Below are 57,157 nucleotides of genomic sequence, written 5' to 3' on the forward strand. Positions count from 1 at the left end.
CGCCACAACCTGTTCGACTTCCTCATCAGAAACAAAGGGGCCATGCACGCGAGTGATGCGCCCGCCGCCCGCCATATAGAGCATGTCGCCCATGCCCAACAGCTGTTCGGCGCCCTGCTCGGACAGAATGGTACGGCTGTCGATCTTGGAGGTCACCTGGAAGGAGATACGTGTCGGGAAGTTAGCCTTGATCGTTCCGGTGATGACGTCAACAGAAGGACGTTGCGTTGCCATGATCACATGGATACCTGCTGCGCGCGCCATCTGCGCAAGACGCTGGACGGTACCTTCGATGTCCTTGCCTGCAACCATCATCAAGTCCGCCATCTCGTCAATGATGACGACGATGAAGGGCATCGGCTCGAGATCAAGATCCTCCGTCTCGTAGATAGCCTCCCCTGTTTCGCGATCGAATCCGGTCTGCACGGTGCGGGTGATGGTTTCGCCCTTCTGCTGCGCCAGCTTGACCTTCTGATTGAAGCCTTCCACGTTGCGCACGCCGACTTTGGACATCTTGCGATAACGGTCCTCCATCTCGCGCACTGTCCATTTTAGCGCGACTACCGCTTTTTTCGGATCGGTAACGACCGGCGTCAGGAGGTGCGGGATACCATCATAGACCGACAGTTCCAGCATTTTCGGATCGATCATGATCAGACGGCACTGCTCCGGCGTCATACGATAGAGCAGCGACAGGATCATCGTGTTGATCGCTACTGACTTACCCGAGCCGGTCGTACCGGCGACAAGCAGATGGGGCATCTTGGCAAGATCGGCAATGACGGAATCGCCGTTGATTGTCTTACCCAGACCGATGGCGAGCTTTGCCTTGCTGGTATCAAAATCTTTGCTGGCCAGAATTTCCCGCAAATATACCGTCTCGCGTTTTGCGTTCGGCAGTTCGATGCCAATGGCATTCCGACCCGGCACAACAGCCACACGCGCCGCGATGGCGCTCATCGAGCGAGCAATGTCATCAGCCAGACCAATGACCCGCGACGACTTGATACCAGGAGCTGGCTCCAACTCGTAAAGCGTGACGACCGGACCCGGGCGCACCTGAATGATCTCGCCCTTGACGCCAAAGTCTTCCAGAACACCCTCAAGCAGGCGTGCATTCTGTTCCAGCGCGTCCTGCGAAAGCAGCGGATCGCGGGCAATACTCTTGGGCTCGGTGAGGAAATGCAGCGAGGGCAGCTCAAAGCCATCCGGTGTAATGAACGATGCCTGCGCTTCGCGCTGCACGCGCACGCTGGGCTTCGGCGCCGGTGGCGGCGTCGCGACGCGGTTTGCCCCCGCGCCAGCCCTTTGCGCAGCGGACAGCTCAGCGGCGCGCACCGCCTGGGGTCCTCGCGTGGGAACTTGGCGTACCTCCGCGCGACGTTCCATGGCAGGTTCATCTACGAGGTCGAAGGGTGGTTCGTCGTCGTAATCGTCGTCCTGATCAATATTATAGGCGTTTGCCGAAGAAGCACGCGGATTTGGCATGTCCCCGCGCGGATTGATAGCCAGCAAGCCGGAGCGGCCCGGTTCCGGCCTTTCATCATCCAGATCGAAGTCGAGTTCACTTTCCGCAAGACGGCTATAGCCATCGTCGAAGTCCGGCTCAACGCGGATGCGCGGCTCGTGACCTTGAACTGGATAAGTGGCAGCCCGTGCAGGCCTGGCCGGCTGCTCCGGCTCGACCTCGATATAATTGTCCTCGACCGCGTCTTCAAAATCTTCGTAGTACTCTTCGGACGCGGCTCGCCGGCCAAGACCTGCTGAGGATTTTCGATTGAGTTTCAGAGTCCGACGGACGGAGGCGCTTACGGACAACCACCAGTGCGTCATCAGCCCGATAAATGCATTCCCTTCGTCTTCCTCGTCCTCATCGAAATCGTCTTCCTCCTCTTGAACAGCCGCTTTGCGAGCCACCTTCGCCTCAGGCTCGCGCTGACCAATCATACCTGACGCAAAAATAAGAAGGTAGAGAGCGGGCGCAAGAAGGAAGGCGGCGATGACCGAGGCGACGAGGCCGGTCGGATAGCGGCCGATGAAAAGGGCTGGCAGTTTCAGAACCATGTCACCGAATACGCCCCCCAGACCAGTGGGCAGCGGCCAGCTTGGCGGAGGCGTCACACAGCCAGCGATCGCTGCTGCAAGGATAGCGCCGCCCAGCCAAGAAAGAATGCGCATCGGTTTGCGATCGACCCCTCGGGCCGCAAAGAAAAGGTAGGCCCAGGCGACCGCGGGAACGAGCAACATGAGCGAGCCGATGCCGAAGAATTGCATGGCAAGGTCGGAAAACACAGCCCCCGGATAACCGACGGCGTTGGAGATCGGATTGTCCGTGGCGTGACTGAAGCTTGGATCGGCAACGTTCCAGGTCCCAAGCGAAGCGACGCCAAGCGCAATCAGCCCGAAAAGACCCAAACCGGATAATCGCCCGGCCTGACGCAGGAAGAAGGCCTTGATGCCATATCCTGTTTCATCATGCGCGATGGGTGTGGCTGAACGCATCGAACGACCTCGTCTACTATATGCAACGATCCCGAAGGGATCATCAGGTGAGAATCAGGCACACCATAGGGCAGCGATGGTTAAGACAGTTTTAACCATGACGAGATGTTGAACATGAAAGAACCCGGCGCAATGGCCGGGTCCCTCTACTTCTATGGATGCGAACCTACGAATGATAGGCGGCTTCGCCATGCGTGGCGAGATCCAGGCCCTGAACTTCTTCCTCCACCGTGGGACGCAAGCCGACGATCACATCGACGACCTTGTAGAGGATAGCCGATATGACACCGCACCAGACGATGGTGATCAGGACGCCCTTGAGCTGGGTCCAGAACTGGCCAGCCATCGAACCATCGTCGCCGAATCCGACACCGCCAAGACCAGGCGCCATGAAGATGGCGACGCCAAGAGCACCGACGATACCGCCAATGCCGTGAATGCCAAAGACGTCCAGCGAGTCATCATAGCCGAGCTTGACCTTGACGACCGCCACGAAGAAGTAACAGGCGATCGAAGAAATCGCACCCAGCACGATGGCGCCGACAGGACCCACAGAGCCGCAGGCTGGCGTGATGGCTACGAGGCCGGCGATCATGCCGGAGACAGCGCCGAGCATCGATGCTTTGCCGCGCGAAAGCGCTTCGATCAGCGACCACGCTACAATACCACCAGCGGTTGCCGTAAACGTATTGATCATGGGCAGCGTCGCACCGGCATTCGCTTCCAGGTTGGAGCCGACATTGAAGCCGAACCAACCAACCCACAGCATCGCGGCACCGACCATGGTCAGGGTCATCGAGTGCGGGGCCATGTTGTCCTTGCCGTAATTGTGGCGCTTGCCGATGATGATAGCGCCGACGAGAGCCGCGATACCGGCATTGATATGAACGACTGTACCACCGGCGAAGTCGACCGCGCCCATGTTGAAAATCAGACCGTTTGCGTCCCATACCATGTGTGCGACCGGGAAGTAGACGAAGGTCAGCCAGAGAATCACGAAGAGAACAACGGCCGAAAACTTGACGCGTTCGGCGAAGCCTCCGACGATGAGCGCCGGGGTCAGTGCGGCGAAGGTCATCTGAAAGCAGATGAACAGATATTCAGGGATAACGACGCCGTCCGTAAAGGTTGCGGCAGTCGACTCGACCGTCACCCCTGACAGAAAGAGCTTTCCGAAGCCGCCAAAGAAAGCGTTGGTCGAGCCACCGAAGGCGAAGGAGTAGCCGTAAAGCACCCAGACGATCATTGCCACAGCGCCGATCATCGTCGTCTGCATGAGCACCGACAGCATGTTTTTTGTGCGAACAAGCCCGCCATAGAACAGGCCGATACCGGGCACGAGCATGAAGAGGACAAGGATCGTTGAGATCATCATCCAGGAAATATCTCCCTTGTCCATAACTTCCGCGGGCGCCGGTGCGGCGTCTTGAGCAAAAGCAGCGTTCAGGCCGAATGCACCAAGCGCCAGAACAGTCGACAGCGCGGTGCGCCAACCCTGCTTGAATTGAATTGCGTTGTTCATTGAGTTTTCCCCTGAGCCCGGCGTTAGAGCGCCTGTTCGTCTGCTTCGCCTGTGCGAATACGCACGGCCTTGTCGACGTTGAGAACAAAGATCTTGCCGTCACCGATCTGACCCGTCTTTGCGGCAGCTGCGATGGCATCGACGGCTTTAGCTTCCAGATCCGAGGGTACGACCACCTCGATCTTCAACTTAGGCAGAAAGTTCACGGCATATTCGGCACCGCGATAAATTTCGGTATGTCCTTTTTGCCGCCCGTAGCCTTTGACTTCCGTGACGGTCAGGCCGTGGATGCCAATTTCGGTGAGCGCTTCGCGCACCTCTTCCAGCTTGAACGGCTTGATGATTGCCATGACAATTTTCATCGGTTTTCCCTCTCCAGCTGCGGATTTACCCGCATTGACTGCTATCGCCGGCCGCTTACGCCCCGCCGGTGACTGAAGAGAAGAGATTCAAGAGACGTGCCAAACCGAAATAAAAACGACAAATACATGAATTTACGTAGAAATTTAATCTAATCGCCTATTTTCGCAGCAGAGGGACGGCACCCAGTATGCCTAATCTTTATGCAATCATAAGCAACAACTTGGTTTCCCCCCACATTTGCCTACTTTGTACGCAGGCGCATAAGCCCTTCTTGCACCGTCGACGCAATGAGCAGGCCCGCACGAGTATAAAGCGCACCGCGCGTAAATCCACGTGAGCTACCGGCCCATGGGCTGTCTTGCGTATAGAGAATCCAGTCGTCCAGCCGATCTTGGCGATGAAACCACATTGCGTGATCCAGGCTGGCCATCTGCAAGCGCGGGTCAAACACGCCCCCACCGTGCGGAAAAGTTGCCGTGTCGAGAAGTGTCATGTCGGAGAGATAGGCGAGCGCCGCGGATTGGATTCGCGGATCTTCGACTGGCTCCTGCATCTTGACCCAGACATGCTGAACGGGGGGGAGCTTTTCGGTGCTTGTATAGTGCTCAGGGAAGACGGGACGTAGTTCGAGCGGCCTATCTCTTTTAAAATAGCGACGAATCGGTTCTGGGACATTGTCCATTCGTTCAAGCATCTGCCGCAACGAGAGCAGTTCTTCCGGCTGAGGAATACCCGACGGCAAGTCAACTTGATGCTCCAATCCCTGCTCATGCGCCTGGAAAGAAGCCTCGAGGGAAAAGATCGCATCTCCGCGCTGGCTGGCAACGACACGCCGCGTGGTGAAGCTCTTGCCGTCGCGAATCCTGTCCACCGCGTAGAGGATGGGTACGTTCGGATCGCCCGGCCGCATGAAATAGCAGTGAAGGGAATGCACCAATCGCTCTTGCTCGACTGTCCTTTGTGCGGCGAGTAATGCCTGTCCGATCACCTGCCCACCGAAGACGCGCTGCCAACTGGTGTTGGGACTGATGCCCCGGTAGAGAATTGGATCGATCGTCTCGATGTCGAGAATGTTCAAGAACGCATCCATGGATGTTGGCATCCGGTCGGCCCACCTTTAATGAATCAGTCGCCCCAGATAATGGGCTGGAGGAGCCGGCGACAAGGCCCTATGTAAAGGCAAGAGATTCAATCCCGGACGAAGAGGACAAGACATGACCCAGAACGGCGCTCTTGGAGGGGAAAGCAGGATAGACATCGTCGTTGCGGGCGCGGGTTATGTTGGACTGGCCACCGCAGTGGCCATTGCACAAGCACAGCCCGGCCTCACTGTCCGGATCATTGATGCAGCACCAGAAGGCGCTTGGCAGAAGGATCAGCGTGCGTCGGCGATAGCAGCAGCAGCCTGCCGGATGCTTGAGCGCCTCGGTTGCTGGTCGGATATTGCCCCGCATGCGCAGGCGATTACCGAGATGATTGTCACCGATTCCAAGACCGCCGACCCGGTGCGCCCTGTGCTGCTGACTTTCTCTGGCGAGGTCGAGGCAGGTGAGCCTTTCGCCCATATGGTGCCGAACAAGGAGCTGAACGCCGCGCTGCGCGCCAAAGCCGAAGCTCTCGGGATCAAACTGACTGAGGGCGTGTCCGTGACGGATTTCGTCACCGAACCCACGTTCACGCGTCTGACTCTGTCGCATGGAGAGACCGTCGAAGCCAGTCTGCTGATTGCCGCGGACGGCGTAAAATCTCGTTTGCGTGAAAAAGCAGGCATTCGCACGGTGCACTGGGATTACGGCCAGTCTGGCATCGTCTGCACTGTCGCGCATGAACGCCCGCATCATGGCCGTGCCGTCGAACACTTTTTACCCGCTGGCCCCTTTGCCATTCTGCCTCTGACCGGAAATCGTTCTTCGATTGTCTGGACGGAAAAGACGACTGAAGCTGACCGTCTCGTCGGCGCCGATCCGCTGATCTTTGAAAGTGAGCTGGAGCTGCGTTTCGGTCTTGAACTGGGTGAAATCCGCGCGGAAGGCAAGCCACGCGCCTTTCCTCTGTCCTTGACCCTGGCACGCGATTTCGTACGTCCCCGCTTCGCGCTGGTAGGCGACGCAGCACACGGCATCCATCCCATTGCAGGCCAGGGACTGAACCTCGGCTTTAAGGATGCGGCAGCTCTGGCGGAAACCGTGGTGGAAGCCGCCCGCCTCGGTCAGGATGTCGGCGCGCTGGACATACTGGAGAACTACCAGCGTTGGCGCCGCTTCGACACTTTGCGAATGGGTGCGACCACCGATGTTCTGAACCGGCTCTTTTCCAACGAATCCACCTTGTTGCGCAGTATCCGCGACATTGGCCTTGGTCTTGTTGAGCGTATGCCCCCTCTCAAGTCCTATTTCATTGACCAAGCAGCGAGCCAAGAAAGAAACGAACCGCGTTTGCTGCAAGGGGAAGCGATCTGAAATCGTTGGGAACCCAATGCAGAACCGAAGCGTTGAGCGTACGCTCATTCTTTCTGTGAGCGGATCCCCAAAGGAGCACGATCGATGAAGAGAGAAGCAACTGCCGTCTGGAACGGCGCGCTGAAGGATGGTTCGGGCAGCCTTACTTCCCAGAGCGGTGCACTCGATGCTCTGCCCTATTCATTCAAGGGCCGGTTCGAAGATGAGAGCGGCAGATCCGGCACCAATCCGGAGGAACTGATTGCTGCTGCCCATGCTGGCTGCTTTGCCATGCAGCTATCGCACTTTCTAGCGGAGAACGGCACCCCTGCAACATCTCTCGATGCCAAGGCAATCGTGACTTATGGTCCCGCGAGTGGTGGCGGTTTTGAGATCAGCGCCAGCAATATTGTCCTGACCGGAAACGTGCCGGGTATTGATGAGGCGAAGTTCAAGGAGCTCGCCAATAAAGCAAAGGACGGCTGCCCGGTTTCCAGGGCGCTCGGAGCAATCTCTGTCGGCCTGGAAGCGAAGCTCGCGTGATTACCCGGATGTAGGCGGGATAGAATCGTAAAGTCGCGCTACCCTTCGCTGAAATTCGTCTCACAAAGGCGAGCCGAGATCGCAACCAAAAATCCTTCTGCTGCGCTAGACTGACAGCAGGAGGATTTCATTATGTCTCAGGCAAAACCGATGCGTCATGTGAAGATACCGGGGAGTGAGCAGACACTCGAACTGCGTGATATTACGGAGCTGGCGCGCGAAAACTCCGCTTACGACGGACACGAGCGCCTCTGGATGGGAAAGGACACAGTCCGTGGACTGACCGCAATTGTGGCCATTCACGACACAACGCTCGGGCCAGCACTGGGCGGCACCCGCATATGGAAGTATAGCAGTTTCGATGAAGCGCTGACGGACGTTCTTCGCCTTTCACGCGGTATGACGCTGAAGAATTCAGTTTGCGGCATTCCCTTTGGCGGTGGCAAGGCAGTCATTATCGCGGATTCGAAGACAGAAAAGAATGCTCAGCTTCTGACAGCCTATGCGGACATGCTGCAGGCCCTGACCGGGCAATATATAACCGCTGAGGATGTTGGCCTGACGCTGAGCGACGCGGATTTCTTGCGCCTTCGCACCAGCAATGTCGCAGGCACGACGATCGGCGGCAGTGAAAATCCCTCGCCTTTCACGGCGCTTGGAGTTTTTCTTGGCCTTAAAGCGGCCTGGAAATTTAAAACCGGCCGAGGTGATCTAAAAGACGTGCGCGTCGCGGTACAGGGACTCGGCGCAGTCGGCCTCAGCCTTTGCCGTCATCTGCACCAAGCCAGCGCCAAACTCGTTGTCGCAGACATGGATCAGGCCAAGTGCGAGCAAGCTCACTCTGAATTTTCAGCCGAAATCGGCAATTCGGCCAATATTCTTCTTTCTGATGTTGATATTCTCGCGCCATGCGCTCTCGGCGGTGTTTTCTCGGCACTCAATATCGATGTTCTCAACGCACAGATCATTGCCGGTGCGGCAAACAATCAACTTCTCACCCATACCGGCGCTAATCGCCTGCGCGATCGTGGCATCCTTTACGCGCCCGACTACGTGCTGAACGCAGGTGGTGTGATCAACGTTGCGGCTGAATTTGACCTGGATGGCTATGACCGAACGAAGGTTTTAACGATGATCGATGGGATCCCTGCGACATTGACGCGAATTTTTGAGCGCGCGGAACGCGAGGGGGCCGCAACCAATGATATTGCTGAAATTATCGCTCGAGAACGTATCGAAGCAGAAAAGTCACGTTGATGGAAAAGCCGCCGGGGCTATCCCAGCGGCTTTTTTTCAAGTTTTAGCGTTTGCAGTTCAACGGCATATCACCACTCTTCATATATAGGGCGTCTCGCCCCTCAAGCACTAGCGCATAAGGGGTTTCGCCATATCGCACGGTCTGATTGGGCGGCGAAGCAGGTATCTCGACGCTGCTGCCATCCGGCTTCACCACTAAAACGGAACTCTGGAAATTCTCTATGGTGAGGGTCTGTCCGCCATCACAGCGATAGGTCGCGTAACGCGGTTGCGGCCCGCTGGCGAGTCCGCCGACGCCGGTAGTTGGTCTTGGATCGGAAACGCAGCCCGCAGCCATTGCAGCCAGACCGAGAGCGACGAGATGAGAAAAATTCGGCATTCAAACTCCAGAACAAGCACCGCGACGAAGTTGTACGATTCGTCAACAAAGAGCCTTGCTACCCGAAAATGGCCATTTGACGCAAAAAATGAAAAACTGCTGGCAAATGTCTCCGTGTCAAAAATCGAACCGGATCATGTAGCTCGCCCAGTCACCGGCGATTGCGACCTTTTCATAAAGCTTGCGACCATCTTCCGGATGCCGCGGCGTGTTCAGAACCAGCCGCGTCCAACCGCGATCCTCCGCCTGATCGGCAAGAACGTCGAGAATGGCCTTCCCGATGCCTTGGTTTCGAAAATCATGATGCACGAAGATATGGTCACACTGGCCGTATCTCATGCCCGAGACCGGTTCGGGTAGGTCTGTGAAGATCGCGAAGCCAACCAACTTGCCATCGATGCGTGCGCCGAGAATTTCCGCTGCACGATCCCGCAGCAGAACTTCCGCGTAGAAGTCGTCGGGACGGCGAGGCGCGCCGCGCTTCAAGGCCTGCGCATATGCAGCCAGCAAGGGCGCCAAATCATGCGCGTCCTTGAGACGTAAAAGGGAAATATCGGCGGTCTGGGCAGTCGTCGGTTCGGTCATGGAGAAGATTTGCGACGAAAGTCTGACCTTGTCAAACCCAACCTCTCCTTTACCTGGAGCTTAAATGGGCCATTAGTACTCCCACACCAAAACTCCTGAAGGTAACGTCGTGCTCTCACCAAAGCTGGTGCTGTCGCTATGCCTCCTCCTTTGCGCAACCATGGAATCTGTCACCATACATCGCCAAGACAGGACGCAAACAGACGTCCGATTTCTGTCGTTTGCGCTGAACCTCTCTTTAGCGGATGCCACCGGCAAAGCCGCACATTATCGCCGGTGGCCGCTGCCTTTCTGATCCCCAAAAACCTCCCCGATCATTCGCGAAGGCTTTTGGCGCTTGCTCCATGCGGTTTCAGCCTTCAGGCTGCGCCTTGAGCTGTTCGAGCGCAGGCATCGAGACGATGTGATAACCTGAATCAACATAATGGATTTCGCCCGTCACGCCGGAAGCGAGTTCGGAGAGCAAGTACAGCGCCGAACCCCCAACCTCGTCAATATTAACCGTGCGCCGCAGCGGCGAATTTCGCTGCTGATAAGCAAACATATGCCGCGCATCGGCAATACCGGCACCGGCAAGCGTACGAACCGGACCCGCCGAGATCGCATTGACGCGGATACCACGCGGACCGTAATCATTGGCCAGATAACGAACGCTGGCTTCCAGTGCCGCCTTGGCGACGCCCATGACGTTGTAATTAGGCATGACACGAACGGAACCGGCATACGTAAGAGTCAACATCGAGCCGCCTTCGTTCATCAATTCTGCGGCCTTGCGCGCAACCTCGGTGAAAGAATAGCAGGAGATGACCATCGTACGGGTGAAATTCTCTCGCGTCGTATCGGCGTAAAGGCCTTTCAGCTCGTTCTTGTCGGAAAAGCCAATGGCGTGCACAATGAAATCGATGCCGCCCCATTTTTCCTTGATCTCGGAGAACATAGCATCGATCGACGCGCTGTCCTCTACGTCGCAAGGCAGAAGCATGGACGCATTGACCTTCTCGGCCAGCGGTTTGACGCGACGGCCGAATGCTTCGCCCTGGTAGGAAAATGCCAGCTCCGCACCTTGTTCTGCAAGCTTCTGCGCAATCCCCCACGCGATGGAGTGGTCGTTAGCCACACCCATGATTAGGCCACGACGGCCCTTCATCAAACCTTCCATGATATCCCTCAACCTTCGTAGCGCTGGAAGACCAGCGTGGCGTTGGTGCCGCCGAAACCGAAGGAATTCGACAAAACACGGTCAATCTTAGCGTCATCTATGCGCTCGCGCAGGATCGGCACACCCTCAAATTCCGGATCGAGCGTTTCTATATGCGCGCTCTTGCCGAGGAAGCCGGCCTGCATCATCAGGATCGAGTAGATGGATTCCTGCACCCCCGCCGCGCCAAGCGAATGACCCGTAAGCGATTTGGTCGAGGAAATGTGCGGAATCTTATCCCCGAACACTTCGCGGATAGCCCCGATCTCCCGGGAGTCGCCGACAGGCGTCGAGGTGCCGTGGGTGTTGATATAGTCGATATCGCCTTCCACAGTCGAAAGCGCCTGACGCATGCATCGCACAGCTCCTTCGCCGGACGGTGCGACCATGTCATAGCCATCGGATGTGGCGCCATAGCCGACTACTTCGGCATAAATCTTCGCGCCGCGAGCCTTCGCGACTTCAAGTTCCTCCAAAATCAGAACTCCTGCACCGCCAGCTATGACAAAGCCATCGCGGTCGGCGTCGTAAGCACGGGAGGCAACTTCGGCGCAGTCATTATACTTGGTGCTCATTGCTCCCATGGCGTCGAAGAGATTCGACATTGACCAGTCGAGATCCTCGTGCCCACCCGCAAATACGCGATCCTGCTTGCCAAACTGGATCAGCTCATAGGCATTTCCGATGCAGTGGGCCGAAGTCGAGCAGGCTGACGAGATCGAATAGTTCACGCCATGGATCTTGAACCAGGTCGCAAGCGTTGCTGAAGCAGTCGAAGACATTGCCTTCGGCACGGCAAAGGGGCCGACGCGTTTAGGGCTCGTATTCTTTCTCGTGATATCCGCAGCTTCCACGATCTGGCGCGTGGAAGGCCCCCCGGAGCCCATGATGATACCGGTACGATCATTGGTGATCTCAGCTTCACCCAGGCTTGCATCGGTAATCGCCTGTTCCATAGCAATATGGTTCCAAGCACCACCCTGTGACAAAAAGCGCATGGCACGGCGATCGACCAAATCTGTCGGATCGAGATAGGGATTGCCCCACACCTGGCATTTAAAGCCGTGATCGGCAAAATCTTGCGAAAAGCTGATGCCAGATTTTGCATCACGGAGTGACGCAGTCACTTCTTCTGCATTCTTGCCGATGGAGGATACGACGCCAAGACCGGTGACGACCACTCGTCTCATGCTTATCTCCTTCATGTCCCGAATGGGATTAGTCTTTGAAAAGGCCGACCCGCAGGTCGCTCGCTTTATAGATGGTTTCGCCATCTGCCTTCAGCCATCCATCTCCAATAACGAGGTTGAGGCGGCCCTGCATGACGCGCTTGAATTCTACGCCGTATTCAACGAGTTTCGTCTGCGGCGTGACCATACCCGTGAATTTGACCTCTCCCGTCGAGATCGCGCGGCCACGACCTTCCAGACCCAACCAGCCAAGATAAAAGCCTGACAGCTGCCATAGCGCGTCAAGGCCGAGACAGCCCGGCATGACCGGATCACCTATAAAGTGACATGGAAAGAACCAGAGATCTGGCTTGATATCGAATTCAGCGCGAATGAAGCCCTTGCTGAACTCGCCGCCTTCTTTACTGATTTCCGTGATACGATCGAACATCAGCATCGGAGGAGCAGGAAGCTGCGCGTTGCCTTGGCCGAACAGCTCGCCTCTTGCGCACGTCAACAGCTCTTCATAGCCGAAGCTGGGTTTCTGTTCCGCCATTTAAATCTGCCCTGTTCTCTTTAGTCTTATCTGGGGATTGGCGTCGCTTTTACCACTCCCACGATCAAATTCAGCCCATGCGCTTATCGTGCCGCGACTTCCGGGTCAATGCGCGGCTATTGATCGAGCCATGCGCGCGGAATATATATATCTGCAAAGGTGAGGTTTTCTGTGGCAATTTCCACCAGAATCGATCGGCAACCAGGAGACTAGATGCATTTGCATATCGAAAGCGACGTCAGCATACCGTCTCTGGAGGAAAAACTCCGGAAAGCCGGCCTGCGCCCGACGCGCCAGCGGATCGCACTTGCTCAGCTGTTGTTTGCCAAGGGCGATCGCCACCTGGCGGCAGAAGAGTTGCACGAGGAAGCAGAACGGGCGGGCGTGCCGGTATCGCTGGCAACAGTCTACAATACGCTTCACCAGTTCACCCAGGCTGGCATGCTGCGTATTCTTTCCGTCGAGGGTGCCAAGACTTATTTCGACACGAACATCAGCGACCACCACCATTTCTTTGTCGAGGGTGAAAACCGAGTCTTCGACATTTGCGACGCACCTATCCGCGTCGTCGATCTACCGGAACCACCGGAAGGTATGGAAATCTGCAATGTGGATGTCGTTATTCGCATACGTCCCAAATCTCAGTAGGTCTCAGGCAGCTGACGCGTTCAGGCCGTCTATATGATCAACTCGACCGACATAGATGCAATTGCGTCCAGCCTGCTTTGCAACATAAAGCGCTTTGTCAGCGTTGTGGATGACCTCCCAGAGGCCTTCTGCATTTTCCCGCTCCGCAACGCCAAAACTTGCACTGAGTTCCTGGTCAATGCCCGGCACCAGTCCTTTTTCCTGAAAGAGCCGCTGCACTGCCCGACAATAGGCGCAGGCATCTTCGACAGTGGCAGCGGGTAAAAAAATCGCGAACTCCTCACCGCCAATGCGACCAATTTCCATATCCTCGCTGGCGCATTGCTTGAGAATTTCGCCGAACCGATTTATGACCAGATCACCGGTTGCGTGGCCGAAAGTGTCATTGATCGCCTTGAAATGGTCGAGGTCGCATATGACGATTATTATCCGACTCCGACGCAATCTCTGCATCTTATGATTCACGCGCAGTTCAAAGCCGCGTCGGTTTAAAAGGCCTGACAGTGGATCGGTTTCAGACTTTTTCGATAGGTCGCGCAGCACTTCCCGCATCAGCACGACAAGCAGGATCAGAGCGATAGCCACGGCGAATATCGTGCTCATCGCCTGCGAGACCAGCGCATAGGGCGTCGCAACATATTCTTCCTCCCGGCTGCCCCAGCCACCGAACGAGATCGCAATGAGCGGTCGAAGCAGAAACTGCATACCGCTGCATGTCAGTACCGCCATCAGCACGTCGTCAAGGCGGTCGCGCAACGGCGCATTAGCAACGATGCCTACTCCCAGCGCTTGGCACATGAACAATGGCATTTGATAAAACAGCATCGATAGAAACTGGCCGCCATCACTGTAATTCATCGTTATTGTGTGGAAGGCCGTGAAAATGATGATTGCCGCCATCGCCAAATAAGGCGGTTTCGCCAGATAGTGCACGGCGAGCCCTATATTAGCCAATGACAGACCAACGACGGCAAACAGCGCGGACATGACGAAGGCAGGTCTGGCAGGAATACTGGAAAACGGGGTTAAAAATTCCGCGACGAAATTTAAAGAACCGCAAAAATACGCCGCAGCAATCCAAAGGGCAGCCCGGCGTGTTGGATCATATACGAACATTAAAAAGAAGCTGACGGCCAACAAGAGCCCCACAGCCATGTTGATAGCAAGTATATATACAGCGCCCACCATACTCGAAATTGCACCTCGTCGATGACAGAGGCAAACAATACAACCTGCTTCTCAAAAGGCCGTTAATTGGACTTGAAGCTTAGATCGCACCTAAACTCTAGTAAATTTGTCATGTTTTCAAGACAGTCGAAGCAGAGCCTCCTTGCAAACATTGATAAACGGCCGTGGCAGACTTGATTTTAATCGATTGGTCCGCTCTAGCGTGTCGTATCATTCAAAAAATTCGTCGTTCGGAAGCTAAATCTGTCGTTCCGGCTTTGACGCATTGCAAAAAGAGAACTAGAAAGCCTTGCAAGTAGGGGCGAAATGTCGCGCCCGCACGCTTGCTACAAAATGTTGGATGGGTACGCCATGAGCAAAGCCGCAGCCGCCCGTACGAGGCCGCTTTCCCCCCATATGCAAATCTACCGCTGGCCCGTTACAATGGCCATGTCGATCCTGCATCGCGCCACCGGCATAGCCCTTTATTTCGGCACAATTCTGGTTGTCTGGTGGCTACTTGCTGCGGCAACATCGGAAAGTGCATTCGCATTTATCAACGGCTTCCTCGGCTCCTGGTTCGGAGTGTTGATTCTGTTCGGCTATACTTGGGTCCTGCTTCATCACATGGTAGGCGGTATCCGCCACTTCATATGGGACACGGGCCACGGCCTTCGCAAAGATATTGCCAGCAAAGCGGCCTGGGCCAACATCGCCATCTCGATCAGCCTGACGGTCCTTTTCTGGATTGTCGCTTTAGTTCTGCGGGCTTGAAACACATGACATTGAAAGACAATATGCGCACGCCGCTCGGGCGCGTTCGTGGACTTGGTTCTGCACGCGAGGGTACGGGACACTTCTGGACACAGCGCCTGACGGGCGTGTCGAATCTGTTTCTGACGCTCTTCTTCGTTGGCTTCGTAGCGACCTACGCTGGCCGACCTTATGTCGAGGTAGCTGGCGCGCTCTCCAACCCGGTCGTTGCAGTCGTTTTGCTCGCCATGATGCTTTCCATTGCCTATCACATGAAACTTGGCATGCAGATCGTCATAGAGGATTATGTCCACGGGGAATTTGCCAAACTCATCTGGATCGGCCTCAACATCTTTTTCGCGGTCCTGATAGGGCTTGCCAGCGCTTTTGCGCTTTTGAAACTCGCATTCGGGAGCTGATTCAGTGGCTGACCAGAACACGAAATCGGCTGCCAAGGCCTATAATTATATCGACCACAAGTTCGATGTTATCGTTGTCGGGGCCGGTGGCGCGGGCTTGCGCGCCACGTTGGGCATGGCCGAACAGGGATTGAAGACGGCCTGCATCACCAAAGTCTTCCCCACTCGTTCGCACACGGTTGCCGCCCAGGGCGGCATTGCCGCCTCACTGCGTAACATGGGTCCGGACCACTGGCACTGGCACATGTACGACACTGTGAAGGGATCGGACTGGCTGGGCGATACCGATGCCATGGAATATCTGGCGCGTCAGGCCCCGGCAGCCGTCTACGAACTTGAACATTACGGCGTGCCTTTTTCGCGCACCGAAGAGGGCAAGATTTATCAGCGCCCATTCGGCGGCCACATGCAGAATTTCGGCGACGGGCCTCCAGTGCAGCGTACCTGTGCCGCTGCTGACCGTACCGGCCATGCGATCCTGCACACGCTCTACGGCCAATCGCTGCGCAACAATGCGCAGTTCTTCATCGAATATTTCGCCCTCGACCTGATCATGACGGACGGCGTCTGCACCGGCGTTGTCGCCTGGAACCTTGATGACGGCACGATCCACCGCTTCTCTGCGAAAATGGTGGTTCTAGCTACGGGTGGCTATGGCCGTGCCTATTTCTCGGCGACGTCTGCCCACACCTGCACCGGCGACGGTGGCGGCATGGTGGCCCGCGCTGGACTGCCGCTGCAGGATATGGAATTCGTCCAATTCCATCCGACCGGCATTTATGGCGCTGGCTGCTTGATTACCGAGGGCGCACGTGGCGAAGGTGGTTATCTCGTCAATTCCGAAGGCGAGCGCTTCATGGAGCGTTATGCTCCATCTGCAAAGGATCTCGCATCCCGTGACGTGGTTTCTCGCTGCATGACGATGGAAATCCGTGAAGGCCGCGGCGTCGGCAAGAACAAGGATCACATCTTCCTGCATCTGGACCATCTCGACCCCGCGGTTCTTCATGAGCGCCTTCCAGGTATTTCGGAAAGCGCAAAGATCTTTGCCGGTGTGGATCTGACGAAGGAACCAATTCCGGTCCTGCCGACCGTTCACTATAATATGGGCGGGGTCCCGACAAATTACTGGGGCGAGGTGCTGAACCCGACTGCGGATGAACCGGATCGTGTTCTACCCGGACTCATGGCTGTTGGCGAAGCAGGCTGTGCCTCTGTGCATGGCGCGAACCGCCTCGGCTCCAACTCGCTGATCGACCTCGTGGTGTTTGGCCGTGCTGCGGCTATTCGCGCTGGTGAAGTGATTGATCGAGACACGGCCATCCCGGATTTGAACGAAGCCGCTTGCGACGCAATCATGGATCGCTTCGATCGCATCCGAAACGCCAATGGCACGACCTCCACGGCCGTTATTCGTGAACGCATGCAGCGTGCGATGCAGGAGGACGCGGCAGTGTTTCGTACGCAAGAGTCGCTGGAGCAAGGCTGCAAACGCATCAGCGCCATCTGGCAGGAACTCGGTGATATCAAGGTCCATGACCGTTCAATGATCTGGAACTCGGATCTTGTGGAAACGCTTGAACTCTACAATCTGATGGCAAACGCCATCACTACAGTTTATGGAGCCGAAGCTCGCAAGGAAAGCCGCGGTGCCCATGCCCGCGAGGATTACAGCGAGCGTGACGATGCCAACTGGCGCAAACACACGTTGGCTTGGATCGACGACGCCGGCAACGTCAAGCTCGATTACCGTGGCGTAAAGCTCGATCCGCTCCTGAAAGAACAAGACGGCGGCATTCCGCTCGCCAAGATCGCGCCGAAGAAGCGCGTGTACTAATGCGCCCGATCATGAAGAACAAGAGAGGCCAGGCCAATGGTTGAAATCTCCCTGCCTAAAAATTCCCAGGTCAAGGAAGGCAAGACTTGGCCCAAGCCGGAAGGCGCAACCAACCTGCGCGAATTCCGCATTTATCGCTGGTCACCGGACGACGATGAGAATCCTTCGATCGACACTTACTATGTCGATATGGACGATTGCGGCCCAATGGTGCTTGATGGTCTGCTCTATATCAAAAACAAGATCGACCCGACGCTAACGCTTCGCCGTTCCTGCCGCGAAGGTATTTGCGGTTCGTGCGCCATGAATATCGACGGCTCGAATACACTAGCCTGCATCAAGGGCATGGACGAAATTTCTAACTCGATCAAGGTCTACCCGCTGCCGCACATGCCGGTGGTCAAGGATCTCGTTCCGGATCTTACCGTGCCTTACGCGCAGCTTACTTCGATCCAGCCATGGTTGCAGACCGTCTCGCCGGAACCAGCCAAGGAATGGCTCCAGAGCCACGAAGATCGCCAGAAGCTCGATGGCCTCTATGAATGCATCCTGTGCTTCTGCTGTCAGACGTCATGCCCGAGTTACTGGTGGAACGGTGATCGCTATCTGGGACCCGCCGTTCTGCTACAAGCCTATCGCTGGCTGATCGACAGCCGTGACGAAGCGACAGGCGAGCGTCTCGATAATCTGGAAGACCCGTTCCGATTGTATCGCTGCCACACCATCATGAACTGCGCGCAGACCTGTCCCAAGGGACTAAACCCCGCGAAGGCGATTGCTGAAATCAAGAAGATGATGGTCGAGCGCCGCGTCTGATCGATTTATGTGTCCGACAAGAAAGACCGTCGCGTTTGCGCGGTGGTCTTTCTTGTTTTATTTTTGCTTAGAACCCGCGCAAAATCGGCGCGGCCTTAAGGCCCAGAATACGCCAGGTGCCGGCAAGACCAAGCGCCACCGTCAGCACCAGGCCGAAGACGAGCGTTGCGGCTGCGACCTGCCAGAACAAGGTGAAGCTCATCGCCATCACCTGTGTCAGGACGAACCACGCTGCCACAGCTCCGGCAAGCAGTGCGAAAATCGAGGCCGCGGCACCGATCAATGCATACTCTAACACATAGGCCCTCATCAGCATGTGCCGTGTCGCGCCGATTGTCTTGAGGACGACGGCATCATGTACACGTGCACGATTGGATGCAGCCAGGGCACCGGCCAGTACCAGAACCGACGCGACGATAGCCACGCTAGCTGCCGCCCGCACGGCTGCGGCAAGCTGGCGGATCAGATCATTGACAACATCCAGCGCGTCCTTCACCCGCACTGTCGTCACCGTCGGGAAGGTGCGCGTTACAGCGTTGAGGATTCGGCCCTCCTGCTGGGGGGTGGCCTGATCATCGGATAATGTCGCGAGCCAGGCATGGGGAGCTCCGGCAAAACTGTTGGGCGAGAAAACCATGACGAAATTAATGCCGAGTGATTCCCATTTAACCTCGCGCAGACTGGCCACACGTGCGGTGATTTCTCGACCCAGCACATTGACGGTTATTGTGTCTCCGATGTCCAATCCGATTTCGCGTGCTTCTTCTGCAACGAAGGAAACAAGTGGCTCCCCGCTATAGTCTTTCGGCCACCACTCGCCTTGCGTCAGGACGGAGTTCTCCGGAATGTCCGGTTCATAGGTAATGCCCCGGTCACCGCGCATGACCCAGTTAGCGCGCACATTCTCGGGCAGATCTGCCGTTTGTGTCCCGTTCAGGGCGGTTATTCTTCCACGCAGCATTGGCACCCGCATAAGAGCACCTTCAGGTGCATTCTCCGAAACCAGCCTGCTGAAACGGTCTACCTCGCTCGACTGAATGTCGACGAAGAAGAAATTAGGAGCCTGCTGCGGTAGCCGGCTGGTGATCTGGTTGCGCAAATTGGCGTCAATAAGCCCTAGCGCGACAAGGAGCGTCAGCCCAAGGCCGAGTGAAAGCACCACGGAGGGCGTTAATGCGCCCGGCCGGTGAATATTACCAACCGCGAGGCGCAGTGGGGTCGAGCGGGAATGGGGCGCCCGTCTGGCGATCCATTCGATCAGATGTGCGACTTGCCTGAGAACGATAAAGGCCAGGAGGGTCGAAGCGACAAAGATAAACCCCAGTCTGCGATCCGAAGAGAGGTAGATAGCAAGGACAGCGAGCCCAAGTGCTATGACGGCCGCGCTAATAAAATAACTGCGGCGCGGTCGCCCCGCCATGTTCAGCCCCATGCTGCGAAACAGAGAAGCAGCTGGTATCTCTCTGGCACGACCGAGCGGCAGGATCGTAAACACCAAAGTTACCAGAATGCCGAAAGTAAATGCGAGGGCAAGCGCTCCCGGATAAATCCCCGTCTCAAGGGGGACTGGAATAAACGTTTGCAATGCCGATTTCAGCAGGGGGGGTGCTATGGCGGCTATGCCGAGACCGATCGCGATTGCGATCAGTGAAACCAGCACAACCTGAGTGATATATATTAGAAATATCAGATGTCCTGATGCCCCGAGACTCTTAAAAGTAGCGATCACTGGACGCTTACTATCCATATAAGCCCGCACAGCGTTAGCCACACCTACCCCACCCACGACGAGCGAAGTCAATCCGACAAGGGCCAAGAACTGCGAAAAGCGGTCCACATTGCTTCGCAAGGCCGGTGAGGCATTATCGCGTGTGCGTACGCTCCAGCCGGACGACGCAAACTCGTGCGTAGCCCGCTCACTCAATGCAGCTAGAGCAGCTGCCGACGGATCACTCAGCCGAATCTTGTATGAGAACTCGATCATCGCGCCTGGCTGATTAAGTCCCGAGGCGACGAGCGCCTCGTTGGAAATTAAAAGACGCGGTGCAAAACCGAAACCTTCGGACGCCGCATCCGGCTCGGCGATCAGCATCGACCTTATCTGAAAACGGGCGCGGCCGAGGAGGATTTCATCTCCAACCGAAACTCCCAGCCGCTGCAAAAGTATGTCGGGAGCAACAGCGCCATAAACCCCGTCTTGCTGCCCAAAAAGCTCGGCAGTTTCACGCGTGGGCTGCGTTTCAAGTAGACCATACAGAGGATAGTATGACGGATCGATCGATTTTGCTTCGACCAGAGCCTGATTGGAGCCATCCGTAAGACGCGCCATCGAACGCATTGAAGCGCCTTCGGCAACGGTGCCGTACTCCCGTAAGAATGCTAGTTCCGGCTCCGTTGCCTGTCGCTGGTTCAACTCGAGGCGGATATCGCCGCCGAGAAGAATCGCCCCTTGGCTATCCAGCCCGCCCTTGATTGCGCTAGCCACGGAATGCACGGCACCAATAGCAGCAACACCCAGCGCAATGCAGCCGATGAATATATAAAAGCCTTTCAATCCCCCGCGCATTTCCCGCAGTGCAAAGCGCCACGCGAGACGCAACTCAGAAATCAGGCCGCCCATCTTCAATTTCGGCATTCCGCTCATGCCGGTGCGACCTCGGGCAGATCGATTTCACCCGAGCGTAAAGCGATCTGCCGGTCGCATCGCTCGGCGAGTGACGGATCGTGCGTAACGAGAAGCATCGTCATATGGCGCTCTTTCGCCTTCTGGAAAAGTAGATCCGCCACATGACGCCCTGTCTTCTGATCAAGGTTGCCAGTCGGCTCATCAGCAACAAGCAAGCGCGGAGAGGGCGCAAGAGCGCGCGCAATGGCGACGCGTTGCTGTTCTCCACCCGACAATTCGCCCGGATAGTGATCGAGACGATGGCCAAGCCCGACTGCTTCAAGCTCGCCCTTCGCAATCTTGAAAGCATCGGTTACGCCCGCAAGTTCGAGCGGAATTGCGACATTCTCGATCGCCGTCATGTTTGGAATGAGATGGAAAGACTGAAAGACAATACCGATCGTGCGACCGCGAAAAGCAGCCACCGCATCTTCGTCCAATCCGGAAATCTCCTGCCCCGCGATCTTCACGGAGCCGCTATCGATCCGCTCCAGGCCGCCGGTGACCATGAGAAGAGTTGACTTACCCGAACCGGACGGGCCGACCACGCCGACCGTTTCACCCTCCGCGATTTCGAGCGACACATTGTTGAGCACCTGAACGGAAACCCGCCCGTCGCCCAGCCGCAGACACACATTTTTGAGCGCGATAACGGGTTCTGTCACAATCTACGTCCTATATGCAGGAAAGACCTTCGTTCATATGGGATCCCCAGAATGTCCTTCAACAGTTTCACAAAGGCTTTATCCGTCGCCTTTCTTTTTCTTTTGGCGGCGCTTGTTGCGGCAAATGCTCAAGACCAGATCAAGATCGCGGCTTTTGGTGACAGCCTGATGGCCGGCTATAATCTCGGAGCAGGCGAAGGCTTTGCCGACCAGCTCCAGAATGAACTGCAAATGAAGGGTCATAGCGTCACGGTGATCAATGCCGCCGTATCGGGTGATACGACGTCCGGCGGGCTCGCACGACTTGACTGGTCGATCCCAGTAAATGTCGACCTCGTGATCCTGGGTCTGGGGGCTAATGACATGCTTCGTGGAATCGCGCCGGAGGAGACGGAAAAGAATCTCCAGGCGATTATCGATAAGTTCAAGTCCCGCAAACAGCACCTCCTGCTCATAGGTATGGTGGCAGCCCCAAATCTTGGTGAGAACTTCTCCGCACGTTTTAATCCGATCTATCCCCAACTGGCAAAAAAGAACGATCTCCCGCTTTATCCGTTCTTCCTTGACGGCGTGATCCCTAACGCCGAACTGCTTCTGGAGGATCGCATGCATCCCAATCAACGAGGCGTCGCCGTAATGGTCAGAGGCATTCTTCCTATGGTTGAGGCTGAACTGAAGAAGATCGACCCGAACTGAAAAGTCTTTGGATAAGACCCGTCGCATGAGCATATCGAACATATGCTCTTGTGCCGCCTGGCGATCGGTGATTCGCTGGAACTGTCCATGATTCGAGGAGCCAAGCTTATGCCACGCCTCTTCACCGCATTGGAAATACCACGCGATGCAGCAATGTCGCTTTCTTTGCTGCGGGGCGGCCTCCCCGGGGCGCGCTGGATCGATGTGGAGAATTATCATCTCACCTTGCGCTTTATCGGAGACGTGGAATGTCACGTTGCCGATGAGTTTGCCGAGGCGCTGGATCGTATAGAAAGACCAGCCTTTTCGCTTGCCTTGAGCGGCGTCGGGGCATTCGGCGGCAAGAAACCGCATTCCATATGGGCCGGAGTATCTCCTTCGCCGCAACTGCACCTTCTGCAGGCCGATATCGACCGCGTATGTCTGCGCCTTGGAATCGCACGCGATCCTCGAAAATTCTCACCCCACGTGACGCTTGCCAGATTGCGCAACACCAAGCCGGAAGAAGCAGCGCGCTACCTATCGGCACGGGGTAATTTCGCGACAATGCCTTTCAAGGTCGGGCGTTTTGTTCTCATGTCGTCGCGCCAGTCGGTAGGAGGCGGACCCTACGTCATTGAGGAAGCCTACCCTTTAGCAATGTCTCGGGAGGTCCAATTCCAACCAAGAGCCATATCCTCGCACGCCTGACGCAGGAGGCTGTAAATGGCTTCGAAATCGTTTGCGTCGCCATAATATGGGTCGGGTACATCCCGACCCGATGCTCCCGTAAACGGATGAGAGAAGAGAAGCGAAATCTTCTCTATCGCATGGACCGGCGCAACGGCGCGCATGTTGCGCACATTGCTCGCATCAAGCCCGATGATGAGATCGAATTCCCGAAATCAGCAGCACGAATTTGGCGTGCCTTCAGCTTCGAGATGTCAATGCCATGCTTTTTCGCAACTGCGATCGAACGGTGATCCGGCGCATTACCGCGATGCCAGTTCCCAGTTCCGGCGGAATCGATGCGGATATTTCGACCCGCCTTTTCGGCAAGATCACGCATGATGCCCTCTGCTAAGGGCGAGCGGCAAATATTACCAAGACAGACGAAAAGAATGGAAGAAGGTTGTTCACGCATGAACCAGTTCTGACCCATTGCCCTCGCTCTTGCAAGCCGAACCCAATCCCCCCACATTTGGGTTCTATGCTTCAGATGGTCTTTAAGTACGAGGTTAGGACTGCGATGCAGGGTAACGGCCCGCATGATTTCATGACGATCGACGCGAAGGAAGAAGATGTCCGCAAGGGCTTCTGGAAAAAAGCCAAGCGCGTTGCACGCCGCATCCCTTTCATGGATGAGGTGGTTGCGGGGTATTATTGTGCGCTGGATTCCCGGACCCCCGCGCGCTCGAAGGCTATTCTCGTTGCTGCACTGGCTTATTTCATCATGCCGATGGACGCTGTTCCGGACATTTTTCTTGGCCTCGGCTTTACCGATGACATAGCAGTCTTGACGGCAGCGCTTGCCGCCGTTCAGCGCAATATCACCCCCGCCCATCGAAAAGCTGCACAAGACGCGCTCAGGGAAGAGTGACCGCTCGCCGCTCGACTTGAAGGCAGCCGCCGCAATGTCGCCTTGTTCGTGGAATTGAAAAACGGTCTCACGGGCTTGCGGGGCAGTTTAGGCAAATTTCCAGCGCGTGAGATCGTTTTTTGATCTTGGGTTCACCGTTTGGTAACCCAGATTAATTCAAATTGAACGCAACGGGCGTGGGTATCTCCTCGGTAACCGGATGGTGATGTCCACTTTAGGCGACATATAGATACGGTAGAATGATGCGCGGTTTTGGATTTTCAACGATTGGTCTTGCGGTGTCGATTCTGGTAGCAACGCCTGCGTTGGCGCAACAGGCCAGCAGACTTTCCACCCACAATGACTGGGGCAGCTACGCCTACACGAACGAGCAACGCCAAAAAGTTTGTTACGTGCTGTCCATGCCGGTCGACAAACAGCCTTCCTCGCTCGACCACGGCGATATTTACTTCCTCGTAACGCAGAAGCCCGGTCAAGCCAGTGCTTTCGAGCCGCAATTCTCTGCCGGCTACGATATGCAGGAAAACTCCAAAGTTACCGTGCGTATCGGCGACCGCAGCTTCAGCCTGTTCGTCCGAGGTCGTTCCGCCTGGCTAGAAAATCCTGCGGAAGAACCACAGATGATTGCAGCCATGCGCGGCGGTGCCGATATGGCGATTGCGGCAAAGTCCGGACGCGGCAACGATACGAGCTATAAGTTCTCCCTGAGGGGCATTTCAGCTGCGTTGGCGTCTATTCAGAATTGCAAGTAAGCTGGACCGCCCAGTGGAACCCGAAGCCGGCACTGCCGGCTTTCGGCGTTTTGGACGCAGACGAGGCATGCGCAGACAAAAGGTGACGGGCACGTCGCTACATGCTATAGGCAGCCGAAAATCCGGCTGCGACATGCGACCGTAGACTATTTGCCAACATAGACGACAAATGATGGTCAGGACTTTTGAGGTCCGGCAAGGCTCTAGATCATGACGTTGACATTCGACCTGATGGACAAGGATACGCGCGCAGCCTTCGCAGCACGGGCGGCAGCGGAGCAGAAGCTTTCGCTTATCGGTATGACGCGCGAGGAAATGGCCGAAGCGTTGGTCGAAGCGGGTCTGGTGACCAGTAAACAGGCCAGGATGCGCGTGCAGCAGCTTTGGCATTGGCTTTACGTGCGCGGCGTATCCGACTTCAGCCACATGTTCAACATCTCCAAAGATTTGCGCAGCGGACTGGATCAGAAGTTTACCATCGCTCGACCGGAAATCGTTCTCGAGCAGGTGTCCAACGACGGCACCCGCAAGTGGCTGCTGCGCTTTCCTCCCCGAGGGGCAGGACGTCCGGTAGAGATCGAGACTGTCTATATCCCGGAAGAAGGCCGCGGTACGCTCTGCGTTTCAAGTCAGGTCGGCTGCACGCTGACATGCTCCTTCTGCCACACCGGAACGCAGAAGCTCGTGCGCAACCTGACATCGGAAGAGATTCTTGCGCAGATCATGGTTGCCCGGGACTATCTAGGCGATTTTCCGGATCGCGACACGCCTTCAGGCGCCATCGTGCCGTTGGAGGGTCGCAAGATTTCCAACATTGTTATGATGGGCATGGGCGAACCGCTTTATAATTTCGAAGCGGTCAAGAAGGCACTGATTATCGCTTCAGACGGGGATGGGCTGTCGCTTTCCAAGCGCCGCATCACCCTCTCCACCTCGGGCGTCGTACCGGAAATATACAAGACCGGAGAAGAGATCGGCGTTATGTTAGCAATTTCGCTGCACGCCGTGCGCGATGAATTGCGCGACCTTCTAGTGCCAATCAACAAGAAATACCCGCTCGAGAAGTTGATGCAGGCTTGCCGCGATTATCCCGGTCTGTCCAACGCCCGCCGCATCACCTTCGAATACGTGATGCTGAAGGACGTCAATGACAGCCTGGACGACGCCAAGCGCCTCGTACAGTTGCTCAAGGGAATTCCTGCCAAGATCAACCTGATCCCGTTCAACCCTTGGCCCGGCACCAACTACCAATGCTCGGATTGGGAGCAGATCGAGCGTTTCGCCGACTACGTCAACAATGCCGGCTATGCCTCCCCGATTCGCACTCCGCGCGGCCGTGACATTCTTGCCGCTTGCGGTCAGCTCAAATCGGCATCGGAGCGCATGAAAAAAACCGACCGTCTGGCTTTCGAAGCACAGATGATCGCGAATAATGAGGACTAAACGTGCTGAAGCTGATTGGACAGCTCATCCTGATCCTGTTCGCATATGGCGTCGGAACCCTATGCGCCAGCGCCTTCCTGCACGTGATCTTCGTAAGCGTCTTTCAATTGGCACCAGAAGAATTTGCCATTCTCGCTCAGAGCGGCTTTATTGTTTCTGTCCCCTTCATCGCCATCATTATTGCTTATTTTGCAATCCTGCCCTTCGCCGTGGTCGTAGCGATTGGCGAGCTGTTTTCCTATCAGGGCTGGATTTTCTATGCCCTTGGTGGCGCCGGTGTCGGCGCTTTGACCACCTCGTTGTTTCAATCCGGAGGCTCGACCGCTCACGCCGACCCTGGCCTGTATTTAACGGCAGCAGCGGCAGGTATTGTCGGAGCAACCGGCTATTGGTTCCTCGCAGGACGTTCCGCGGGCGAATGGGGCCGTATACGACGCAATTTTGAAGATCAAAATCCCGATCAGCGTGCCTGAGCCGTCAATATCTTGACGGCAAATGCTGAGAAGATTCCTGCAAACAGCCAATCTATCACGCGCGTCACTACCGGGCTCTTCTTCAAGAGTCCGGCAAATTTGTCTGCCGCCAGAACCATGGGAATGGTGAAGGGTAGCGATAGCGGAATGAACATGAGGCCCAGGAAGACGAGCTTGCTCGCAGCATGCGGATCGGATGCATTCACGAACTGAGGAAGAAAAGTCATGAAGAACAAGATGATTTTCGGATTGAGAAGATTGATGCCAAGCCCAGTCACCCAGTTCTTCAAGAAACTCTTCGGTTTTGTCGCAACGACATTGGGCCGAAATGCGGAACCTTTATACACGGCCTGAACCGCCAGCCAGACAAGATAAGCCGCCCCCCCGATCTTCAGTGCTAGGAAGGCGGTGGGGGAAGCCACAATCAAAACAGAGAGGCCGAGGGCCACCAGCATCGTGTGAATGACAATACCGGTCATGGCGCCCAGCATGCATGCAAATCCCGCCCATTTACCCTGCGACAGCGCACGACCGACGAAAAGCGTCATGTCAGGCCCCGGTGTTATGGAAAGAACGAAACTTGCCAGTGCAAATTGAACGACCACAGGCCAGGCGGGGACAAAATCCATAGTGGGAACTCGCAAATTGTTAGATCAGTAATGTTTGATCCAGCCACGATAAAAAAGCAATCCGACCTGTTTTCGGCTCCTTCTTTGCTTGCAGTTGCCAAAAAAGCCGTGATAGCTGCCTGCAAACAAAACGGGACATCGGAATGGCTACGAAGCTCAAAGACGTCAGAAAAGTCGTACTCGCCTATTCGGGCGGCCTCGACACCTCCATCATTCTCAAGTGGCTCCAGACTGAGCTGAACGCGGAAGTCGTGACTTTCACGGCGGATCTCGGCCAAGGTGAAGAGTTGGAGCCGGCGCGAAAAAAAGCAGAAATGCTTGGGATCAAGGAAATCTTTATCGAAGACGTGCGGGAAGAATTCGTCCGCGACTTCGTTTTCCCAATGTTCCGTGCCAATGCCGTCTATGAAGGCGTCTATCTCCTCGGCACCTCGATCGCCCGCCCGTTGATCTCCAAGCATCTCGTCGAGATCGCACGAAAGACCGGTGCAGATGCAATTGCCCACGGCGCAACCGGTAAGGGCAATGATCAGGTGCGGTTCGAACTTTCAGCCTATGCATTGAACCCCGACATCAAAGTTATAGCACCGTGGCGCGACTGGAATTTCAAAAGCCGCACCGATCTCTTGAACTTTGCCGAACAGCACCAGATCCCTGTCGCCAAGGACAAGAAGGGCGAGGCTCCTTTCTCGGTCGATGCGAACCTGCTGCACTCGTCTTCCGAGGGCAAGGTATTGGAAGATCCTGCTGTCGAAGCTCCGGAATACGTCCATATGCGGACAGTTTCGCCGGAAGCTGCTCCCGACAAGCCAACAATCATCAAGATCGGCTTCGAGCGTGGCGACGCTGTTTCGATCAATGGCGAGCGACTGTCCCCTGCAACACTGCTTGCCAAGCTCAATGATTATGGTCGCGAAAACGGCATCGGTCGTCTGGACCTGGTCGAGAACCGCTTTGTCGGCATGAAATCGCGTGGCGTCTACGAAACCCCAGGCGGAACGATCCTCCTTGCAGCGCACCGCGCTATCGAATCGATCACGCTCGATCGCGGCGCAGCGCATCTCAAGGACGAGATCATGCCACGCTACGCGGAATTGATCTATTATGGCTTCTGGTTCTCGCCGGAACGCGAAATGCTTCAGGCCCTCATCGACAAAAGCCAAGAGCATGTCGAAGGGGAAGTAATGCTGAAACTTTACAAAGGAAATGTAATGGTAACGGGCCGCGAAAGCCCGAAGTCGCTCTACTCTGACAAGCTCGTGACCTTCGAGGATGACCAGGGCGCCTATGACCAGAAGGACGCCGCTGGTTTCATCAAGCTGAACGCACTACGTCTGCGCACACTGGCCGCCCGCAAGCGCGGCGCCTGATCCTAGCTTCCTAAAAAAGAAGGCCCCGTGCAGCTCGCGCCGGGCCTTCTTCTTTGTACTGCTATACCTGTTACCGGAATTCGCGGATATCGACGAAACGGCCGGCAACTGCCGCAGCTGCTGCCATGGCAGGCGAGACGAGATGTGTGCGCCCCTTGTGTCCCTGGCGACCTTCGAAGTTCCGGTTCGACGTCGAGGCACACCGCTCATAGGGATTGAGGCGGTCGTCGTTCATCGCAAGGCACATGGAACATCCCGGCTCCCGCCATTCGAATCCCGCCTCAATAAAGATCTTGTCGAGACCTTCCTGTTCAGCCTGCAACTTCACCAGTCCCGAGCCCGGAACAATCATGCCGCTGACGCGCTCGTGCACATGCTTGCCCGAAATGATCGAGGCGGCGGCCCGTAGATCTTCGATGCGGCCATTGGTGCAGGACCCGATAAAGACACGGTCAATCTCGATGTCGGTGATCTTGGTGCCGGGTCTCAAGCCCATATAATCCAGCGCCCGCCACTTCGATGCACGCGTATTTTCTTCCTTGATATCGTCGGGGTTCGGCACGACGCCGGTAACCGAGACCACGTCTTCAGGGGAGGAACCCCATGTGACGATGGGCGGAAGATTAGCCGCATCGAGCACCACCGTCCGGTCGAAATGCGCACCCTCATCCGTATGCAGCCGCGACCAGTACTCCACAGCGCGATCCCAATCGACATCCCTCGGCGCCCGCGGACGCCCCTTGATATAGTTGAAAGTCGTTTCGTCGGGAGCAACCATCCCGGCGCGGGCACCCCCCTCGATCGACATGTTGCAGATCGTCATGCGACCTTCCATCGAAAGCGCGCGAATGGCTTCCCCCGCATATTCGATGACATGCCCGGTGCCGCCTGCCGTACCGATCTCACCAATGATGGCCAGGATGATATCCTTAGCCGTAACATTTTCCGGCAGGCGTCCGTCGACCTGCACGAGCATATTCTTCGCCTTCTTCTGGATCAGCGTTTGTGTCGCAAGAACATGCTCGACCTCTGAAGTACCAATGCCGTGCGCCAGAGCCCCGAAGGCCCCATGGGTAGAGGTGTGGCTGTCGCCACAGACGATGGTCATCCCTGGAAGAGTAAAGCCCTGTTCAGGTCCGACAATATGCACGATGCCCTGGCGTTGATCTGCCTCATTATAATACTCAATACCGAAATCGGCAGCGTTTCTGGCAAGCGCTTCGACTTGGATACGGCTTTCCTCGTTCTTGATGCCGTTAACGCGATCAGGAGAAGTCGGAACGTTGTGATCAACAACGGCAAGCGTCTTGGATGGAGCGCGCACTGGACGATTCGCCAGACGCAGGCCCTCAAAGGCCTGAGGGCTAGTCACCTCGTGGACCAGGTGACGATCAATATAGAGAAGGCAAGTGCCATCTTCCTGCCGGTCGACGATGTGATCGTCGAAAACCTTGTCATAGAGGGTACGCGGTGCGCTCATGCCCGTATTCCGTTCTGTCAGACTAGCGATGTAAATGAAAATGCGGCCATTGCCGCTGTCAGACGATCAAGCTGCCGATAGCTGTGCCGTCTGCACGCCGCAAAAATGCGCATAGAAGCGTGCCGGCAGACGCTTATGGTCTTGCAGCACGAAAATGGTCTTGTCTACGCATCCGAATTTAGAACCCATAGATTCTCAATACCAGCCTTTGGCGACCGCCGCAATAATCATAAAACCGGACTAAACCCCGACATTAAAAAAGCGGCCCCCAAAGGCGCCGCTCTTTTGATAAACTCGAAGTCGCTCGAAGCTTATGCTTCGTTGGTTTCAGCCGCAGCTTTTTCGGCCGCTGCCTTTTCAGCTGCGAGCGCCTGAGCTGCTGCAACCTTTTCAGCTTCGACACGCGCCTTCTCAGCACGCTCGGCATCGCGCTCGGCATCATTGAGCTTGCGAGCGCGGACGCCGGTGTTTTCGGAGATACGAGCAGCCTTACCGCGCAGGTTACGCAGGTAATAAAGCTTGGCGCGACGAACCTTACCGCGACGAACGACTTCAACGCCTTCGATCATCGGCGAGAAAACCGGGAAAACGCGCTCAACGCCCTCACCGTAGGAAATTTTGCGGACGGTGAAATTTTCCTGGAAGCCAGCACCCGAACGGGCAATGCAAACGCCTTCAAAAGCCTGCAGACGAGTACGCGAACCTTCGGTCACGCGAACCTGAACGCGCAGCGTGTCGCCGGGCTGGAATTCTGGAAGCTTACGTTTGGCTTCGATTTTAGCGGCCTGTTCGGCCTCAAGCTGACGGATGATGTCCATCGTAGGGTCCTCTTTCTTCTTTTCAATCAGCCATTGCGCCCGGCATTCAGCAGTCAGATCAACCACTGGGATGTCTTAGCTCGTTAAAGCTGAAGATGGGCGGATACACCGTCATTATTGAGGGGAAAATTCCCGACACGCGCCGCCTATACACCAAAGCCGACCAAATGTCACCGTTGTTTTTCGCCCTTTGATCTCGCGTTTTTGCGCGTTTCCCATGCTTGCCATAGATCGGGGCGGCGCTCCCTCGTCAGCGCAACCGACTGCTCTCGACGCCAAGTCTCGATCTTTGCATGATTGCCAGAAGTCAGAACTTCCGGAATGGAAAGCCCCTCGAATTCCTGCGGCCGAGTGTAGTGGGGGTGCTCCAGAAGACCGCTTTCAAAGCTTTCTTCCAACCCAGAATGGACATTGCCCATAACCCCCGGAAGCAAACGAATAACGCTGTCCAGCAGAACCTGTGCCGCGACTTCTCCGCCAGAAAGGATATAATCGCCGATCGAGACTTCCTCGAGTTTGCGGCTGTCGATCAAGCGCTGGTCGACGCCCTCGAAGCGCCCGCACAAGATAACAGCTCCCGGACCAGCCGCCAGCGCCCGTACCCGCTCTTGCGTCAAAGGTTTGCCGCGTGGGCTCATGAAGACGCGCGGGCGTGTATCATTGCTCACGTCATCGATAGCACGCGCCAGAACATCGGCCCGCATGACCATGCCCGCTCCGCCACCAGCTGGCGTATCATCAACGGAGCGATGCTTGTCTTGCGCATAATCGCGAATATTGACCGCATCATAGCGCCACTTCCCTTCAGCAAGAGCCTTGCCAGCCAGGGCGTGACCGAGTGTGCCCGGAAACATCTCCGGATAGAGCGTGAGAATGGTTGCCACAAAACTCATTGCGGGTCTGTCTCGTCATCTCCGTCTTCAATCTCGACCGCCTCATCGGGATCGCGACCGTCGTCGAGCAGGCCGGCTGCCTGACGATCAACCAGAACCTCGCCCTTCTTAAGATCAATATTCGGCACCGCAGCACTCGTAAAAGGCACGAAGGCCGAACCACCGGTCTTCTGCGATATTTCCAGAAGATCGCCGCCGCCGAAATCCTGCACCGCCAGAACCTTTCCGAACCGATCACCGGTTTCATCGATGCACGTAAGGCCGATAAGATCGGCATAGTAGAATTCATCTTCTTCGAGATCATCGGGCAAGGCCGAGCGTTCAACAAAGAGTGCCGTGCCATTCAACGCTTCGGCTGCCGTACGGTCTGCGATCTCGTTGAAGCGGACGACGAGCATGTCCTTTTGCGGACGCGCAGTCTTGATCGTGTAGCTCTTGCCCTTTTGGTCGAAAAGCGGTCCATAATCGGCAAGCGCCAGAGGCTCGCCGGTGAAACTGCGAACGCGCACCTCGCCCTTGATGCCATGTGCAGCACCGACCAGAGCCATTTGAACCGGGTTTTCGAGTCTACTCATTGCGCATTCCTTTTTCTTCGACGCCATGTACCGCAAAAACTCCGCAAGCGGAAAGCGCTTTTGCAGATCATCGGCGCAATTGCCTCCTTCACGCTCCGCTAACACCTTGAGACGACAATGCCCGCAGACATGAAAGGACATGGCCATGACCGGTTCGCTGACATTCGCAACACCGGAACTGCTCGCACTTCGCGAAAAGTGGTTGCAACGCCTTCGCAACGAACGTCGCTTGGCTGATCATACATCGGAAGCTTACGAGCGCGACACGCGCCAGTTCTTCGATTTCATGACCGGCTACCACGCAACGCCATGTTCCTTGGCGATGATCGAAAGCCTGCGCCCTGCCGATCTGCGCAGCTTCCTCTCGCATCGGCGCAATGGAGGAGTGAGTGCGGCAAGTCTCGCACGGGCGATGGCTTCAATCCGCTCGTTCCTGAAATTCCTTGAGCGGCAAGGGCTGGCAAACGCTGCGGGTGCGCTTGCGATCCGCACCCCGCGTCAAGCCAAAGCACTCCCCAAGGCGTTAACGGCCAGCGATGCGAGGAAACTTGTCGACGCAGACCTGCAACTATCGGAAGAGCCTTGGTTGCGGGCACGTGACGCTGCGATCTTCTGTCTTCTTTATGGCGCTGGTCTGCGTATTTCGGAGGCCCTCAATCTCAACGCGGACGCCCTGCAACGCGGACAGACCAGCCTGCGCATTACCGGTAAGGGCAATAGGCAACGGCTTGTGCCCATTCTTCCTGTAATTGGCCAAGCCATTGATGAGTATCGCGCTTCATGCCCCTACCCTCTGACACCGGGCACACCGCTTTTCCGTGGCGCGAAAGGTAAGCGCGTCCAGGCATCCGTAATACAGTTACAGATGCGGCGTATGCGCAGTGCAGCAGGTTTGCCCGATACGGCGACCCCGCATGCGTTGCGGCACTCTTTCGCCACGCATCTTTTGGGGCGTGGCGGGGATTTACGCACCATCCAGGAACTGCTCGGCCACGCCAGTCTTTCCACGACACAGATCTATACACAAGTGGACTCGGCACGGCTGCTGGACGTGTTCGAAGCCTCTCACCCTCGTGCTTAACTTTGCAGGCTCTCATGTTTCGAACCCTTTTGACCCTCGCCACCCTTCTTGTCAGCGCAGCACTTGCCTCAGCCCAGACGGTGTGCGCCGGGCAGAGCCAGCTTCCGATTTTGCAGATGCAAGATAAGCAGGTATGGCAGAAAATCCGTATCGAAGCTGATGCGACCAAGAATGGCAAAGGAAGACTCTGGAAAATCGAGAGGAACGACCTGAAGACATCTTACCTGTTTGGAACGGTCCATGTCACTGATCCGCGAGTCAATGAGCTGCCGCCAGAGCTGGTCTCTGCTCTTGGTGAAGTCGATACTGTCGTGATCGAAACAACAGACGTGCTCGACCCCGAAAAAGCTGCCAAAGCACTCTCAGCTTCACCAGATCTGACGATGTTTACGGATGGGACTACGCTTCTGTCCCTGGTGGCACCGGAAGATCAGGCTGCCGTCAAAGCAGGATTGGAAGCACGCGGCGTTCCTCTAATCAGTGTACAGAAAATGAAGCCTTGGCTCCTGAATGGCCTGCTCTCCGTTCCAGCTTGCGAACAACGCCGTAAAGCGGAGGGCGAGCAGGTGCTGGACTTCCGGCTTGCGGGGGAAGCGACCGGACGCGGTCTCAAGCTGGAAGGGCTGGAGACGATCGATGAGCAATTCAAAGCGTTCACCTCCGTCCGTCTAGAAGAACATATTGCGCTCATGGTTGCCAATCTACGCCATCAGGATCGTATCGACGATGTGATTGCAACGATTATCGCGCTCTACCTCGACAGCGATCTCGGTGCGATTGCGCCGGTGGCGGAGCATATGGTACCTACGGCCGAGACCGACGTATCGATATCCGGAATGGAGCAGCACGTTATTATCGACCGCAATCATACCATGGCGGACCGCGCCGCGCGGAAGCTCGAACAGGGGCCTGCGCTGATTGCGGTGGGTGCTCTTCATCTTCCGGGGGACGAAGGTATAGTGGAGCTTCTGCGAGATAAGGGTTTCACACTAACGCCGATCCTTTAAGCCGGAACTTGGACGAATTTCGAGGCCAGAGGGATTGTTAATTTGTTTTTGAAGCTCCTTTGAAGGAAAATCGGCCTGAAACACAGGCTTCTTCATCCACCCCGTCCGGCCTGTGCGTAGTGTGCTGTGTGGCGCCTCGACAGCCAAGATTCGCACGTGCGTTTTCCTTGTGTTACGCATCGTGATGAAAATGCAGGCAACTCTCTCCTTATCCGCCCATTTGTTCAGCATAGCAAAGGGAGAAAGACCATGAGCAATACCCTGCCAAATGATCCGCTGAACCCGACGCGTTCCACATATGACCCGAATACGCGGGAAGAAGTAAACCGTGAACAGGTGGCTCCAGTTAAGTCACGCAGTGGTGGCACCGGAGCTCTGATTGCTGCCGTCGTTCTGGTACTGGCGGTTATCGGCTTTGCCCTTTATTCGGGCAGCGACGATGCTACTGCACCGGAAGCCACAACGCCTCCGGCCGCTTCGCAGATGGAACAGGCTCCAGCTACACCGGCTGAACCTGCCGCACCAGCTGCTCCAGCAACACCTGATACAGGTGGCGCAACGAATGATAGCGCTCCGGCTCCGGCTCCAGCCCCCGCTCCAGCACAATAACGGACGGAACGCACTAAAGCGAAAGGCCCGGTAACCGGGCCTTTCGTCCATCTGTAGCAGGTTTCAATCAAAGATGGATAGGCTTGAAGAACGTCGCCATCGCCGCTTCCTTCACCGCTTCCGACATCGTGGGATGAGCATGGCATGTGCGACCTAGATCTTCAGCGGAACCGCCAAATTCCATGAGCACAGCCGCTTCGTGAATCATTTCGCCTGCACCGAAGCCAACTATGTGAACGCCGAGCACCCGATCCGTTACCTTATCGGCTAAAACCTTTACGAATCCATCCGTGTGCTGCATCGCACGTGCGCGACCATTTGCCATGAAGGGGAACTTGCCGGCATTATACGCGATGCCTTCCTTCTTCAGCTGCTCTTCTGTTTTGCCTACCGAAGCAACCTCCGGGCTCGTATAAACGACGCCAGGGATTACATCGTAATTCACGTGGCCCTTCTGCCCGGAAATGATTTCAGCAACAGCAACACCCTCATCTTCTGCCTTGTGGGCCAGCATCGGACCAGCGATAACGTCGCCGATCGCATAGATGCCCTTCACATTGGTTGAGAAATGCGCATCGGTCTTGATGCGTCCCCGTTCATCCAGCTCTACACCTGCTTCCGAGAGGCCGAGCCCTTCGGTATAGGGTTTACGACCCGTCGCTATCAGGACGTTATCCGCAGAAATGGTTTCTGCGTCGCCACCCTTCACCGGCTCAAACGTTACCGTTGCACCGTCCTTATCGCCCTTTTCGACAGCCGTCACCTTTGCCGACAACTTGAAGATAATGCCCTGCTTTTCCAACATTCGCTGAAACTGCTTGGAGACTTCTCCGTCCATGCCGCCAAGGATGGTGTCGAGATATTCCACGACTGTGACCTTTGCGCCAAGGCGCGCCCAAACCGAGCCGAGTTCGAGACCAATGACCCCACCGCCGACGACAACGAGTTCGCCCGGCACCTTGTCGAGTTCGAGCGCACCTGTCGAAGAAATAATGACCTTTTCGTCGATCTCAACTGAAACGCCCGGAATACCCGCAACGTCCGAACCGGTTGCGATGATGATATTCTTGGTTTCGATCTCTGAAGTCGAGCCATCTTCCTTGGTTACGGAAACCTTCCCCGCGCCGAGCACTTTGCCCGTCCCGTTATGGACGTCGATCTTGTTCTTCTTCATAAGGAAAGCGACGCCATCGACATTCGCCTTCACGGTTGCGTCCTTGTGGGCCATCATTTTCTTCAGATCGAGCTTCGGCGCATCAACGACGATTCCCAGCTTGTCAAAGGAGTGCCCAGCTTCGGCAAACATTTCCGACGCGTGCAACAATGCTTTAGACGGAATACAACCGACATTAAGGCAAGTGCCGCCAAGCGTTGCCCGCTTTTCGACAACCGCAACCTTGAGGCCCAGCTGCGCTGCCTTGATCGCCGCAACATAACCGCCCGGTCCAGTTCCAATTACCACGACATCATAAGCCATAAATTCATTTCCTGCTTTTGGGCCGGATCGCCCGTTTCGATTGCGCCAAAGCGCGCTTATCATTCCTGGCAACCGGTGAGCACGAAGACATCGCCAGGTGCTTTAGGAGCCTCTGCGCCGCCCAGCCTTTCGGCCTGATGCAGCGCCATTTCAAGATCGGGAAGAAGCAGTTTTTCGGGTGCTGCGCCCTCACCTTGTCTTGGAAGCAACGAGATGTTGCCCGTCTTGCTTACCCCGTAAATGGTTCCGCGCCATGGTGTGCATGCTGCAAGTTCGTCGCCGGTAGTGTCTCCTTCCGGGCAGTTCTTCATCAACAGGCCAACGGGCCGGGGCACGGGTTCCGTCCACAGAACCAGGCCTTCCAGAATAGCATTATCGGGATAGAGGAGCCGAAAACGATTGCTGACGGCAGCCTCACGCTCGCCCGGCGTGAACTCGAGCGACACTTCACCCCGTTCAGCCTTGTAAACTGCAAGTTCCACAGGACAAGCGGCGAATGCCGATTGGGCAACCATGGCTAATACTGGTCCGACCAATAATGCTGTGCGCCAATGCATCACACCCGCCCGTCAGAACAAAGCTGTCAAGAACATGATGAGCAGGCCGATCAGCGACCCCACCCAGACCAGCGACCGAATGTACGGAATGCCCGCTAGATAGAGCGGAATATAGATGATGCGGCAGACAAACCAAAGCCAGGCACCGAATATTGCCCAGCCGGCTGTCTCGCCCATAATGGCAAGCGTGAGAGCAAGAACGATAAATACAGGATAGGTTTCACGAAAATTGAGGGAGGCCCGTTCCGCGCGACCGGCAAGGATGCCGCTCGCCTTGCGATCATCATCACGTGGACCGGCATTCCAATCCGTACCAAGTTCCTTCGTCGCCGTCACACCTTGCAGGAGAATATGAACAACGAGAAGCGGCACGCTCCATAGCAACGGGACCAGGAGAGGCGATAGAGCCAGTGCCGCTTCGTTTTCCATTCCGAAGTCTCCGATATGTCAACCGAACGGCTTTCCGAGGCGCCCGGTTGACGTGAGAAGGAGATTAGAGATCGAGGACCAGACGTTCTGGATCTTCCAAGCTTTCCTTGACGCGAACCAGGAAGGTCACAGCCTCCTTGCCGTCAACAATACGGTGATCGTAGGAAAGGGCGAGATACATCATCGGACGAATGACAACCTGCCCGCCCACAACCATCGGACGCTCCTGGATCTTGTGCATGCCAAGAATACCGGACTGGGGAGCGTTCAGGATCGGAGTGGACATGAGTGAGCCGTAAACACCGCCATTCGAGATGGTGAAGGTGCCGCCCTGCATATCAGCCACGGAAAGCTTGCCATCGCGTGCCAGCAGACCAAGGCGCCCGATCTCCTTCTCGATTTCGGCGATCGACATCTGATCGGCATCGCGCACAACCGGCACCACGAGCCCTTTCTCGGTTCCAACGGCAACACCGATATGCGCGAAATTCTTGTAGATTATATCCGTGCCGTCGATCTCGGCATTGACGGCCGGAATTTCCTTCAACGCATGCGTCACCGCCTTGGTAAAGAAGCCCATGAAGCCAAGCTTTACGCCGTGCCTCTTCTCGAACACGTCCTTGTACTTCTTGCGAAGGTCCATGACAGCCGTCATGTCCACCTCGTTGAAGGTCGTGAGCATGGCCGCCGTGTCCTGCGCATCCTTCAAGCGACGCGCAATGGTCTGGCGCAGTTTCGTCATACGAACGCGCTCTTCGCGACCTGCATCGTCAGCATTGGAAGCCGGGCGCGGCGCCGCCGGCTTGGCTGCCACCGGAGCCGACGACACGCCTTTGGCTATGGCGTCAAGAACGTCGCCCTTGAGGACCTGACCGCGCTTGCCGCTGCCCGACACCTGATCGACGGCGATATTATTTTCAGCCAGAAGCTTTGCAGCCGACGGCGCCGGCGGCATATCACGTTGTTGCGGTTCGGATTCTCCGGCAACGGCATCGCTTCTTTTCTCGGCTTCCGAGACGGTTTCAGCGGAGGCCTTTGCAGCCGCTTCCTGCTTGTCACCAGCCGGAGCAGCGGCTGCACCTGCACCGCCGATCATGCCAAGAAGCGCATTGACCTCGACAGTATCGCCTTCCTGAGCCGTGATTTCGGAAAGCGTACCGGCAGCAGGTGCCGGGACTTCGATGGTGACTTTATCGGTTTCCAACTCGACGATCGGTTCGTCGGCGTTGATAGCATCGCCCGTTTTCTTGAACCACTTGCCGATGGTGGCCTCAGTGACCGATTCGCCCAGTGTGGGAACGCGGATTTCGGTAGCCATGGTTTTTGTCCGTCGCTTTTACGTGTTTGCTTTATTGACCAAGGGCATCTTCGAGGAAAGCCTCGAGCTGCGCCAGATGTTTCGACATAAGACCCGTCGCTGGCGATGCCGCAGCCGGGCGACCCGCATAGCGAGCACGCTTGTGCTTGGCATCGATGTGTTGCAGCACCCATTCGAGATAAGGCTCGATAAAGGCCCAGGATCCCATGTTCTTCGGCTCTTCCTGACACCAAACGATCTCGGCGTTCTTGAAACGGCTGAGTTCGTTGATAAGCGCCTTGGCCGGGAACGGGTAGAGCTGTTCGACGCGCAGCAGGTAGACATCGTCGATGCCACGCTTCTCGCGCTCTTCGAACAGATCGTAATAGACCTTGCCCGAAGACAAAACGACACGACGGATCTTCGAATCCTTCTGCAGCTTGATCGGGCCATCCTTCACGCCTTGCGCATCGTCCCAAAGCAGACGGTGGAAGGAGCTGTCGCCAGCCAGATCGCTGAGTGGCGAGACGGCGCGCTTGTGGCGCAGCAGGGACTTCGGCGTCATCAGGATCAGCGGCTTGCGGAAGTCCCGTTTCAGCTGACGACGCAGAATATGGAAGTAATTCGCCGGCGTTGTAACATTGGCCACCTGCATATTGTCTTCGGCGCAAAGCTGGAGGAACCGCTCAAGTCGGGCTGAGGAATGTTCCGGCCCCTGACCTTCGTAGCCATGCGGCAGAAGACAGACCAGGCCAGACATGCGCAGCCACTTGCGTTCACCCGATGAGATGAACTGGTCGAATACTACCTGCGCGCCGTTGGCAAAGTCACCGAACTGGGCTTCCCACATGACGAGCGCATTCGGCTCGGCAAGCGTATAGCCGTATTCGAAGCCAAGCACGGCCTCTTCCGAAAGCATCGAGTTGATGACTTCGTAATTTGCCTGCTGCGTTCCAAGATTGTTTAGCGGAATGTAACGGCTTTCGTCGCGCTGGTCATAAAGCACGGAGTGACGCTGCGAGAACGTGCCGCGTTCACAATCCTGGCCCGACAGGCGAATCGGGCTGCCCTCCAGGAGGATCGAGCCGAAAGCGAGCGCTTCTGCCGTCGACCAATCAACGCCTTCGCTGGTTTCGATGATCTTACGGCGATTGTCCATAAAGCGCTGGACCGTACGATGCGCTTCGAAACCGTCTGGAAGGTCGGTAAGCTTCTTGCCGATTTCCTTGAGCGTCTTGAGCGGAACCCCGGTCTTGCCACGACGCTGTTCGTCATGCTGGTCGGCAACGCGCAGACCAGCCCATGCACCGTCGAGCCAATCGGCCTTGTTGGGCTTGTAGGACTGCCCGGCATCGAACTCATTCTCAAGATTGGAACGCCATTCCGCACGCCACGCGTCGATTTCCTCTTTGGTGACGATTTTTTCAGCTATCAGCTTGTCAGCATAGATCTGAACCGTCGTGGGATGCGACTTGATCTTGCGATACATGATCGGCTGCGTGAAAGCAGGCTCATCGCCTTCATTGTGGCCGAAGCGGCGATAGCAAAACATATCCACGACAGCCGGCTTGTGGAAGGTCATTCGATATTCGATCGCGACCTTCGCTGCATAGACCACTGCTTCCGGATCGTCGCCGTTAACGTGGAAGATCGGTGCTTCGATCATCTTTGCCACATCGGACGGATAGGGCGAAGACCGGGAGAACCGGGGATTGGTCGTGAAACCGATCTGATTATTGATGATAAAATGCAGCGTACCGGCGACACGGTGACCGCGCAGGCCGGAAAGACCTAGAATCTCGGCAACGACACCCTGACCCGCAAACGCCGCATCGCCATGGATCAGCAGCGGCAGCACGGTGGCGCGGTCCGCCTGCGGCACGATCTCGGAGCGCTTGCGGCCGTAATACTGGTCCTGCTTGGCACGGGCTTTCCCCATGACCACCGGGTTGACAATTTCGAGATGCGAAGGATTCGCAGTCAGGGATACGTGAACCTTGTTATTATCGAACTCGCGGTCAGACGAGGCGCCCAGATGGTACTTGACGTCACCCGAGCCTTCCACGTCGTCCGGATGATACGAACCGCCCTTGAATTCGTGGAAGATCGCACGATGCGGTTTGCCCATGACCTGCGAAAGCACATTCAGACGGCCACGGTGGGCCATACCGAACACAATTTCCTTCAGCCCCATATGGCCGCCGCGCTTGATGATCTGCTCGAGCGCCGGAATAAGCGATTCACCGCCATCAAGACCAAAGCGCTTCGTGCCCTTGTACTTGACGTCGATGAACTGCTCGAAACCTTCCGCCTCGATAAGCTTGCGCAGGATGGCACGCTTGCCTTCAGTCGTGAACTCGACGCCCTTGCCCGGACCTTCGATGCGTTCCTGGACCCATGCCTTCTCGGTTGGATTGGACATGTGCATGAACTCGACCCCAAGGGTCGAGCAGTAGGTCCTGGTCAGAATGTCGAGCATCTGGCGTACGCTGGCGTATTCCAGACCGAGAACATTGTCGATGAAGATCTTGCGATCGTAGTCTTTCTCTTCGAAGCCATAGGACTTCGGCGAAAGTTCGTCATAATCCTCGACCGGAAGAGCCAGCCCGAGCGGATCGAGCTTGGCGTGCAGATGACCACGCATGCGGAAGGCGCGTATCATCATGATGGCCCGCACCGAATCGCGCGTTGCCTGCAAAACCTCGGCATCTGAGAGACCAGTGCCCTTTTCAGCGCCCTTTGCCTTGATCTTCTTTTCGAGATGCTGCTCGACCTTGCCCCAGTCGCCATCCAGAGCCGAAACGAGTTCGCCATTCTCGGCAATTGGCCAATTCTTCTTCTGCCAGGAAGCGCCCTCGGCGTTTTTCTTGATGTCTGTGGGATTGTCCTTCAGCGCACCGAAGAAGTCCTGCCACTCAGTGTCAACCGAGGAGGGATCCTTCTCATAAGCGGCATACAGCTCCTCGATATAGTCGGCATTGCCGCCATACAGAAACGAGGTGAGCGAGAATGTGTCGTTGGCGTTGTCCTGCCGAGCCATATCGTTGTCAGAGCGAATGCCCTGTCTCCCAAAAGTGTCGCTGTTCCCGCGAAAAGAGCGCGGTCGATCCGCGTTCTTGCGAAGGAACCGGGCAAAAACATGCCCGGCTCCAGATTAAAAAAGCATCAGCCCTTCAAAACTTCGACAAGAGTCTTGCCGAGGCGAGCCGGAGAAGGCGAAACCTTAATGCCCGCTGCTTCCATGGCGGAAATCTTGGATTCCGCGTCGCCCTTGCCGCCCGAAACGACCGCACCGGCGTGCCCCATGGTGCGGCCCTTAGGAGCCGTACGACCGGCAATGAAACCGGCCATCGGCTTCTTGCGGCCCTTCTTTGCTTCGTCGATCAGGAACTGTGCAGCGTCCTCTTCAGCCGAGCCGCCGATTTCGCCAATCATGATAATTGACTGCGTCGCGTCATCGGCGAGGAACATTTCCAGCACATCGATGAATTCGGTGCCCTTGACCGGATCGCCGCCGATACCGACAGCGGTAGTTTGGCCGAGACCTTCATTCGATGTCTGGAAGACGGCTTCATAGGTCAGGGTGCCGGAACGTGACACGATACCGACCGAACCCTTGCGGAAGATGGAGCCCGGCATGATGCCGATCTTGCATTCTTCCGGCGTCAGGATGCCCGGGCAATTTGGGCCGAGCAGACGCGATTTCGAACGATCAAGGCGAGCCTTGACGCGAACCATGTCGGAGACGGGAATACCTTCTGTAATACAGGTGATGAACGGAATTTCCGCGTCGATGGCTTCAATGATCGCGTCGGCGGCACCTGCCGGCGGAACGTAGATCACGGTTGCGTCGGCACCAGTCTTGTCACGGCCTTCTGCGACGCTCGAGAAGATTGGCAGGCTTTCGCCCTTGGAGCCGGACCAGGTTTCGCCGCCCTTCTTCGGGTGGATACCACCGACCATCTGCGTGCCATAATAGGCAAGCGCCTGTTCGGTGTGAAAGGTGCCGGTCTTGCCGGTGAGGCCCTGAACGAGGACCTTCGTGTCTTTATTGACGAGAATAGACATTATTTCAGGTTCCTCAAATTAGCCGTTGATCGCAGCGACGATCTTCTTGGCCGCATCATCAAGGTCGTCTGCCGCCGTGATCGCAAGACCCGATTCGTTCAGAATCTTTTTGCCGAGTTCGACATTGGTGCCTTCCAGGCGAACGACCAGCGGAACCTTCAGGCCAACTTCCTGCACAGCAGCGACAACACCTTCCGCGATGACGTCGCATTTCATGATGCCACCGAAGATGTTGACGAGAATACCTTCGACCTTCGGATCTGCCGTGATGATCTTGAAAGCTGCCGCGACCTTCTCCTTGCCAGCGCCACCGCCAACGTCACAGAAGTTCGCCGGTTCCTTTCCGTAGAGCTTGATGATATCCATCGTCGCCATCGCAAGACCGGCGCCGTTGACCATACAACCTATGTTGCCATCAAGGGCGACGTAGGCGAGGTCCCACTTGGATGCTTCGATTTCCTTTGCGTCTTCCTCGGTCTCATCACGTAGCTGCTTGATATCGTCGTGACGGAACAGGGCGTTTCCGTCGAAGGAAACCTTGGCATCAAGAACGCGCAGATGGCCATTTTCCATGACGATAAGCGGATTGATCTCGAGCAGCGCCATGTCCTTTTCGTTGAAGGCTTTGTAAAGGATCGGGAAGAGAGACTTTGCATCTTCCGCAGCAATGCCTTCAAGTTCGAGTGCCTTGGAAATCCTGGCCACGTCATCAGCCGTTACACCGGCTTCCGGGTCGATGGCGATCGTGTGGATCTTTTCAGGCGTATCATGTGCAACGGCTTCGATATCCATGCCGCCTTCGGTCGAAATCACGAAGGCAACGCGGCCGACGGAGCGGTCCACCAGCAGTGAGCAGTAAAGTTCGCGCGCAATATCCGCACCGTCTTCGATGTAGAGACGATTGACCTGCTTACCAGCTTCGCCGGTCTGCGCGGTTACAAGCGTATTGCCCAGCATTTCCTTTGCATTGGCAACAACGTCCTCAACGGAACGAGCGAGACGGACGCCGCCTTTGGAATCGGGGCCAAGTTCCTTGAACTTGCCCTTGCCGCGACCGCCAGCATGGATCTGGCTCTTGACGACATAAAGTGGACCGGGAAGCTGCTTGGCAGCAGCTTCAGCTTCTTCAGCTTTCAGAATGGCCACGCCTTCGGCAACCGGTGCGCCATAGCCCTTCAAAAGAGCCTTGGCCTGATACTCGTGAATATTCATAGAGATCTCTACCTTCTCTCAGTTCAGTTCTTCAGGCTCGGCTGAATTTCCTTACATGCATCGACGAGCCCGGCGACGGCGGCGACCGACTTGTCGAACATCGCCTTCTCGTCCTTGTTCATGTCGATTTCGATGACGCGCTCAACGCCGCCAGCACCGATCACCACCGGGACGCCAACATAGGTGTCGTTGAGACCGTACTGGCCGTCGAGATAGGCTGCGCATGGCAGAACCCGTTTTTTGTCTTTCAGATAGCTCTCTGCCATGGCGATGGCCGAAGAGGCCGGAGCATAATAGGCCGAACCGGTCTTCAGAAGGCCGACGATTTCGGCGCCGCCGTCGCGGGTGCGCTGAACGATCTGATCTAGCTTTTCCTGGCTGGTCCAGCCCATCTTGACGAGATCCGGCAGCGGGATCCCGGCAACAGTCGAGTAGCGCGCCAGTGGCACCATAGTGTCGCCATGTCCTCCGAGGACGAAGGCTGTGATATCCTCAACTGAGACGTTAAACTCTTCAGCGAGGAAGTAGCGGAAACGCGCGCTATCAAGTACTCCAGCCATACCGACAACGTGGCTCTTCGGCAGGCCAGAGAATTTCTGCAGCGCCCAGACCATTGCGTCGAGAGGGTTGGTGATGCAGATCACAAATGCATTCGGGGCATATTTCCTGATCCCTGCACCAACCTGTTCCATGACCTTCAAATTGATGCCAAGCAGATCGTCGCGGCTCATGCCTGGCTTGCGCGGCACACCAGCGGTCACGATGCAGACGTCCGCACCTTCGATGGCGGAATAATCGTTTGCGCCGGTGAAGCGAGCGTCAAAACCATCGACCGGAGAGGATTCCGCGATATCCAGACCCTTGCCCTGCGGAGTACCTTCGGCAATGTCGAACAGAACCACATCGCCAAGTTCCTTCAGACCGACCATGTGTGCCAGCGTTCCGCCGATCATGCCGGAACCGATCAGAGCGATCTTATTGCGTGCCATGTTTCTTTCCTTTTGCGACGCCCGGACTTGCCCCGGACTTGGAACCTACCCACTGCTGGCGCGGCATTCGCGCGCAGTTCGCCAACATTTTCCGCTCCTGCCAATAGACCGAGCGGTATAAAATAGCAAACGATTCATCGACCTCGTTTTTTTTCAATCGTTTAGCAAGAAAATTTCTTACGTAAACGTCAAAATCAGTCTACTCCCTCAGCCATCCCATGTACAATCTGCCATTGTTTTAACCAGTCCTCACCTTGCATTTCAATCAGGCGGGAGACGGTACGGTGGAATTCGAAAGCTTCCACACCCGTTCGCCCCGAGTAAAGACTGGTAACTGGCGCGGCTGCGCTTACGAACACGCGGGCATGATGATCATATAATGTGTCAATCAGAAGAATGAAGCGTTTCGATTCATTGCGCGCTGCATCGTCAAGGACCGGAATATTCTCAATCATCACAGTGTCAAACCGCGCAGCAATGGCAAGATAGTCTCGCGCGCCCAGCGCCTTCAAACAAACGTCTACGAAGTCGAATCGTGCGGAGCGGCCGCAGGCACAGGGTACATGAACCTTTCGGCCTTTGACGATAATATCTTCCGGCTGAGACGCCCCCTCGCAGAGCGCTTCCCACGCTTGCCGCATGCGCGACCGCGTTTCCTCTCCAAGCGGGTAAGTGTAAACGGGCAGCTGTCCGACCTTCTCCAGCCGGTAATCGGTTTGCGAGTCCAGATTGAGTATCTCAGCATGCGCCTTCAAAACAGCTATAAAGGGTACGAATAGCTGTCGGTTAAGGCCATTGGTATAAAGATTATCCGGCGCGACATTCGACGTAGCAACCAGAACAACGCCATTTTCGAATAATGCAGAGAACAAGCGCGAAAGCACCATCGCATCGGCAATATCGGTAACAGTGAATTCGTCGAAGCATAAAAGCTGCGCCTCTTGCGCCAATACTCGTGCTACCGGTGGGATAGGGTCGTCTTCACGAGTGCGTCCCTCTTTGCGATCTAACCGATGAGCGGCAATCCGGTCATGCACCATCATCATGAAATCATTGAAATGGAACCGCTTCTTCTTTTTTCCTGGCGCAAGCGAGAAGAAAAGATCCATCAACATGGTTTTACCGCGACCGACACCGCCGTAAACATAAAGCCCTTTTACCAGATCGGGCGAGGATCGGCGCCTCAGTATCCGGCCGAACAATCCGCCGTCCTTCGAAATTCGTCGGCCGCGTAGACGCGTCAGAAGATCATCAAGTGCCTCGACCACAGGTATTTGCGCTGGATCCGTGCGAATTTCACGACGATGCGCGAGATCGTCATACACCTGTCGAAGCGTTTCTTCCGCCGAACTGCTCTGCAAACTCATCGTCCAACCATTACATCGCCTGATCTGCCGCCCAGATGCGCCCTGCAAATCAGGCAGTCAAGGTCAGGCCGAGTAAAAAGAAACGGGCACCGCAGTGAGAGCGATGCCCGTTGAAATCGCGTCAATCTTAGCGGCTCAGCGAAATCGGAACACCGGTCTGCGTCTGACCGTCAAAGCGACCGTTACCGGTTGCTGAGAGATTGGCAAGGGTCCCGCCATTCGCATCATGCAGCGTAAGCTGCTTGCCCGATACCGACCATGATTTGACACCGTCAACCGGAGCCGGGCAACGCAGTGGCCCGGCTCGATAGCCGGAGCCGAAGCGAGTCTGCGGCGTTGCGATACGGCAACTCTGTCCGGCCAAGTTTGCACTCCAGACGCCTGCCACACTGGCTGGCGTCAGATCAGGCGCGTTAGGGTCTGCCATCGGCGTTTGATCTGGTGTCCCAAGGCTTGCCTGCTGCTGGCCCGGAGCCTGCGGAAATTGCTGAGGATTGGTTGGGGCTGGCATGGACGGCGGAGGAAGGGCATTTCCCTGAACCGAACCTGCTGGAGCCGCAGGAAGCGGCTGCGGACGCGCCGCCGGCTCATTGCTGAACCTATCGCTCTGGCATCCGGCAATTGCCATGGACGAGGCCACTGCCAAAAGTGCCAATATCTTGTGCGGCGTCTTCATAAGCAGACTTCCTTTCACGAGGATGCTAAAATTCAACTATCGTCATAGAAGTGACGAAATGAGGCATATTCAACAGTGTAGGGTTAATTTTGCGTTTAGTTTGACACTCTGTGACGCAAACGCAACAGCATCACGCGCTCTAAAACGAAAATTCGGGCTCTCTGAACGCATATAACGGCGTCGAACCTTTTCAACACAGGCTCTTTGAGCCATATACGACCTCTTGAGGCGCTAGCCAGACACTTGTCGTCGGAAGATTGGGCATTCATCATGGCACCGCAGACAGCTTTTGCGAGAATGAACGGGCTAGGCAACCGGATCATCGTGGCCGATATGCGCAGCGCATCCGCCCGTATGACCTCGCAAGCCGCGATAGCGCTTGCTTCGGATCCAATCACCGACTTCGATCAGATCATGGTAATCTATCCGCCACGCGCCACCGGTACCGATTACTACATAGACATCCTCAATCGCGACGGTAGCCAAGCTGGAGCTTGCGGCAACGGCACGCGATGCGTCGTACGCGCTTTGGCAGGTGAAACCGGCAAGACAAATTTTACGTTCCAGACGCCGGGTGGGATTGTGTCGGCCCGGGAACACGTCGACGGACTCATTTCCGTCGACATGGGCAAACCAGAATTTTCCTGGGACAAGATTCCGCTAACTGAAGAGTTCGCCGATACACGGAATATTGAGCTTCAAGTCGGCCCGATCGACGCACCGCTCCTCCACACACCTGCCGCCGTTTCAATGGGTAATCCACATATTGTTTTCTGGGTCGAGCAGGATGTACGGAGCTACGAACTGGAGAAATTCGGGCCGCTTCTGGAAAATCATCCGCTCTTTCCGGAGCGGGTCAATGTGACCATCGCGAAGGTGGAAGATCGGCACCATCTCATAATCCGGACCTGGGAACGCGGAGCTGGACTGACGCTTGCCTGTGGCACTGCGGCATGTGCCGCCGCTGTCAACGCGGCACGTACAGGACGAGCCGAGCGCCAGGTACGCGTGACGCTTCCGGGGGGCGATCTCCACATTGATTGGCGCGCCGACGATCATGTCATGATGACAGGCCCTGCCGAGTGGGAATTTTCCGGTAGGCTCGATCCCGAAACCGGCGCCTGGGAACGCGATACTGACGCGGAGGACGCAGCATGAGCGGTGTCGATGTCGTCACCTTCGGCTGTCGTCTGAACGCCTACGAGTCTGAGGTCGTTAAGCGCGAGGCGGAATCCGCAGGTCTGGGGCTGCTCGACGGCGGTGCTGTTGTGGTCAACACTTGCGCGGTTACCGCCGAGGCCGTACGGCAGGCCAAGCAGGCAATTCGCAAATTGCGCCGCGAACAACCGGGTGCGCGCATTATTGTCACCGGCTGCGCTGCGCAAACCGATCCGCAAAGCTTCGGCCTCATGGAAGAGGTGGATCTGGTCCTCGGGAACGAGGAGAAGATGCACGCCCATAATTATCGCGCTCTACCCGATTTCGGCGTCAACCATTTCGAAAAGGTTCGCGTCAACGACATTATGGAGATAACCGAAACGGCTTCGCATATGGTGGAGGCTTTCGGTGAACGGGCACGCGCCTTCGTACAGGTGCAGAACGGCTGCGACCATCGCTGTACCTTCTGTATAATTCCCTACGGTCGCGGCAACTCGCGCTCCGTTCCGATGGGCACGGCTGTTGAGCAGATCGCCAAGCTGGTCGAAAAAGGTTTTCGCGAGATCGTGTTGACCGGCGTTGATCTGACATCCTATGGCGGCGATCTTCCGGGCAGGCCCAAACTGGGTCGGCTGGTTCAAAGCGTTCTGCGCGAACTGCCGCAGCTTGAGCGATTGCGTCTTTCTTCGATCGATTCCATCGAGGCAGACGATCTCCTGATGGACCAGATCGCTGGCGAGCAGCGTCTCATGCCGCACTTGCACCTCTCCTTGCAACATGGCGACGACATGATCCTCAAACGCATGAAGCGTCGTCACCTGCGCGAGGATGCGATCCGTTTTTGCGAGGAGGCGAAGCGCCTGCGCCCCGAGATCGTCTTCGGAGCCGATATCATCGCAGGCTTTCCGACCGAAACCGAAGCGATGTTCGAAAACGCGTTGTCAATCGTTGAGGCCTGTTCCCTCACCTATCTACATGTTTTTCCCTATTCGCCTCGCGAGGGGACGCCTGCTGCGCGCATGCCGCAACTACCTCGCACCATCGTCAAGGACCGCGCCCGCCGGCTGCGTCGAGCGGGGGAAGCCGCACATCAGGCACATATTGAGCGGCTTGTTGGCACCCAGCAGCGCGTTTTGATAGAGCGCGATGGCATCGGACGATGCGAGAATTTCGCGTTAGCGAAAGTCGGCAATGCGAAAGCTGGCGAAATCGTCAATGTCGAGGTCAGCGGACATGAGGGGGAGATGCTGATCACCCGCTCGGTGCGTACCATTGAACCACCTCTCGCTGCAGCAGAATAATAAAATATCGGAGCGAGAGCGGCATGGCAGGCTTCTTCAAGAAAATATTTTCCTTCGGTCGTGAAGAAGGAAAAGCAGTTCAGGCGGAACAAGCCGCGGAAAAGGGGGCTTTTGCCCACGAGCACAGATTAGATGAGGATCTGGCTGCCGAAGAGGGCGTACCGGTTGCTGAAGCCGCTTCATCCGGGGACACCGCCAAGGGGGTTCCAGACTTTCTAGTTGACGAAATTGAAGACAAGGCTGCCGAAGCGGACGAAATTCAGAATGACGCGGTGAAACCCGCTACAGAACACCCGGACGAGGCGATGCTGGCACCGACGGCGGTTTCCACTACGAGAGTCGAACAAACGGCTGCGCCCTCCCGCTCCGGAAAGCTGCGCATTGGTGCGGAAGTCGAGGAAGCGAGCGAAGAAACGACTGTCGAGGAGACTCCCCAGCAATCCTGGCTGCAAAAACTGCGATCCGGACTTTCGCGTTCGTCGCGCGAGCTGGGGAACAATCTTTCTGGCATCGTTTCGAAACGCAAGCTGGACGACGATACTTTGCAAGACCTGGAAGACGTGCTTCTCCAGGCCGATCTCGGAATGGAGACAACCACGCGCATTACCGATGCGCTCTCGGCCAGCCGCTATGGTCGGGAGCTGACGGAAAAAGACATTCGCTCCGTCATGGCACGAGAGGTGGGGCGTGTCCTTGAACCTGTCGCAAAGCCGCTGGAACTGGATCTGTCACACAAGCCGCACGTAGTCCTCGTCGTCGGTGTGAACGGCACAGGAAAGACCACGACTATCGGTAAACTTGCAGCCAAACTGACGCGTGGTGGCTTGAAGGTGACACTTGCGGCGGGCGATACTTTCCGGGCGGCCGCCATCGAGCAGCTGCATATTTGGGGTGAGCGTACCGGAAGCGAAGTCATTTCGACCAAGCTCGGAGCTGATGCCGCATCCCTCGCTTATGACGCTTATGCGCGAGCCAAGGAAAACGGCAGTGACGTCGTGATCATAGATACCGCCGGTCGCTTGCAGAACAAGGCGGAACTCATGGCCGAACTTGAAAAAATTGTGCGTGTGCTGCGCAAGCACGACAATGCCCTGCCGCATACAGTTCTTCAAACTCTCGATGCCACGACCGGACAAAATGCCATGAATCAGGTCGAGATATTCCGCAATGTGGCGGGCGTCAACGGACTCGTCATGACGAAGCTCGATGGCAGCGCGCGCGGCGGCATTCTGGTTGCCATTGCGGCACGTCACCAACTGCCGGTCTACTTCATCGGCGTAGGCGAAGACATCGATGATCTTGAACCCTTCGAGGCGGATGACTTCGCCAACGCAATCGCCGGAGTGAAGTGAATGCAGAACGAACCGACTGCCAAGCAGCAAGCTGACGTCAACCCCATGCTGAAAATGGCATTCGAGCTTGGCCCGTTGCTCGTCTTCTTCTTCGCCAACGCGCGGGGGGAATGGCTGGCAGAGCGATTTTCTGTCTTGCAGAATATGGGCGGGGCGATCTTTGTCGCGACCGGTCTATTCATGATTGCCACGGCGGTTTCGTTGGTTTTGTCGTGGGTATTGATGCACCGTATTCCCGTGATGCCACTTATTTCGGGTATCGTAGTTTTCGTGTTTGGTGCGATGACCCTTTATCTGCAGGATGATCATTTCATCAAGGTCAAACCCACCATCGTGAACTCGCTGTTCGGCGCCATTTTACTTGGAGGACTCTTGTTCGGAAAGTCCCTGTTATCCATCGTCTTTCATGACGCCTTCAAGCTCAACGAGCAAGGTTGGCGCGTTCTTACGCTACGTTGGGGACTTTTCTTCCTATTTCTGGCGGTCCTTAATGAAATCGTCTGGCGTAATTACGACACGGACACCTGGGTCGCCTTCAAGGTTTGGGGCATCATGCCGATCACCATTGTCTTTTCCATGGCGCAACTGCCGCTTCTAACACGCTTTGCCCTACCGGAGCAGAAGCAGCAGTAGGTTTTACGAGCTAACGAGCAGCTTCTCGATCTGCGGCATGAGATCATTTTTCAGGCTTTCCCGCGTTATCGGGCCCACGTGCCGGTAGACGACGGTTCCCTGTCCATCGACAAGAAACGTCTCAGGAACGCCATAAACGCCCCACTCGATCGAGGAACGGCCGTTCGCATCCACACCTATCGCGGAATAGGGGTTGCCAAGCGAAGAAAGGAATTGCCACGCATTCGCCGGCACGTCCTTATAATTTATTCCGACAAGAGAAAATCTCGGATCTTTGGCCAACTCAATGAGCAAAGGATGTTCGTCCCGGCATGGCGCGCACCACGACGCCCAGACATTAACCAGTGTAACCTTATCCTGGAACAGAGGCGCTGAAAAACTGGGAACGGCGCTCCCTTCGAGAGCCGGCAACTCAAGACGCGGGGCTTCGCTACCCACCAGTGCCGATGGAATGACGGCCGCATCGCGCCCGGAGGTGAGCTGCAACAGAAATACGCTGCACAGGCCAAAGAAGAGGGTCAACGGCAGGAAAATCAGGAGATTGCGTTTTCTCATGCCGTCAACTCCTTGGCCGAAGCTGACGGTATGCCTCAAGTTGCGCCAACCGCTTCTTCTTTCGGGATCCGTCAAGGATAAGGGCGAGGACCAAGCCACCGAGCCCTATGAGGGCAACGCCGTACGCGCTGGCGACATAAAGTGCGTGTGTACTCATCGACGCCCTCCCTCGCTACCCTGAGCCCTAAGCTTTTGCAGCGTCATGATGCGGCGGCGCATGATCTCGTTTCGCATCGCGTACAGATGAAGACTGACGAAGACGAGCGTGAAGCCCAGCGCGCAAACCAATAGCGGCATCAACATGCTGGGATCAATGGTTGGTCCGTCGAGCCGCAGCACTGCCGCAGGCTGATGCAACGTATTCCACCAATCGACCGAAAATTTGATAATCGGAATATTAATGAAACCGACAAGCGCAACGATTGCGCAGGCCCGCCCAGCGCGCGATGGATCATCGATAGCGCGCGCAAGCGACACAATGCCGAGATACATAAGGAACAAAATGAAGACCGAGGTCAGACGAGCATCCCAGACCCACCAGGTGCCCCACATAGGTTTGCCCCATATCGATCCAGTCACGAGCGTCAAGGCTGTGAATACAGCGCCTATAGGAGCAGCGGACCGTAGCGCAACTTCGGCTAGCGGGTGTTTCCAAACCAGAATGCCTAACGCTGAAAGCGCCATCAGCGTATAACACATCATCGAAATCCACGCGAAAGGCACGTGAATATACATTATCTGGACCGTGATCCCCTGCTGATAATCTGCGGGTGCCGTGAACCCAAGGAGGAGTCCGGCGGCAAGCGTGAAGATCGCCAGACTGACAAGCCACGGCAAAAAACGCTTCGAAAGCGCCATGAAACGTCCCGGATTGGCTAAGGACTGAACGAAGGTCTGGGTGGTGGAAACAGGGGCTGTCATGATGGCAAACTCTATACAACCTCTCGCGCGATCCGCAAATTCAACATGCGCATTCTACGATCAATCTTCGACAAGAGACAGAGACAGGGCCGTTGCGACCGGGCCGAGGACCGCGGCGAAGAGATTAACGGCTATCAGCAGGAGCAAGGGCTGGGCAAAATTGGCACCGCCTTCTTGTGCTGCGTAACTTGCGGATACGCCAAAAATCAGCGCGGGAATCAAAACAGGTAAGATCAGAACGGAAACGAGCAGGCCTGCGCGCGGCAAGGCCACTGCCACCCCTGCTCCCACTGCACCGATGAAAGCGATGGCCGGCGTTCCCATGATCAGCGTCAGCGCCGTAAAAAGCGCGGTCTTGGCTTCCATGTTCATCAGGAGCCCCAGCGCCGGGGCCACAAATGCCAGTGGCAGGAGATGAGACAGCCAATGCGCAAGGGATTTGACGAAGACTGTCATCGTCAAATCCAGAAAACCCGTATTGAGACGCAAAAGATCGAGCGAGCCATCCTGGCGATCCTCCTGAAAAAGCCGCTCCAGACCAAGCAGACCAGCGAGTAAAGCACCTATCCAGAGAATGGCCGGTCCAAGACGAGCCAGAAGCGTCATATCCGGTCCGACTGCAAATGGCAGCACCGACACGACGGAAAGGAAGAAGAGCAACGCCACCATCGTCGCTCCGCCACCACTGAAAGCGTTCAGTAGTTCACGGCGCAGAAGTGCTTTCATACCGGCTCTCCCAGCCGCAGGATCATCCCCTCGTCCAGACCGAGCGGCAGATGTGTCGCCGCGATGACGATACCTCCCTTTCGCGTATGCAAGCGCATTTCATGTGCAAGCGTTTCCGTCGAGCGCGCATCCAGACCAGCGGTCGGTTCATCCAGCAACCAGACAGGGCGGTCGTTCAAAAGCAGACGCGCGATTGCAACCCGCCTCTTCTGCCCAGTAGACAGGACACCGAAGGGCAGTGCTTCCTTCCCCAACAGACCGACTTTGTCCAAAGCTGCATCGATAGACGTAAGTTGCGACTTCTTTTCAGCCCGATCGAACACTTCCCAAAAAGCGAGATTCTGTTGCACACTAAGATTAGGCTTCATCGCATTTTGGTGGCTTAGATAATGCATGCTGTCTCGAAGATTGCGCATATCGTCCGCAACGAATCGCACTGCTCCTGTGTGCGGGCGCAAAAGTCCGGCTATAATACGCAGTAAGGTCGATTTCCCTGTCCCGTTCTCCCCGATTACCAGAAGCGACTGCCCCCCTTCCAGCTCGAAGCTCAGGTTTTCGAACAGCTGAAGCGTATCCCGTACTGCACTCAGGCCCTCTCCGATCAGTTGCATGTCATCGCCTGCCTCAACCTCCGAATTTTTAAAAATCTTCGTCGCGTACTCTGGAACTCTTCTACAAAAATCACTATACCGCAGACAACCATGCCAGCGGTCGGCATGCCAATTTTGTTTTGCGCCGAACCTGCGCGCGCGCCGCCTTGAACGGCCGGGACGCTAGGGGACGGACAGCGGAAATGACCGTACCCGCACCTATGCATACTAGCAGCACAGGCGTCTGGCCCCTGTTATCGGTATTTAGGATGGGATCGCACGTGGCACAGTCACTCGATAGTTTCAGCTGCCGTCGCACGCTCCAGGTGGGCGACAAGGAATATGTTTATTACAATCTGGTCGAGGCCGAAAAAAACGGTCTGACGGGCGTCTCGAAGCTTCCCTTCTCTATGAAGGTCTTGTTGGAAAACCTCCTGCGTAATGAAGATGGTCGCTCTGTTACAAAGGACTCCATTCAGTCGGTTGCGGAATGGCTCAACGACAAGGGTACTGCTGGCGTCGAAATCGCCTACCGCCCAGCCCGCGTGCTGATGCAGGACTTTACCGGCGTTCCCGCCGTCGTCGATTTGGCGGCCATGCGCGACGGCATCAAGTCTCTGGGCGGCGATCCTGAGAAGATCAATCCGTTGGTTCCCGTCGATCTGGTCATCGATCATTCGGTTATCGTCGATGAATTCGGCAATCCGAACGCTTTCAAGGCCAATGTCGATCTCGAGTACCAGCGCAATGGCGAACGCTATCGCTTCCTCAAGTGGGGCCAGCAGGCATTTCGTAATTTCCGCGTTGTTCCTCCCGGCACAGGCATCTGCCACCAGGTAAATCTCGAATATCTCGCTCAGGCTGTATGGACGAAGGAAGAAGACGGTGCGACCGTTGCTTATCCGGACACCTGCGTCGGCACCGATTCGCACACCACGATGGTCAACGGCCTTGGCGTCCTCGGCTGGGGCGTTGGCGGTATCGAAGCTGAAGCGGCAATGCTTGGCCAGCCGGTTTCCATGCTTCTTCCGGAAGTCATTGGTTTCCGCCTGACCGGCAGGATCAGGGAAGGCGTCACTGCAACCGACCTCGTTCTCACGGTTACGCAAATGCTGCGCAAGAAGGGCGTCGTTGGCAAGTTCGTCGAATTTTTCGGCGAAGGTCTGGACAATATGACGTTGGCTGACCGCGCTACCATTGCAAACATGGGGCCGGAATACGGCGCAACATGCGGCTTCTTCCCTATCGACCAGGAAACGCTGAACTACATGAACACCACCGGTCGTGCTGAAGACCGTATCGCGCTTGTTGAAGCCTATTCACGGGCCCAGGGAATGTGGCGCGAGGCCGGCTCGCAAGATCCGATATTCACGGACGTACTCGAACTCGACATGGGCGACGTAGTTCCTTCTATGGCTGGTCCCAAGCGCCCGGAAGGCCGCATCGCTCTTGAAAACATTGCGTCTGGTTTCGCTACTTCGCTCGAAACCGAGTACAAGAAGACAACGGGCCATGACACGCGCTACAGAGTCGAAGGCGAAGATTTCGATCTTGGCCATGGCGACGTGGTCATAGCTGCCATCACTTCCTGCACCAACACTTCGAATCCGAGCGTGCTGATCGCAGCAGGCCTTCTGGCGCGCAATGCAGTTGCAAAGGGCTTGAAGACCAAGCCATGGGTCAAAACTTCTCTCGCTCCGGGCTCGCAGGTCGTTGCTGCCTACCTGGAATCAGCTGGTCTTCAGAAAGATCTCGATGCACTCGGCTTCAACCTTGTCGGTTTCGGCTGCACGACTTGCATCGGCAACTCGGGTCCGCTTCCGGCCCCGATCTCCAAGACGATTAACGAAAAGAGCTTGATCGCTGCAGCGGTCCTTTCGGGCAATCGCAATTTTGAAGGTCGAGTGTCGCCGGACGTACAGGCCAACTACCTGGCTTCACCGCCACTCGTCGTCGCCCATGCCCTTGCCGGCACGGTCACCAAAGATCTGACGAAGGAGCCAATCGGAGAAGACAAGGCTGGCAATCCAGTCTTCCTTCGTGATATCTGGCCATCCGCCCAGGAAATCCAGGAATTCATCGCGAAGAACGTTACCCGCAAGATCTTCTCCGAAAAATATGCGGATGTGTTCAAGGGCGATGAGAACTGGCAGGCAGTTCAGGTGCCAGCGGGTCAAACCTACACTTGGGATGACCAGTCGACTTATGTCCAGAACCCGCCATACTTCGTTGGCATGGGAAAGTTCTCAGGTACGATCCAGGATATCAAGGGCGCGCGTATTCTTGGGCTCTTCGGCGACAAGATCACCACCGACCACATCTCACCGGCCGGTTCGATCAAGGCGCAGTCGCCTGCTGGCAAATACCTGCTCGACAACGGCGTTGGCATTACAGACTTCAACCAATACGGCACGCGTCGCGGCAATCACGAAGTAATGATGCGCGGCACCTTCGCCAATATTCGCATCCGCAATCACATGCTCGGTGAAAACGGTAAGGAAGGCGGATACACGATCCACTATCCTTCCAAGGAAGAGATGTCGATTTACGACGCCGCCATGCAGTACAAGGCGGAGAACGTACCGCTGGTGGTTTTTGCCGGTATCGAGTACGGCAACGGCTCCTCGCGTGACTGGGCTGCAAAGGGCACTAATCTGCTCGGCGTCAAGGCGGTGATTGCACAATCGTTCGAGCGTATCCACCGTTCGAATCTCGTCGGCATGGGCATTATTCCGTTCGTCTTCGAAGATGGGGCTAGCTGGCAGAGCCTGGGCCTCAAGGGAGACGAGATGGTTTCTATCGAGAACCTGGAGAACATCCGCCCACGCCAGTCCACCGAGGCGGTTGTCACATTTGCGGACGGAAGCGTGACGCGTGTCCCGATCCTCTGCCGCATCGACACGCTGGACGAACTTGATTACATGAAGAACGGAGGCATTCTTCAAACCGTTCTTCGCGATCT

At 56.2% G+C, this 57,157-nt stretch carries 55 protein-coding genes and 1 pseudogene (2 of these 56 cut by a window edge); 23 read left to right on the forward strand and 33 right to left on the reverse strand.

Annotated elements, in window-relative coordinates:
• The 4 genes from IE151_RS11330 to IE151_RS11345 all read right to left on the reverse strand — a co-directional run.
• Window positions 1–2,502, reverse strand: the 5' portion of a protein-coding gene (locus IE151_RS11330) for an FtsK/SpoIIIE family DNA translocase (RefSeq protein ID WP_189490181.1). It extends 318 nt beyond the left edge of the window; only the first 2,502 of its 2,820 coding nucleotides appear in the window; it begins with the start codon at window positions 2,500–2,502; its stop codon lies off the left edge, out of view.
• Between the two features lie 166 nt (window positions 2,503–2,668).
• Window positions 2,669–3,901, reverse strand: a complete 1,233-nt coding sequence (locus tag IE151_RS11335; RefSeq protein ID WP_244636730.1) for an ammonium transporter — start codon at window positions 3,899–3,901, stop codon at window positions 2,669–2,671.
• 146 nt (window positions 3,902–4,047) lie between these two features.
• Window positions 4,048–4,386 (reverse strand): P-II family nitrogen regulator, encoded by a 339-nt coding sequence (locus IE151_RS11340; RefSeq protein ID WP_189490184.1) that lies wholly within the window; start codon window positions 4,384–4,386, stop codon window positions 4,048–4,050.
• 242 nt (window positions 4,387–4,628) lie between these two features.
• Window positions 4,629–5,489: an acyl-CoA thioesterase gene (locus tag IE151_RS11345; RefSeq protein WP_189490189.1), complete on the reverse strand. Its 861-nt coding sequence runs from the start codon at window positions 5,487–5,489 to the stop codon at window positions 4,629–4,631.
• 112 nt (window positions 5,490–5,601) lie between these two features.
• On the opposite strand from IE151_RS11345, the gene IE151_RS11350 reads away from it, so the two are divergent.
• The 3 genes from IE151_RS11350 (at window position 5,602) to IE151_RS11360 (ending at window position 8,625) form a co-directional block, all read left to right on the forward strand.
• Entirely contained in the window at window positions 5,602–6,846 is a 1,245-nt protein-coding gene (locus tag IE151_RS11350) for a ubiquinone biosynthesis hydroxylase (RefSeq protein ID WP_189490190.1), read from the forward strand.
• Window positions 6,847–6,930: 84 nt separating this feature from the next.
• Window positions 6,931–7,368 (forward strand): OsmC family protein, encoded by a 438-nt coding sequence (locus IE151_RS11355; RefSeq protein ID WP_189490191.1) that lies wholly within the window; start codon window positions 6,931–6,933, stop codon window positions 7,366–7,368.
• Between the two features lie 132 nt (window positions 7,369–7,500).
• The gene (locus tag IE151_RS11360; RefSeq protein ID WP_189490193.1) at window positions 7,501–8,625 is read left to right on the forward strand and encodes a Glu/Leu/Phe/Val family dehydrogenase; all 1,125 of its coding nucleotides are present in this window, start codon (window positions 7,501–7,503) and stop codon (window positions 8,623–8,625) included.
• A gap of 43 nt (window positions 8,626–8,668) precedes the next feature.
• Here the strand turns inward: IE151_RS11360 and IE151_RS11365 are convergent, their stop codons facing one another.
• The 5 genes from IE151_RS11365 to fabA form a co-directional block, all read right to left on the reverse strand.
• On the reverse strand, window positions 8,669–9,004 hold the full coding sequence (locus tag IE151_RS11365; protein WP_189490194.1) for a hypothetical protein: 336 nt from the start codon (window positions 9,002–9,004) through the stop codon (window positions 8,669–8,671).
• A 117-nt stretch (window positions 9,005–9,121) separates the two neighbouring features.
• Complete coding sequence (locus tag IE151_RS11370; RefSeq protein ID WP_189490195.1) at window positions 9,122–9,589, reverse strand: GNAT family N-acetyltransferase; 468 nt, start codon at window positions 9,587–9,589, stop codon at window positions 9,122–9,124.
• Window positions 9,590–9,941: 352 nt separating this feature from the next.
• A complete protein-coding gene (fabI, locus tag IE151_RS11375; protein WP_189490197.1) occupies window positions 9,942–10,748 on the reverse strand; it encodes an enoyl-ACP reductase FabI in 807 nt (268 codons plus the stop codon).
• Between the two features lie 8 nt (window positions 10,749–10,756).
• Entirely contained in the window at window positions 10,757–11,977 is a 1,221-nt protein-coding gene (gene fabB / locus IE151_RS11380) for a beta-ketoacyl-ACP synthase I (protein ID WP_189490199.1), read from the reverse strand.
• Between the two features lie 28 nt (window positions 11,978–12,005).
• Window positions 12,006–12,512 (reverse strand): 3-hydroxyacyl-[acyl-carrier-protein] dehydratase FabA, encoded by a 507-nt coding sequence (gene fabA / locus IE151_RS11385; protein ID WP_189490203.1) that lies wholly within the window; start codon window positions 12,510–12,512, stop codon window positions 12,006–12,008.
• A 213-nt stretch (window positions 12,513–12,725) separates the two neighbouring features.
• On the opposite strand from fabA, the gene irrA reads away from it, so the two are divergent.
• Entirely contained in the window at window positions 12,726–13,160 is a 435-nt protein-coding gene (gene irrA / locus IE151_RS11390; RefSeq protein WP_189490205.1) for an iron response transcriptional regulator IrrA, read from the forward strand.
• Between the two features lie 3 nt (window positions 13,161–13,163).
• On the opposite strand, the gene IE151_RS11395 is transcribed toward irrA, so the two are convergent.
• Entirely contained in the window at window positions 13,164–14,147 is a 984-nt protein-coding gene (locus IE151_RS11395) for a GGDEF domain-containing protein (RefSeq protein ID WP_189490207.1), read from the reverse strand.
• 552 nt (window positions 14,148–14,699) lie between these two features.
• On the opposite strand from IE151_RS11395, the gene sdhC reads away from it, so the two are divergent.
• From sdhC to IE151_RS11415, 4 genes are read left to right on the forward strand one after another with little or no spacing between them, the layout of a single operon-like run.
• Window positions 14,700–15,101: a succinate dehydrogenase, cytochrome b556 subunit gene (gene sdhC / locus IE151_RS11400; RefSeq protein WP_189490209.1), complete on the forward strand. Its 402-nt coding sequence runs from the start codon at window positions 14,700–14,702 to the stop codon at window positions 15,099–15,101.
• Between the two features lie 5 nt (window positions 15,102–15,106).
• Entirely contained in the window at window positions 15,107–15,499 is a 393-nt protein-coding gene (gene sdhD, locus IE151_RS11405) for a succinate dehydrogenase, hydrophobic membrane anchor protein (protein WP_189490211.1), read from the forward strand.
• Window positions 15,500–15,503: 4 nt separating this feature from the next.
• A complete protein-coding gene (sdhA, locus tag IE151_RS11410; protein WP_189490213.1) occupies window positions 15,504–17,336 on the forward strand; it encodes a succinate dehydrogenase flavoprotein subunit in 1,833 nt (610 codons plus the stop codon).
• A gap of 36 nt (window positions 17,337–17,372) precedes the next feature.
• On the forward strand, window positions 17,373–18,152 hold the full coding sequence (locus IE151_RS11415) for a succinate dehydrogenase iron-sulfur subunit (protein WP_189490215.1): 780 nt from the start codon (window positions 17,373–17,375) through the stop codon (window positions 18,150–18,152).
• A 67-nt stretch (window positions 18,153–18,219) separates the two neighbouring features.
• On the opposite strand, the gene IE151_RS11420 is transcribed toward IE151_RS11415, so the two are convergent.
• Both IE151_RS11420 and IE151_RS11425 read right to left on the reverse strand, forming a co-directional pair.
• On the reverse strand, window positions 18,220–20,787 hold the full coding sequence (locus IE151_RS11420) for an ABC transporter permease (RefSeq protein ID WP_244636723.1): 2,568 nt from the start codon (window positions 20,785–20,787) through the stop codon (window positions 18,220–18,222).
• Window positions 20,788–20,792: 5 nt separating this feature from the next.
• Window positions 20,793–21,482: an ABC transporter ATP-binding protein gene (locus IE151_RS11425; protein WP_189490217.1), complete on the reverse strand. Its 690-nt coding sequence runs from the start codon at window positions 21,480–21,482 to the stop codon at window positions 20,793–20,795.
• Between the two features lie 51 nt (window positions 21,483–21,533).
• Here IE151_RS11425 and IE151_RS11430 point away from each other — a divergent pair, with 51 nt between their 5' ends.
• Together IE151_RS11430 and thpR are read left to right on the forward strand one after the other, a co-directional pair.
• On the forward strand, window positions 21,534–22,178 hold the full coding sequence (locus tag IE151_RS11430) for an arylesterase (RefSeq protein WP_189490219.1): 645 nt from the start codon (window positions 21,534–21,536) through the stop codon (window positions 22,176–22,178).
• A 108-nt stretch (window positions 22,179–22,286) separates the two neighbouring features.
• Window positions 22,287–22,868, forward strand: coding sequence for an RNA 2',3'-cyclic phosphodiesterase (gene thpR, locus IE151_RS11435; protein ID WP_189490482.1), 582 nt, complete (start codon window positions 22,287–22,289; stop codon window positions 22,866–22,868).
• Here the strand turns inward: thpR and IE151_RS11440 are convergent.
• Window positions 22,805–23,301, reverse strand: a pseudogene (locus tag IE151_RS11440) (low molecular weight protein-tyrosine-phosphatase). The gene thpR and the pseudogene IE151_RS11440 sit on opposite strands and share 64 nt — an antisense overlap.
• A 105-nt stretch (window positions 23,302–23,406) precedes the next feature.
• Here IE151_RS11440 and IE151_RS11445 point away from each other — a divergent pair.
• From IE151_RS11445 to IE151_RS11460, 4 genes are all read left to right on the forward strand, one after another.
• Entirely contained in the window at window positions 23,407–23,757 is a 351-nt protein-coding gene (locus IE151_RS11445) for a YkvA family protein (RefSeq protein ID WP_189490221.1), read from the forward strand.
• A gap of 242 nt (window positions 23,758–23,999) precedes the next feature.
• Window positions 24,000–24,509 (forward strand): invasion associated locus B family protein, encoded by a 510-nt coding sequence (locus tag IE151_RS11450; protein WP_189490484.1) that lies wholly within the window; start codon window positions 24,000–24,002, stop codon window positions 24,507–24,509.
• A 210-nt stretch (window positions 24,510–24,719) separates the two neighbouring features.
• Window positions 24,720–25,952, forward strand: a complete 1,233-nt coding sequence (rlmN, locus tag IE151_RS11455; RefSeq protein ID WP_189490224.1) for a dual-specificity RNA methyltransferase RlmN — start codon at window positions 24,720–24,722, stop codon at window positions 25,950–25,952.
• Between the two features lie 2 nt (window positions 25,953–25,954).
• The gene (locus IE151_RS11460; RefSeq protein ID WP_189490226.1) at window positions 25,955–26,425 is read left to right on the forward strand and encodes a hypothetical protein; all 471 of its coding nucleotides are present in this window, start codon (window positions 25,955–25,957) and stop codon (window positions 26,423–26,425) included.
• Here IE151_RS11460 and IE151_RS11465 read toward each other — a convergent pair.
• Window positions 26,413–27,054: a LysE family translocator gene (locus IE151_RS11465; RefSeq protein WP_189490228.1), complete on the reverse strand. Its 642-nt coding sequence runs from the start codon at window positions 27,052–27,054 to the stop codon at window positions 26,413–26,415. The two genes, IE151_RS11460 and IE151_RS11465, sit on opposite strands and share 13 nt — an antisense overlap.
• A gap of 143 nt (window positions 27,055–27,197) precedes the next feature.
• Between IE151_RS11465 and IE151_RS11470 the strand changes: the two genes are divergently transcribed.
• The gene (locus IE151_RS11470; protein WP_189490230.1) at window positions 27,198–28,424 is read left to right on the forward strand and encodes an argininosuccinate synthase; all 1,227 of its coding nucleotides are present in this window, start codon (window positions 27,198–27,200) and stop codon (window positions 28,422–28,424) included.
• A 70-nt stretch (window positions 28,425–28,494) separates the two neighbouring features.
• Here the strand turns inward: IE151_RS11470 and leuC are convergent, their stop codons facing one another.
• The 4 genes from leuC to rimM all read right to left on the reverse strand — a co-directional run bounded on the left by leuC (window position 28,495) and on the right by rimM (window position 32,190).
• Complete coding sequence (gene leuC / locus IE151_RS11475) at window positions 28,495–29,904, reverse strand: 3-isopropylmalate dehydratase large subunit (protein WP_189490232.1); 1,410 nt, start codon at window positions 29,902–29,904, stop codon at window positions 28,495–28,497.
• Between the two features lie 311 nt (window positions 29,905–30,215).
• Complete coding sequence (gene rplS, locus IE151_RS11480) at window positions 30,216–30,722, reverse strand: 50S ribosomal protein L19 (protein ID WP_189490234.1); 507 nt, start codon at window positions 30,720–30,722, stop codon at window positions 30,216–30,218.
• A gap of 170 nt (window positions 30,723–30,892) precedes the next feature.
• The gene (gene trmD / locus IE151_RS11485) at window positions 30,893–31,615 is read right to left on the reverse strand and encodes a tRNA (guanosine(37)-N1)-methyltransferase TrmD (protein WP_189490237.1); all 723 of its coding nucleotides are present in this window, start codon (window positions 31,613–31,615) and stop codon (window positions 30,893–30,895) included.
• Window positions 31,612–32,190: a ribosome maturation factor RimM gene (gene rimM, locus IE151_RS11490; protein WP_189490239.1), complete on the reverse strand. Its 579-nt coding sequence runs from the start codon at window positions 32,188–32,190 to the stop codon at window positions 31,612–31,614. Before rimM ends, trmD begins: the two co-directional genes overlap by 4 nt.
• 145 nt (window positions 32,191–32,335) lie before the next feature.
• On the opposite strand from rimM, the gene IE151_RS11495 reads away from it, so the two are divergent.
• From IE151_RS11495 to IE151_RS11505, 3 genes are all read left to right on the forward strand, one after another.
• The gene (locus IE151_RS11495; protein WP_189490241.1) at window positions 32,336–33,271 is read left to right on the forward strand and encodes a tyrosine recombinase XerC; all 936 of its coding nucleotides are present in this window, start codon (window positions 32,336–32,338) and stop codon (window positions 33,269–33,271) included.
• Window positions 33,272–33,285: 14 nt separating this feature from the next.
• Window positions 33,286–34,278: a TraB/GumN family protein gene (locus IE151_RS11500; protein ID WP_189490243.1), complete on the forward strand. Its 993-nt coding sequence runs from the start codon at window positions 33,286–33,288 to the stop codon at window positions 34,276–34,278.
• Window positions 34,279–34,527: 249 nt separating this feature from the next.
• The gene (locus IE151_RS11505) at window positions 34,528–34,887 is read left to right on the forward strand and encodes a hypothetical protein (protein WP_189490245.1); all 360 of its coding nucleotides are present in this window, start codon (window positions 34,528–34,530) and stop codon (window positions 34,885–34,887) included.
• Between the two features lie 67 nt (window positions 34,888–34,954).
• Here the strand turns inward: IE151_RS11505 and lpdA are convergent, their stop codons facing one another.
• The 10 genes from lpdA to IE151_RS11555 all read right to left on the reverse strand — a co-directional run bounded on the left by lpdA (window position 34,955) and on the right by IE151_RS11555 (window position 46,959).
• Window positions 34,955–36,364, reverse strand: a complete 1,410-nt coding sequence (gene lpdA, locus IE151_RS11510; RefSeq protein WP_189490247.1) for a dihydrolipoyl dehydrogenase — start codon at window positions 36,362–36,364, stop codon at window positions 34,955–34,957.
• Window positions 36,365–36,423: 59 nt separating this feature from the next.
• Window positions 36,424–36,879, reverse strand: a complete 456-nt coding sequence (locus tag IE151_RS11515) for a hypothetical protein (protein ID WP_244636724.1) — start codon at window positions 36,877–36,879, stop codon at window positions 36,424–36,426.
• 54 nt (window positions 36,880–36,933) lie between these two features.
• Window positions 36,934–37,350 (reverse strand): MAPEG family protein, encoded by a 417-nt coding sequence (locus IE151_RS11520; protein WP_189490251.1) that lies wholly within the window; start codon window positions 37,348–37,350, stop codon window positions 36,934–36,936.
• A gap of 64 nt (window positions 37,351–37,414) precedes the next feature.
• Window positions 37,415–38,668, reverse strand: coding sequence for a 2-oxoglutarate dehydrogenase complex dihydrolipoyllysine-residue succinyltransferase (gene odhB, locus IE151_RS11525; protein ID WP_189490254.1), 1,254 nt, complete (start codon window positions 38,666–38,668; stop codon window positions 37,415–37,417).
• A 31-nt stretch (window positions 38,669–38,699) separates the two neighbouring features.
• The gene (locus IE151_RS11530; protein ID WP_189490256.1) at window positions 38,700–41,687 is read right to left on the reverse strand and encodes a 2-oxoglutarate dehydrogenase E1 component; all 2,988 of its coding nucleotides are present in this window, start codon (window positions 41,685–41,687) and stop codon (window positions 38,700–38,702) included.
• Window positions 41,688–41,812: 125 nt separating this feature from the next.
• On the reverse strand, window positions 41,813–42,715 hold the full coding sequence (sucD, locus tag IE151_RS11535) for a succinate--CoA ligase subunit alpha (RefSeq protein ID WP_189490258.1): 903 nt from the start codon (window positions 42,713–42,715) through the stop codon (window positions 41,813–41,815).
• Between the two features lie 18 nt (window positions 42,716–42,733).
• Window positions 42,734–43,927 carry an ADP-forming succinate--CoA ligase subunit beta gene (gene sucC / locus IE151_RS11540; protein WP_189490260.1) on the reverse strand — a complete coding sequence of 398 codons (1,194 nt, stop codon included), beginning with the start codon at window positions 43,925–43,927 and terminating at the stop codon, window positions 42,734–42,736.
• Between the two features lie 23 nt (window positions 43,928–43,950).
• Window positions 43,951–44,916, reverse strand: coding sequence for a malate dehydrogenase (gene mdh / locus IE151_RS11545; protein ID WP_189490262.1), 966 nt, complete (start codon window positions 44,914–44,916; stop codon window positions 43,951–43,953).
• 194 nt (window positions 44,917–45,110) lie between these two features.
• Entirely contained in the window at window positions 45,111–46,283 is a 1,173-nt protein-coding gene (zapE, locus tag IE151_RS11550) for a cell division protein ZapE (protein ID WP_189490264.1), read from the reverse strand.
• A 127-nt stretch (window positions 46,284–46,410) separates the two neighbouring features.
• A complete protein-coding gene (locus tag IE151_RS11555; RefSeq protein ID WP_189490265.1) occupies window positions 46,411–46,959 on the reverse strand; it encodes a protease inhibitor Inh/omp19 family protein in 549 nt (182 codons plus the stop codon).
• A gap of 270 nt (window positions 46,960–47,229) precedes the next feature.
• On the opposite strand from IE151_RS11555, the gene dapF reads away from it, so the two are divergent.
• The 4 genes from dapF to IE151_RS11575 are packed head-to-tail and all read left to right on the forward strand — an operon-like array spanning window position 47,230 to window position 51,403.
• Window positions 47,230–48,117 carry a diaminopimelate epimerase gene (gene dapF, locus IE151_RS11560; RefSeq protein ID WP_189490267.1) on the forward strand — a complete coding sequence of 296 codons (888 nt, stop codon included), beginning with the start codon at window positions 47,230–47,232 and terminating at the stop codon, window positions 48,115–48,117.
• Window positions 48,114–49,418 (forward strand): tRNA (N(6)-L-threonylcarbamoyladenosine(37)-C(2))-methylthiotransferase MtaB, encoded by a 1,305-nt coding sequence (gene mtaB, locus IE151_RS11565; protein ID WP_189490269.1) that lies wholly within the window; start codon window positions 48,114–48,116, stop codon window positions 49,416–49,418. Before dapF ends, mtaB begins: the two co-directional genes overlap by 4 nt.
• Window positions 49,419–49,441: 23 nt before the next feature.
• Window positions 49,442–50,770, forward strand: a complete 1,329-nt coding sequence (ftsY, locus tag IE151_RS11570) for a signal recognition particle-docking protein FtsY (RefSeq protein WP_189490272.1) — start codon at window positions 49,442–49,444, stop codon at window positions 50,768–50,770.
• The gene (locus IE151_RS11575; RefSeq protein WP_189490274.1) at window positions 50,771–51,403 is read left to right on the forward strand and encodes a septation protein A; all 633 of its coding nucleotides are present in this window, start codon (window positions 50,771–50,773) and stop codon (window positions 51,401–51,403) included. It begins immediately after the preceding gene.
• Window positions 51,404–51,406: 3 nt separating this feature from the next.
• On the opposite strand, the gene IE151_RS11580 is transcribed toward IE151_RS11575, so the two are convergent.
• From IE151_RS11580 to ccmA, 5 genes are read right to left on the reverse strand one after another with little or no spacing between them, the layout of a single operon-like run.
• The gene (locus tag IE151_RS11580; protein WP_189490276.1) at window positions 51,407–51,958 is read right to left on the reverse strand and encodes a DsbE family thiol:disulfide interchange protein; all 552 of its coding nucleotides are present in this window, start codon (window positions 51,956–51,958) and stop codon (window positions 51,407–51,409) included.
• A 4-nt stretch (window positions 51,959–51,962) separates the two neighbouring features.
• Complete coding sequence (gene ccmD / locus IE151_RS11585; protein WP_189490277.1) at window positions 51,963–52,115, reverse strand: heme exporter protein CcmD; 153 nt, start codon at window positions 52,113–52,115, stop codon at window positions 51,963–51,965.
• Window positions 52,112–52,879 (reverse strand): heme ABC transporter permease, encoded by a 768-nt coding sequence (locus IE151_RS11590; protein WP_189490279.1) that lies wholly within the window; start codon window positions 52,877–52,879, stop codon window positions 52,112–52,114. The genes ccmD and IE151_RS11590 overlap by 4 nt, the downstream gene beginning before the upstream one ends.
• A gap of 60 nt (window positions 52,880–52,939) precedes the next feature.
• Window positions 52,940–53,605, reverse strand: coding sequence for a heme exporter protein CcmB (ccmB, locus tag IE151_RS11595; RefSeq protein WP_189490281.1), 666 nt, complete (start codon window positions 53,603–53,605; stop codon window positions 52,940–52,942).
• On the reverse strand, window positions 53,602–54,216 hold the full coding sequence (gene ccmA, locus IE151_RS11600; protein ID WP_189490283.1) for a heme ABC exporter ATP-binding protein CcmA: 615 nt from the start codon (window positions 54,214–54,216) through the stop codon (window positions 53,602–53,604). The genes ccmB and ccmA overlap by 4 nt, the downstream gene beginning before the upstream one ends.
• Window positions 54,217–54,464: 248 nt before the next feature.
• Here ccmA and acnA point away from each other — a divergent pair, with 248 nt between their 5' ends.
• On the forward strand, window positions 54,465–57,157 hold the 5' portion of the coding sequence (gene acnA / locus IE151_RS11605) for an aconitate hydratase AcnA (RefSeq protein ID WP_189490285.1). Its footprint extends 10 nt past the window's final position; 2,693 of the gene's 2,703 nt are visible here — the first part of the coding sequence; it begins with the start codon at window positions 54,465–54,467; its stop codon lies beyond the right edge, outside the window.

The organism is Limoniibacter endophyticus (genome assembly GCF_014652835.1).
GTDB classification, from domain to species: Bacteria; Pseudomonadota; Alphaproteobacteria; order Rhizobiales; family Rhizobiaceae; genus Limoniibacter; species Limoniibacter endophyticus.

Bases quoted from the DNA above. Each gene is read 5' to 3' on its own strand.
- IE151_RS11335 (WP_244636730.1), bottom strand. From the start codon at position 3,901: ATGGACAAGGGAGATATTTCCTGGATGATGATCTCAACGATCCTTGTC.
- IE151_RS11340 (WP_189490184.1), bottom strand. From the start codon at position 4,386: ATGAAAATTGTCATGGCAATCATCAAGCCGTTCAAGCTGGAAGAGGTG.
- IE151_RS11345 (WP_189490189.1), bottom strand. From the start codon at position 5,489: ATGCCAACATCCATGGATGCGTTCTTGAACATTCTCGACATCGAGACG.
- IE151_RS11350 (WP_189490190.1), top strand. From the start codon at position 5,602: ATGACCCAGAACGGCGCTCTTGGAGGGGAAAGCAGGATAGACATCGTC.
- IE151_RS11355 (WP_189490191.1), top strand. From the start codon at position 6,931: ATGAAGAGAGAAGCAACTGCCGTCTGGAACGGCGCGCTGAAGGATGGT.
- IE151_RS11360 (WP_189490193.1), top strand. From the start codon at position 7,501: ATGTCTCAGGCAAAACCGATGCGTCATGTGAAGATACCGGGGAGTGAG.
- IE151_RS11365 (WP_189490194.1), bottom strand. From the start codon at position 9,004: ATGCCGAATTTTTCTCATCTCGTCGCTCTCGGTCTGGCTGCAATGGCT.
- IE151_RS11370 (WP_189490195.1), bottom strand. From the start codon at position 9,589: ATGACCGAACCGACGACTGCCCAGACCGCCGATATTTCCCTTTTACGT.
- fabI (WP_189490197.1), bottom strand. From the start codon at position 10,748: ATGGAAGGTTTGATGAAGGGCCGTCGTGGCCTAATCATGGGTGTGGCT.
- fabB (WP_189490199.1), bottom strand. From the start codon at position 11,977: ATGAGACGAGTGGTCGTCACCGGTCTTGGCGTCGTATCCTCCATCGGC.
- fabA (WP_189490203.1), bottom strand. From the start codon at position 12,512: ATGGCGGAACAGAAACCCAGCTTCGGCTATGAAGAGCTGTTGACGTGC.
- irrA (WP_189490205.1), top strand. From the start codon at position 12,726: ATGCATTTGCATATCGAAAGCGACGTCAGCATACCGTCTCTGGAGGAA.
- IE151_RS11395 (WP_189490207.1), bottom strand. From the start codon at position 14,147: ATGTCCGCGCTGTTTGCCGTCGTTGGTCTGTCATTGGCTAATATAGGG.
- sdhC (WP_189490209.1), top strand. From the start codon at position 14,700: ATGAGCAAAGCCGCAGCCGCCCGTACGAGGCCGCTTTCCCCCCATATG.
- sdhD (WP_189490211.1), top strand. From the start codon at position 15,107: ATGACATTGAAAGACAATATGCGCACGCCGCTCGGGCGCGTTCGTGGA.
- IE151_RS11415 (WP_189490215.1), top strand. From the start codon at position 17,373: ATGGTTGAAATCTCCCTGCCTAAAAATTCCCAGGTCAAGGAAGGCAAG.
- IE151_RS11420 (WP_244636723.1), bottom strand. From the start codon at position 20,787: ATGCCGAAATTGAAGATGGGCGGCCTGATTTCTGAGTTGCGTCTCGCG.
- IE151_RS11430 (WP_189490219.1), top strand. From the start codon at position 21,534: ATGTCCTTCAACAGTTTCACAAAGGCTTTATCCGTCGCCTTTCTTTTT.
- thpR (WP_189490482.1), top strand. From the start codon at position 22,287: ATGCCACGCCTCTTCACCGCATTGGAAATACCACGCGATGCAGCAATG.
- IE151_RS11445 (WP_189490221.1), top strand. From the start codon at position 23,407: ATGCAGGGTAACGGCCCGCATGATTTCATGACGATCGACGCGAAGGAA.
- IE151_RS11450 (WP_189490484.1), top strand. From the start codon at position 24,000: ATGCGCGGTTTTGGATTTTCAACGATTGGTCTTGCGGTGTCGATTCTG.
- rlmN (WP_189490224.1), top strand. From the start codon at position 24,720: ATGACGTTGACATTCGACCTGATGGACAAGGATACGCGCGCAGCCTTC.
- IE151_RS11465 (WP_189490228.1), bottom strand. From the start codon at position 27,054: ATGGATTTTGTCCCCGCCTGGCCTGTGGTCGTTCAATTTGCACTGGCA.
- IE151_RS11470 (WP_189490230.1), top strand. From the start codon at position 27,198: ATGGCTACGAAGCTCAAAGACGTCAGAAAAGTCGTACTCGCCTATTCG.
- leuC (WP_189490232.1), bottom strand. From the start codon at position 29,904: ATGAGCGCACCGCGTACCCTCTATGACAAGGTTTTCGACGATCACATC.
- rplS (WP_189490234.1), bottom strand. From the start codon at position 30,722: ATGGACATCATCCGTCAGCTTGAGGCCGAACAGGCCGCTAAAATCGAA.
- trmD (WP_189490237.1), bottom strand. From the start codon at position 31,615: ATGAGTTTTGTGGCAACCATTCTCACGCTCTATCCGGAGATGTTTCCG.
- rimM (WP_189490239.1), bottom strand. From the start codon at position 32,190: ATGAGTAGACTCGAAAACCCGGTTCAAATGGCTCTGGTCGGTGCTGCA.
- IE151_RS11495 (WP_189490241.1), top strand. From the start codon at position 32,336: ATGACCGGTTCGCTGACATTCGCAACACCGGAACTGCTCGCACTTCGC.
- IE151_RS11500 (WP_189490243.1), top strand. From the start codon at position 33,286: ATGTTTCGAACCCTTTTGACCCTCGCCACCCTTCTTGTCAGCGCAGCA.
- IE151_RS11505 (WP_189490245.1), top strand. From the start codon at position 34,528: ATGAGCAATACCCTGCCAAATGATCCGCTGAACCCGACGCGTTCCACA.
- lpdA (WP_189490247.1), bottom strand. From the start codon at position 36,364: ATGGCTTATGATGTCGTGGTAATTGGAACTGGACCGGGCGGTTATGTT.
- IE151_RS11515 (WP_244636724.1), bottom strand. From the start codon at position 36,879: ATGGTTGCCCAATCGGCATTCGCCGCTTGTCCTGTGGAACTTGCAGTT.
- IE151_RS11520 (WP_189490251.1), bottom strand. From the start codon at position 37,350: ATGGAAAACGAAGCGGCACTGGCTCTATCGCCTCTCCTGGTCCCGTTG.
- odhB (WP_189490254.1), bottom strand. From the start codon at position 38,668: ATGGCTACCGAAATCCGCGTTCCCACACTGGGCGAATCGGTCACTGAG.
- IE151_RS11530 (WP_189490256.1), bottom strand. From the start codon at position 41,687: ATGGCTCGGCAGGACAACGCCAACGACACATTCTCGCTCACCTCGTTT.
- sucD (WP_189490258.1), bottom strand. From the start codon at position 42,715: ATGTCTATTCTCGTCAATAAAGACACGAAGGTCCTCGTTCAGGGCCTC.
- sucC (WP_189490260.1), bottom strand. From the start codon at position 43,927: ATGAATATTCACGAGTATCAGGCCAAGGCTCTTTTGAAGGGCTATGGC.
- mdh (WP_189490262.1), bottom strand. From the start codon at position 44,916: ATGGCACGCAATAAGATCGCTCTGATCGGTTCCGGCATGATCGGCGGA.
- zapE (WP_189490264.1), bottom strand. From the start codon at position 46,283: ATGAGTTTGCAGAGCAGTTCGGCGGAAGAAACGCTTCGACAGGTGTAT.
- IE151_RS11555 (WP_189490265.1), bottom strand. From the start codon at position 46,959: ATGAAGACGCCGCACAAGATATTGGCACTTTTGGCAGTGGCCTCGTCC.
- dapF (WP_189490267.1), top strand. From the start codon at position 47,230: ATGGCACCGCAGACAGCTTTTGCGAGAATGAACGGGCTAGGCAACCGG.
- mtaB (WP_189490269.1), top strand. From the start codon at position 48,114: ATGAGCGGTGTCGATGTCGTCACCTTCGGCTGTCGTCTGAACGCCTAC.
- ftsY (WP_189490272.1), top strand. From the start codon at position 49,442: ATGGCAGGCTTCTTCAAGAAAATATTTTCCTTCGGTCGTGAAGAAGGA.
- IE151_RS11575 (WP_189490274.1), top strand. From the start codon at position 50,771: ATGCAGAACGAACCGACTGCCAAGCAGCAAGCTGACGTCAACCCCATG.
- IE151_RS11580 (WP_189490276.1), bottom strand. From the start codon at position 51,958: ATGAGAAAACGCAATCTCCTGATTTTCCTGCCGTTGACCCTCTTCTTT.
- ccmD (WP_189490277.1), bottom strand. From the start codon at position 52,115: ATGAGTACACACGCACTTTATGTCGCCAGCGCGTACGGCGTTGCCCTC.
- IE151_RS11590 (WP_189490279.1), bottom strand. From the start codon at position 52,879: ATGACAGCCCCTGTTTCCACCACCCAGACCTTCGTTCAGTCCTTAGCC.
- ccmB (WP_189490281.1), bottom strand. From the start codon at position 53,605: ATGAAAGCACTTCTGCGCCGTGAACTACTGAACGCTTTCAGTGGTGGC.
- ccmA (WP_189490283.1), bottom strand. From the start codon at position 54,216: ATGCAACTGATCGGAGAGGGCCTGAGTGCAGTACGGGATACGCTTCAG.